This window comes from Neobacillus sp. DHD-1R (genome assembly GCF_057747995.1).
This window is the reverse complement of sequence record NZ_CM173232.1, coordinates 5,237,325-5,294,995: the sequence shown is the minus strand read 5'-3', so window position 1 is coordinate 5,294,995 and position 57,671 is coordinate 5,237,325. Positions and strand designations below refer to the sequence as shown.

General features: G+C 39.1%; 65 protein-coding genes, 1 pseudogene and 1 other annotated feature (1 of these 67 only partly in view). Of the genes and pseudogenes, 64 read left to right on the top strand and 2 right to left on the bottom strand.

Annotation, left to right across the window (positions count from 1 at the left end):
* The first annotated feature begins 6 nt into the window (after positions 1-6).
* The 47 genes from rplK to rpsI (AC3ANL_RS25870) all read left to right on the top strand — a co-directional run bounded on the left by rplK (position 7) and on the right by rpsI (AC3ANL_RS25870) (position 34,924).
* Positions 7-432, top strand: a complete 426-nt coding sequence (rplK, locus tag AC3ANL_RS26100) for a 50S ribosomal protein L11 (RefSeq protein WP_007085303.1) — start codon at positions 7-9, stop codon at positions 430-432.
* Positions 433-593: 161 nt separating this feature from the next.
* The gene (rplA, locus tag AC3ANL_RS26095) at positions 594-1,292 is read left to right on the top strand and encodes a 50S ribosomal protein L1 (protein WP_488327165.1); all 699 of its coding nucleotides are present in this window, start codon (positions 594-596) and stop codon (positions 1,290-1,292) included.
* A gap of 54 nt (positions 1,293-1,346) precedes the next feature.
* Positions 1,347-1,490: a sequence feature (ribosomal protein L10 leader region), on the top strand.
* Between the two features lie 113 nt (positions 1,491-1,603).
* Positions 1,604-2,104 carry a 50S ribosomal protein L10 gene (rplJ, locus tag AC3ANL_RS26090; RefSeq protein WP_488327164.1) on the top strand — a complete coding sequence of 167 codons (501 nt, stop codon included), beginning with the start codon at positions 1,604-1,606 and terminating at the stop codon, positions 2,102-2,104.
* A gap of 59 nt (positions 2,105-2,163) precedes the next feature.
* Positions 2,164-2,526, top strand: coding sequence for a 50S ribosomal protein L7/L12 (rplL, locus tag AC3ANL_RS26085; protein WP_488327163.1), 363 nt, complete (start codon positions 2,164-2,166; stop codon positions 2,524-2,526).
* A 113-nt stretch (positions 2,527-2,639) separates the two neighbouring features.
* Positions 2,640-3,239: a class I SAM-dependent methyltransferase gene (locus AC3ANL_RS26080; protein WP_488327162.1), complete on the top strand. Its 600-nt coding sequence runs from the start codon at positions 2,640-2,642 to the stop codon at positions 3,237-3,239.
* 255 nt (positions 3,240-3,494) lie between these two features.
* Positions 3,495-7,055, top strand: coding sequence for a DNA-directed RNA polymerase subunit beta (gene rpoB, locus AC3ANL_RS26075; protein ID WP_488327161.1), 3,561 nt, complete (start codon positions 3,495-3,497; stop codon positions 7,053-7,055).
* A 91-nt stretch (positions 7,056-7,146) separates the two neighbouring features.
* On the top strand, positions 7,147-10,746 hold the full coding sequence (gene rpoC / locus AC3ANL_RS26070) for a DNA-directed RNA polymerase subunit beta' (protein ID WP_488327160.1): 3,600 nt from the start codon (positions 7,147-7,149) through the stop codon (positions 10,744-10,746).
* Between the two features lie 167 nt (positions 10,747-10,913).
* Positions 10,914-11,162 carry a 50S ribosomal protein L7ae-like protein gene (locus tag AC3ANL_RS26065; RefSeq protein WP_488327159.1) on the top strand — a complete coding sequence of 83 codons (249 nt, stop codon included), beginning with the start codon at positions 10,914-10,916 and terminating at the stop codon, positions 11,160-11,162.
* 104 nt (positions 11,163-11,266) lie between these two features.
* Entirely contained in the window at positions 11,267-11,689 is a 423-nt protein-coding gene (rpsL, locus tag AC3ANL_RS26060; RefSeq protein ID WP_488327158.1) for a 30S ribosomal protein S12, read from the top strand.
* Between the two features lie 39 nt (positions 11,690-11,728).
* Positions 11,729-12,199: a 30S ribosomal protein S7 gene (gene rpsG, locus AC3ANL_RS26055; RefSeq protein WP_040203232.1), complete on the top strand. Its 471-nt coding sequence runs from the start codon at positions 11,729-11,731 to the stop codon at positions 12,197-12,199.
* Positions 12,200-12,247: 48 nt separating this feature from the next.
* Positions 12,248-14,329, top strand: a complete 2,082-nt coding sequence (gene fusA / locus AC3ANL_RS26050) for an elongation factor G (protein ID WP_488327157.1) — start codon at positions 12,248-12,250, stop codon at positions 14,327-14,329.
* A 126-nt stretch (positions 14,330-14,455) separates the two neighbouring features.
* Positions 14,456-15,643 (top strand): elongation factor Tu, encoded by a 1,188-nt coding sequence (gene tuf, locus AC3ANL_RS26045; protein ID WP_488327156.1) that lies wholly within the window; start codon positions 14,456-14,458, stop codon positions 15,641-15,643.
* A gap of 406 nt (positions 15,644-16,049) precedes the next feature.
* Complete coding sequence (gene rpsJ / locus AC3ANL_RS26040) at positions 16,050-16,358, top strand: 30S ribosomal protein S10 (protein ID WP_007085291.1); 309 nt, start codon at positions 16,050-16,052, stop codon at positions 16,356-16,358.
* A 39-nt stretch (positions 16,359-16,397) separates the two neighbouring features.
* Complete coding sequence (rplC, locus tag AC3ANL_RS26035) at positions 16,398-17,024, top strand: 50S ribosomal protein L3 (RefSeq protein ID WP_488327155.1); 627 nt, start codon at positions 16,398-16,400, stop codon at positions 17,022-17,024.
* Positions 17,025-17,053: 29 nt separating this feature from the next.
* Complete coding sequence (gene rplD, locus AC3ANL_RS26030; protein ID WP_488327154.1) at positions 17,054-17,677, top strand: 50S ribosomal protein L4; 624 nt, start codon at positions 17,054-17,056, stop codon at positions 17,675-17,677.
* On the top strand, positions 17,677-17,961 hold the full coding sequence (gene rplW / locus AC3ANL_RS26025; protein WP_488327153.1) for a 50S ribosomal protein L23: 285 nt from the start codon (positions 17,677-17,679) through the stop codon (positions 17,959-17,961). The genes rplD and rplW overlap by 1 nt, the downstream gene beginning before the upstream one ends.
* A gap of 29 nt (positions 17,962-17,990) precedes the next feature.
* Positions 17,991-18,821, top strand: coding sequence for a 50S ribosomal protein L2 (gene rplB, locus AC3ANL_RS26020; protein ID WP_488327152.1), 831 nt, complete (start codon positions 17,991-17,993; stop codon positions 18,819-18,821).
* A 60-nt stretch (positions 18,822-18,881) separates the two neighbouring features.
* Positions 18,882-19,160: a 30S ribosomal protein S19 gene (gene rpsS, locus AC3ANL_RS26015; RefSeq protein ID WP_026565526.1), complete on the top strand. Its 279-nt coding sequence runs from the start codon at positions 18,882-18,884 to the stop codon at positions 19,158-19,160.
* Between the two features lie 17 nt (positions 19,161-19,177).
* Complete coding sequence (gene rplV, locus AC3ANL_RS26010) at positions 19,178-19,519, top strand: 50S ribosomal protein L22 (RefSeq protein WP_488327151.1); 342 nt, start codon at positions 19,178-19,180, stop codon at positions 19,517-19,519.
* A gap of 3 nt (positions 19,520-19,522) precedes the next feature.
* Positions 19,523-20,179: a 30S ribosomal protein S3 gene (rpsC, locus tag AC3ANL_RS26005; RefSeq protein WP_488327150.1), complete on the top strand. Its 657-nt coding sequence runs from the start codon at positions 19,523-19,525 to the stop codon at positions 20,177-20,179.
* Between the two features lie 2 nt (positions 20,180-20,181).
* A complete protein-coding gene (gene rplP / locus AC3ANL_RS26000; RefSeq protein ID WP_488327149.1) occupies positions 20,182-20,616 on the top strand; it encodes a 50S ribosomal protein L16 in 435 nt (144 codons plus the stop codon).
* The gene (gene rpmC / locus AC3ANL_RS25995; RefSeq protein WP_007085282.1) at positions 20,606-20,806 is read left to right on the top strand and encodes a 50S ribosomal protein L29; all 201 of its coding nucleotides are present in this window, start codon (positions 20,606-20,608) and stop codon (positions 20,804-20,806) included. Before rplP ends, rpmC begins: the two co-directional genes overlap by 11 nt.
* 23 nt (positions 20,807-20,829) lie before the next feature.
* A complete protein-coding gene (gene rpsQ, locus AC3ANL_RS25990; protein WP_023626421.1) occupies positions 20,830-21,093 on the top strand; it encodes a 30S ribosomal protein S17 in 264 nt (87 codons plus the stop codon).
* Positions 21,094-21,132: 39 nt separating this feature from the next.
* Entirely contained in the window at positions 21,133-21,501 is a 369-nt protein-coding gene (gene rplN, locus AC3ANL_RS25985; protein WP_488327148.1) for a 50S ribosomal protein L14, read from the top strand.
* Positions 21,502-21,537: 36 nt separating this feature from the next.
* Positions 21,538-21,846 (top strand): 50S ribosomal protein L24, encoded by a 309-nt coding sequence (gene rplX, locus AC3ANL_RS25980; RefSeq protein WP_488327147.1) that lies wholly within the window; start codon positions 21,538-21,540, stop codon positions 21,844-21,846.
* A 28-nt stretch (positions 21,847-21,874) separates the two neighbouring features.
* Positions 21,875-22,414 (top strand): 50S ribosomal protein L5, encoded by a 540-nt coding sequence (gene rplE / locus AC3ANL_RS25975; protein WP_488327146.1) that lies wholly within the window; start codon positions 21,875-21,877, stop codon positions 22,412-22,414.
* Between the two features lie 24 nt (positions 22,415-22,438).
* Positions 22,439-22,624: a 30S ribosomal protein S14 gene (gene rpsN / locus AC3ANL_RS25970; protein WP_488327145.1), complete on the top strand. Its 186-nt coding sequence runs from the start codon at positions 22,439-22,441 to the stop codon at positions 22,622-22,624.
* 29 nt (positions 22,625-22,653) lie between these two features.
* Complete coding sequence (gene rpsH, locus AC3ANL_RS25965; protein ID WP_205181787.1) at positions 22,654-23,052, top strand: 30S ribosomal protein S8; 399 nt, start codon at positions 22,654-22,656, stop codon at positions 23,050-23,052.
* A 31-nt stretch (positions 23,053-23,083) separates the two neighbouring features.
* Positions 23,084-23,620, top strand: coding sequence for a 50S ribosomal protein L6 (gene rplF, locus AC3ANL_RS25960; protein WP_488327144.1), 537 nt, complete (start codon positions 23,084-23,086; stop codon positions 23,618-23,620).
* A 32-nt stretch (positions 23,621-23,652) separates the two neighbouring features.
* The gene (gene rplR / locus AC3ANL_RS25955) at positions 23,653-24,015 is read left to right on the top strand and encodes a 50S ribosomal protein L18 (RefSeq protein ID WP_488327143.1); all 363 of its coding nucleotides are present in this window, start codon (positions 23,653-23,655) and stop codon (positions 24,013-24,015) included.
* 24 nt (positions 24,016-24,039) lie between these two features.
* Positions 24,040-24,552 (top strand): 30S ribosomal protein S5, encoded by a 513-nt coding sequence (rpsE, locus tag AC3ANL_RS25950; RefSeq protein WP_488327142.1) that lies wholly within the window; start codon positions 24,040-24,042, stop codon positions 24,550-24,552.
* A 1-nt stretch (position 24,553) separates the two neighbouring features.
* On the top strand, positions 24,554-24,736 hold the full coding sequence (rpmD, locus tag AC3ANL_RS25945; RefSeq protein ID WP_488327141.1) for a 50S ribosomal protein L30: 183 nt from the start codon (positions 24,554-24,556) through the stop codon (positions 24,734-24,736).
* Between the two features lie 32 nt (positions 24,737-24,768).
* Positions 24,769-25,209, top strand: coding sequence for a 50S ribosomal protein L15 (gene rplO / locus AC3ANL_RS25940; RefSeq protein WP_488327140.1), 441 nt, complete (start codon positions 24,769-24,771; stop codon positions 25,207-25,209).
* A complete protein-coding gene (gene secY, locus AC3ANL_RS25935; protein ID WP_488327139.1) occupies positions 25,209-26,504 on the top strand; it encodes a preprotein translocase subunit SecY in 1,296 nt (431 codons plus the stop codon). Before rplO ends, secY begins: the two co-directional genes overlap by 1 nt.
* 58 nt (positions 26,505-26,562) lie before the next feature.
* Positions 26,563-27,213 (top strand): adenylate kinase, encoded by a 651-nt coding sequence (locus AC3ANL_RS25930; protein ID WP_488327138.1) that lies wholly within the window; start codon positions 26,563-26,565, stop codon positions 27,211-27,213.
* Positions 27,214-27,490: 277 nt separating this feature from the next.
* Entirely contained in the window at positions 27,491-27,709 is a 219-nt protein-coding gene (gene infA / locus AC3ANL_RS25925; protein ID WP_007085268.1) for a translation initiation factor IF-1, read from the top strand.
* 41 nt (positions 27,710-27,750) lie between these two features.
* The gene (rpmJ, locus tag AC3ANL_RS25920) at positions 27,751-27,864 is read left to right on the top strand and encodes a 50S ribosomal protein L36 (protein ID WP_000868344.1); all 114 of its coding nucleotides are present in this window, start codon (positions 27,751-27,753) and stop codon (positions 27,862-27,864) included.
* A 21-nt stretch (positions 27,865-27,885) separates the two neighbouring features.
* On the top strand, positions 27,886-28,251 hold the full coding sequence (rpsM, locus tag AC3ANL_RS25915) for a 30S ribosomal protein S13 (protein ID WP_026565543.1): 366 nt from the start codon (positions 27,886-27,888) through the stop codon (positions 28,249-28,251).
* A 21-nt stretch (positions 28,252-28,272) separates the two neighbouring features.
* On the top strand, positions 28,273-28,662 hold the full coding sequence (gene rpsK, locus AC3ANL_RS25910; RefSeq protein WP_024027886.1) for a 30S ribosomal protein S11: 390 nt from the start codon (positions 28,273-28,275) through the stop codon (positions 28,660-28,662).
* Positions 28,663-28,835: 173 nt separating this feature from the next.
* Positions 28,836-29,780, top strand: coding sequence for a DNA-directed RNA polymerase subunit alpha (locus AC3ANL_RS25905; protein ID WP_488327137.1), 945 nt, complete (start codon positions 28,836-28,838; stop codon positions 29,778-29,780).
* Between the two features lie 55 nt (positions 29,781-29,835).
* Positions 29,836-30,198, top strand: coding sequence for a 50S ribosomal protein L17 (gene rplQ, locus AC3ANL_RS25900; RefSeq protein WP_307413391.1), 363 nt, complete (start codon positions 29,836-29,838; stop codon positions 30,196-30,198).
* A gap of 394 nt (positions 30,199-30,592) precedes the next feature.
* The gene (locus tag AC3ANL_RS25895; RefSeq protein WP_488327136.1) at positions 30,593-31,432 is read left to right on the top strand and encodes an energy-coupling factor ABC transporter ATP-binding protein; all 840 of its coding nucleotides are present in this window, start codon (positions 30,593-30,595) and stop codon (positions 31,430-31,432) included.
* On the top strand, positions 31,408-32,274 hold the full coding sequence (locus AC3ANL_RS25890) for an energy-coupling factor ABC transporter ATP-binding protein (protein WP_488327135.1): 867 nt from the start codon (positions 31,408-31,410) through the stop codon (positions 32,272-32,274). Before AC3ANL_RS25895 ends, AC3ANL_RS25890 begins: the two co-directional genes overlap by 25 nt.
* The gene (locus AC3ANL_RS25885) at positions 32,271-33,068 is read left to right on the top strand and encodes an energy-coupling factor transporter transmembrane component T family protein (RefSeq protein ID WP_488327134.1); all 798 of its coding nucleotides are present in this window, start codon (positions 32,271-32,273) and stop codon (positions 33,066-33,068) included. The genes AC3ANL_RS25890 and AC3ANL_RS25885 overlap by 4 nt, the downstream gene beginning before the upstream one ends.
* 12 nt (positions 33,069-33,080) lie before the next feature.
* The gene (gene truA, locus AC3ANL_RS25880; RefSeq protein ID WP_488327133.1) at positions 33,081-33,830 is read left to right on the top strand and encodes a tRNA pseudouridine(38-40) synthase TruA; all 750 of its coding nucleotides are present in this window, start codon (positions 33,081-33,083) and stop codon (positions 33,828-33,830) included.
* Positions 33,831-34,073: 243 nt separating this feature from the next.
* Positions 34,074-34,511, top strand: coding sequence for a 50S ribosomal protein L13 (rplM, locus tag AC3ANL_RS25875; RefSeq protein ID WP_488327132.1), 438 nt, complete (start codon positions 34,074-34,076; stop codon positions 34,509-34,511).
* 20 nt (positions 34,512-34,531) lie between these two features.
* A complete protein-coding gene (gene rpsI / locus AC3ANL_RS25870) occupies positions 34,532-34,924 on the top strand; it encodes a 30S ribosomal protein S9 (RefSeq protein WP_488327131.1) in 393 nt (130 codons plus the stop codon).
* A gap of 117 nt (positions 34,925-35,041) precedes the next feature.
* Here rpsI (AC3ANL_RS25870) and AC3ANL_RS25865 read toward each other — a convergent pair whose 3' ends face one another.
* Positions 35,042-36,193, bottom strand: a complete 1,152-nt coding sequence (locus AC3ANL_RS25865; protein ID WP_488329841.1) for a tyrosine-type recombinase/integrase — start codon at positions 36,191-36,193, stop codon at positions 35,042-35,044.
* A gap of 5 nt (positions 36,194-36,198) precedes the next feature.
* Positions 36,199-37,179 (bottom strand): hypothetical protein, encoded by a 981-nt coding sequence (locus AC3ANL_RS25860; protein ID WP_488327130.1) that lies wholly within the window; start codon positions 37,177-37,179, stop codon positions 36,199-36,201.
* A gap of 129 nt (positions 37,180-37,308) precedes the next feature.
* Between AC3ANL_RS25860 and AC3ANL_RS25855 the strand changes: the two genes are divergently transcribed.
* The 17 genes and pseudogenes from AC3ANL_RS25855 to AC3ANL_RS25775 all read left to right on the top strand — a co-directional run.
* Complete coding sequence (locus tag AC3ANL_RS25855; RefSeq protein WP_403088810.1) at positions 37,309-37,521, top strand: helix-turn-helix domain-containing protein; 213 nt, start codon at positions 37,309-37,311, stop codon at positions 37,519-37,521.
* Positions 37,522-37,601: 80 nt separating this feature from the next.
* The gene (locus tag AC3ANL_RS25850; protein ID WP_488327129.1) at positions 37,602-37,886 is read left to right on the top strand and encodes a helix-turn-helix domain-containing protein; all 285 of its coding nucleotides are present in this window, start codon (positions 37,602-37,604) and stop codon (positions 37,884-37,886) included.
* A 6-nt stretch (positions 37,887-37,892) separates the two neighbouring features.
* Positions 37,893-38,750 carry a Replication protein O gene (locus tag AC3ANL_RS25845; RefSeq protein WP_488327128.1) on the top strand — a complete coding sequence of 286 codons (858 nt, stop codon included), beginning with the start codon at positions 37,893-37,895 and terminating at the stop codon, positions 38,748-38,750.
* Positions 38,751-38,762: 12 nt separating this feature from the next.
* Entirely contained in the window at positions 38,763-39,638 is an 876-nt protein-coding gene (locus tag AC3ANL_RS25840; RefSeq protein ID WP_488327127.1) for an ATP-binding protein, read from the top strand.
* Positions 39,639-39,659: 21 nt separating this feature from the next.
* The gene (locus AC3ANL_RS25835) at positions 39,660-40,070 is read left to right on the top strand and encodes a hypothetical protein (protein WP_488327126.1); all 411 of its coding nucleotides are present in this window, start codon (positions 39,660-39,662) and stop codon (positions 40,068-40,070) included.
* Between the two features lie 467 nt (positions 40,071-40,537).
* The gene (locus tag AC3ANL_RS25830; protein WP_488327125.1) at positions 40,538-41,479 is read left to right on the top strand and encodes a hypothetical protein; all 942 of its coding nucleotides are present in this window, start codon (positions 40,538-40,540) and stop codon (positions 41,477-41,479) included.
* Entirely contained in the window at positions 41,479-42,252 is a 774-nt protein-coding gene (locus AC3ANL_RS25825; protein ID WP_488327124.1) for a hypothetical protein, read from the top strand. Before AC3ANL_RS25830 ends, AC3ANL_RS25825 begins: the two co-directional genes overlap by 1 nt.
* Positions 42,253-42,436: 184 nt before the next feature.
* Positions 42,437-45,184, top strand: coding sequence for a type I restriction-modification system subunit M (locus AC3ANL_RS25820; protein WP_488327123.1), 2,748 nt, complete (start codon positions 42,437-42,439; stop codon positions 45,182-45,184).
* Between the two features lies 1 nt (position 45,185).
* Positions 45,186-46,430 carry a restriction endonuclease subunit S gene (locus AC3ANL_RS25815; protein WP_488327122.1) on the top strand — a complete coding sequence of 415 codons (1,245 nt, stop codon included), beginning with the start codon at positions 45,186-45,188 and terminating at the stop codon, positions 46,428-46,430.
* Between the two features lie 16 nt (positions 46,431-46,446).
* A complete protein-coding gene (locus tag AC3ANL_RS25810; protein WP_488327121.1) occupies positions 46,447-49,593 on the top strand; it encodes a type I restriction endonuclease subunit R, EcoR124 family in 3,147 nt (1,048 codons plus the stop codon).
* Positions 49,594-49,899: 306 nt separating this feature from the next.
* The gene (locus AC3ANL_RS25805) at positions 49,900-51,336 is read left to right on the top strand and encodes a ribonuclease H1 domain-containing protein (protein ID WP_488327120.1); all 1,437 of its coding nucleotides are present in this window, start codon (positions 49,900-49,902) and stop codon (positions 51,334-51,336) included.
* A 34-nt stretch (positions 51,337-51,370) separates the two neighbouring features.
* The gene (locus AC3ANL_RS25800) at positions 51,371-51,727 is read left to right on the top strand and encodes a type II toxin-antitoxin system RnlB family antitoxin (protein ID WP_488327119.1); all 357 of its coding nucleotides are present in this window, start codon (positions 51,371-51,373) and stop codon (positions 51,725-51,727) included.
* 285 nt (positions 51,728-52,012) lie between these two features.
* Positions 52,013-52,078 (top strand): annotated as a pseudogene (rpsI, locus tag AC3ANL_RS25795) (30S ribosomal protein S9); the annotation flags it as partial.
* Between the two features lie 298 nt (positions 52,079-52,376).
* Positions 52,377-53,093 (top strand): GntR family transcriptional regulator, encoded by a 717-nt coding sequence (locus AC3ANL_RS25790; protein WP_488327118.1) that lies wholly within the window; start codon positions 52,377-52,379, stop codon positions 53,091-53,093.
* Positions 53,094-53,517: 424 nt separating this feature from the next.
* On the top strand, positions 53,518-54,873 hold the full coding sequence (locus AC3ANL_RS25785) for an MFS transporter (protein WP_488327117.1): 1,356 nt from the start codon (positions 53,518-53,520) through the stop codon (positions 54,871-54,873).
* Positions 54,874-55,302: 429 nt separating this feature from the next.
* Positions 55,303-56,673, top strand: a complete 1,371-nt coding sequence (locus AC3ANL_RS25780) for an MFS transporter (RefSeq protein WP_488327116.1) — start codon at positions 55,303-55,305, stop codon at positions 56,671-56,673.
* 357 nt (positions 56,674-57,030) lie between these two features.
* Positions 57,031-57,671, top strand: the 5' portion of a protein-coding gene (locus AC3ANL_RS25775; protein WP_488329840.1) for a bifunctional 2-keto-4-hydroxyglutarate aldolase/2-keto-3-deoxy-6-phosphogluconate aldolase. The gene runs 1 nt beyond the window's last position; 641 of the gene's 642 nt are visible here — the first part of the coding sequence; the start codon lies at positions 57,031-57,033; only part of the stop codon is in view: it crosses the right edge, with 2 bases visible at positions 57,670-57,671.

The following is a 57,671-nucleotide window of genomic DNA, read 5'->3' as shown; positions in this document are numbered from 1 at the left end:
TGTCTCGTGGCTAAAAAAGTAATTAAAGTCGTTAAATTACAAATTCCTGCTGGTAAAGCAAACCCAGCGCCGCCAGTTGGTCCTGCACTAGGTCAAGCCGGTGTTAACATCATGGGATTCTGTAAAGAATTTAACGCTCGTACAGCAGATCAAGCTGGATTAATCATTCCTGTTGAAATTACGGTATTTGAAGACCGTTCATTTACATTTATTACGAAAACTCCTCCTGCTGCAGTTCTATTGAAAGTAGCAGCTGGAATTCAGTCTGGTTCTGGTGAACCTAACCGTAATAAAGTGGCAACAGTAAAGCGTGATACAGTACGCGAGATTGCGGAACAAAAAATGCCTGACCTTAACGCAGCTAGCGTTGAAGCAGCAATGCGCATGGTTGAAGGTACTGCACGCAGCATGGGTATCGTTATCGAAGATTAATCCATGTAACTATTGCTTTGTGCAATGAAAGGGTTGCGACGTTTAAATGTACTCGCAACCTTTGTTCTGTCTAGCAGCGGCGCTTAGCTTATTGGGGAGCGCCTTCGCTTTTCGGAGTGGGAGAATAATTCGCTAAAACCACAATCTAGGAGGAAATGAAAATGGCTAAAAAAGGTAAAAAGTATTTAGAAGCTGTTAAGCTTGTAGATCGCCTAAAAGCATACCCAATTGCAGAAGCAATTGACCTTGCAAAGAAAACGAACTACACAAAATTTGATGCAACACTTGAAGTAGCTTTCCGTTTAGGCGTTGACCCTAAAAAAGCTGACCAACAAATCCGTGGCGCAGTAGTGCTTCCTAACGGAACTGGTAAAACTCAACGCGTGTTAGTATTCGCGAAGGGTGAAAAAGTGAAAGAGGCAGAAGCAGCTGGTGCTGATTATGTCGGTGATTCTGAGTACATCAACAAAATCCAACAAGGCTGGTTTGAATTTGATGTAATCGTAGCAACTCCTGATATGATGGGTGAAGTTGGTAAACTTGGTCGTACATTAGGACCTAAAGGCTTAATGCCAAACCCTAAAACAGGTACTGTTACATTTGATGTAACAAGAGCAATCAATGAAATCAAAGCTGGTAAAGTTGAATACCGTGTTGACAAGGCTGGAAATATCCATGTGCCAATCGGTAAAGCATCTTTTGAAAACGAAAAGCTTATTGAGAACTTTACAACAGTATTTGAAACAATGGTAAAAGCGAAACCATCTGCAGCAAAGGGTACTTATATGAAGAACGTAACAGTTGCTTCAACAATGGGACCTGGTGTGAAGGTAGATCCTTCCTCTGTAGCAGTTAAGTAATTATTACCAATTGACAATCTAGACAACATTATATATAATCAATTTTGTTGTTTAAAATAATAAACATTTGTACTGTAGACAGCAGGGGCGTAATTGCTTAATTTCCTGCCGAGGTAATGCGATAGAATTGGCTGTTAAAGCAGCTGTTGTATGCAACCTCCATGTCTTTGATTGATATGGAGGTTTTTACTTGGCAAATAAATTCTTATTTGCATAAGTGCAACTATGCCACTGACTTCGCCTTTCGGTTTGTCAGTCGGCAAGTTTGCTTTACCTGGTATAAATGTAGAAATTCTACAGGAGGTGTAAAGATGAGCAGTGCAATCGAAGCAAAAAAACACATCGTTGACGAAATTACTGATAAATTAAAGGCTAGTGTATCAACAGTTGTTGTTGATTACCGTGGTCTTAAAGTTGCTGAAGTAACTGAACTTCGTAAACAACTTCGTGAAGCTGGCGTTGAATTCAAAGTTTATAAAAACTCAATGACTCGCCGTGCTGCTGAAGCTGCTGAGCTTTCAGGTTTAAACGAAGCGTTAACAGGTCCGAACGCAATTGCATTCAGTACTGAAGATGTAGTAGCACCAGCTAAAATCTTGAATGACTTTGCGAAAAAACACGAGGCGCTTGAACTAAAAGCAGGTGTAATCGAGGGAAATGTAGCAACAGCTGAGGAAATTAAAGCTCTTGCAGATCTACCATCTCGCGAAGGTTTGCTTTCTATGTTACTCAGCGTACTACAAGCACCAATTCGCAATCTTGCTCTTGCTGCAAAAGCTGTGGCAGATCAAAAAGAAGAACAAGGCGCGTAAGCTAACACTTACAGTCTAACAAAATAAAACGTAACGAAAACTAAGGAGGAAACTTAATCATGACTAAAGAACAAATCATTGAAGCAGTTAAATCTATGACTGTTTTAGAACTTAACGATCTTGTAAAAGCAATCGAAGAAGAATTCGGCGTAACTGCTGCAGCTCCTGTAGCAATGGCAGGCGGAGCAGGTGCTGCTGCTGTTGAAGAACAAACTGAATTTGATGTTGTCCTTGCAAGCCCTGGCGACCAAAAAATCAAGGTTATCAAAGTGGTTCGTGAAATCACTGGCCTTGGTCTTAAAGAAGCAAAAGACCTTGTTGACAACACTCCAAAAGCTGTTAAAGAAGGCGTTTCTAAAGAAGAAGCTGAAGAAATTAAAGCTAAACTTTCTGAAGTTGGAGCTAACGTTGAAGTTAAGTAATTTTGCTATAAAAAAGCTCGCTGCATAGCGGGCTTTTTTTGGCTTAAATCATATACGATGCATCTTTTAGGTCCTCTATTATCTTCAATATCTACGCTCCGGAGGTGAGTCTAATGTCCGAACACTACTATTCTCGAACACAAAAGGTGGAGAGCGATCCGAAATTTTGGGATTTCACCTTACGAAAGCATTCTTTTCGCTTTAAAACCGATAATGGTGTTTTTTCAAAAAGAGAAGTAGATTTTGGCTCACGTTTACTCATAGAGTCTTTTAGTATGCCAGAGGTGGAAGGGAATGCTCTTGACGTAGGCTGTGGCTATGGACCAATTGGTTTATCCATTGCGAAAGATCATCAAGGTCGTATGGTTCACATGGTTGATGTTAATGAACGAGCCATCCAGTTAGCGAAAGAAAATGCTTCCTTAAACCGTATCGAAAATGTTGATATTTATGAAAGCGACCGCTTGTTAAATGTAAGGCAAAAAAACTTTGCTGCTATTTTAACAAACCCGCCGATTAGAGCTGGGAAAAAGACTGTTCATGACATATTTGAGCAAAGCTATGAGCATCTTGTTCAACATGGTGAGCTTTGGGTTGTTATTCAAAAGAAGCAAGGGGCTCCCTCTGCAATTGAAAAATTAGCTACACTATTTTCCGATGTTGAGACTATTGACAAATCAAAAGGTTATTTTGTCATTAAAGCAATAAAATAGTTGACTCGTGAATGTCGTTGTGGTAGCATTATAAAATGCCATCATAATAATTTCCGAATTATTCCTTAAAATACTTATTTTTTAGTATAAAAAAGGTATAAGAAGGAAATGATGACAAAATAATAATCCAAATGTGAAAATGTGGTTTTTGAGTAAAAAACCCTTTTTCTTTTTGTCTACTAGGTTGAGCTTTTAGTTCTCCTATTAGTCCTTAATAGATTTATTAAAAAACGCTTGATTTGAGGGGTGAATCAGTTGACAGGTCAACTAGTTCAGTATGGACGACACCGCCAACGAAGAAGTTACGCACGAATCAGTGAAGTTTTAGAATTACCAAATCTTATTGAAATCCAAACCTCTTCATATCAATGGTTTCTGGATGAGGGATTGCGTGAAATGTTTCAGGATATTTCACCAATTGAAGACTTTACTGGTAACCTATCACTGGAATTTATTGATTACAGCCTTGGCGATCCAAAGTATTCGGTTGAAGAATCAAAAGAACGGGACGTTACATATTCTGCTCCATTACGTGTAAAAGTACGTCTTGTAAACAAAGAAACAGGTGAAGTAAAAGACCAAGATGTCTTTATGGGTGATTTCCCACTTATGACAGAAACGGGTACGTTTGTTATAAATGGGGCAGAGCGCGTTATTGTTTCACAATTAGTGCGTTCACCGAGTGTTTACTTCAGTGGAAAACTTGATAAAAATGGAAAGAAAGGATTTACAGCGACTGTAATTCCGAACCGCGGCGCTTGGCTGGAGTATGAAACAGACGCCAAAGATGTCGTATATGTGAGAATAGATCGTACTCGGAAACTGCCCGTTACGGTTCTTTTGCGTGCACTTGGCTTCGGCTCTGATCAAGAAATCCTTGAATTGATTGGAGATAACGAGTACATCCGTAACACACTGGAAAAAGACAACACGGAAGGTGTCGATAAGGCCCTTTTAGAAATTTATGAGCGTCTTCGTCCAGGTGAACCACCTACGGTTGATAATGCAAAAAGCCTATTAGTGTCTCGTTTCTTTGACCCTAAACGCTATGACCTAGCGAATGTAGGCCGTTATAAGATTAATAAAAAGCTTCATATTAAAAACCGCTTATTCAATCAGCGTTTAGCCGAATCGCTTGCCGATCCAGAAACTGGTGAAATTATTGCAGAAAAGGGAACTGTTCTAGATAGGAGAAACCTTGATAGAATTATTCCTGCTCTTGAAAAGAATATTAATTTCAAAGGCTTTAACCCTTATGGCGGGGTAGTAGATGAGGAAATCACTCTTCAAGGCATTAAAATTTATGCTCCTGGGGATGAAAACGAAAAGGTTATTAATGTATTGGGTAATGCCTATGTGGCAGAACCAATTAAAAATATCACTCCGGCTGATATCATTGCATCGATCAGTTACTTCTTCAATTTATTACATGGAGTAGGCGATACAGATGATATTGACCATTTAGGTAACAGACGTCTTCGTTCTGTTGGTGAGCTGCTTCAAAACCAATTCCGTATTGGGTTATCCCGTATGGAGCGTGTGGTTCGTGAAAGAATGTCTATTCAAGATACAGCAACGATTACACCACAGCAATTGATTAATATTCGTCCGGTTATTGCGTCTATTAAAGAGTTCTTTGGAAGCTCTCAATTATCTCAGTTCATGGACCAAACCAACCCGCTTGCTGAATTAACTCACAAGCGTCGTCTATCAGCATTAGGACCTGGTGGTTTAACTCGGGAACGTGCAGGGATGGAAGTCCGTGACGTTCACTATTCTCACTATGGCCGGATGTGTCCAATTGAAACGCCAGAGGGTCCAAACATTGGTCTGATTAACTCGCTTTCATCATATGCAAAAGTAAACCGTTTCGGCTTTATTGAAACACCGTATCGTCGGGTTGACCCAGATACAGGAAAAGTTACTAGCCGAATCGACTACTTAACAGCAGATGAAGAAGATAACTATGTAGTTGCTCAAGCGAATTCTCGTCTAGGTGACGATGGTACCTTCCTCGATGATGAAGTTGTTGCTCGTTTCCGTGGTGAAAACACAGTTGTTAAGCGCGAACGCATTGATTATATGGATGTATCGCCTAAACAGGTAGTGTCTGCAGCAACAGCATGTATTCCGTTCCTTGAAAACGATGACTCCAACCGTGCTTTGATGGGTGCAAACATGCAGCGTCAAGCAGTGCCGCTCATGCAGCCAGAAGCTCCTCGGGTAGGTACAGGTATGGAATATGTATCAGGAAAAGACTCTGGTGCAGCCGTTATTTGTAAGCAGGATGGAATTGTTGAACATGTTGAAGCTCGTGAGGTTTGGGTTCGTCATACTAAAGAAGTAGATGGTCAAGAAGTAAAAGGCGACCTAAAAAAATATAAACTATTAAAGTTTATTCGTTCTAACCAAGGTACTTGTTATAACCAACGACCTATCGTTGCGGTAGGTGATCGTGTGAAGAAAGGCGAAATTCTTGCTGATGGTCCTTCTATGGAATTAGGTGAGTTAGCACTTGGACGCAACGTTCTTGTAGCCTTTATGACATGGGATGGTTATAACTATGAGGATGCCATCATTATGAGTGAGCGTCTTGTAAAAGATGATGTTTACACATCCATTCATATTGAGGAATACGAATCAGAATCTCGTGATACAAAACTAGGGCCTGAAGAAATTACCCGTGACATTCCAAACGTTGGGGAAGATGCTCTTCGTAATTTGGATGAGCGCGGTATTATTCGCACTGGTGCTGAAGTAAAAGATGGTGATCTCCTTGTTGGTAAAGTAACGCCAAAAGGTGTTACGGAATTAACAGCTGAAGAACGACTGTTACATGCTATCTTTGGTGAAAAAGCGCGTGAAGTTCGTGATACTTCGTTAAGAGTTCCACATGGCGGCGGCGGTATTGTTCATGATGTTAAAGTCTTCAATCGTGAAGATGGCGACGAACTACCACCAGGAGTAAATCAACTTGTTCGTGTCTATATCGTTCAGAAACGTAAGATTCACCAAGGGGATAAGATGGCTGGACGTCACGGTAACAAAGGGGTTATCTCACGGATTTTACCGGAAGAAGATATGCCTTATTTACCAGACGGTACACCAGTAGACATCATGTTAAACCCATTAGGGGTGCCATCACGTATGAATATCGGGCAGGTGCTTGAGCTTCACTTAGGTATGGCTGCAAGATACCTTGGTATTCATGTTGCTACTCCTGTATTTGATGGAGCGCGTGAAGAAGATGTTTGGGGAACGATTCTGGAAGCAGGTATGGATCGTGACGCTAAAACAGTTCTATATGATGGCCGTTCTGGAGAACCATTTGATAACCGTGTATCTGTTGGTATCATGTATATGATTAAACTTGCACACATGGTTGATGATAAACTCCATGCTCGTTCGACAGGACCTTATTCACTTGTTACGCAGCAGCCACTCGGCGGTAAAGCTCAGTTTGGCGGTCAGCGTTTTGGTGAGATGGAGGTTTGGGCACTTGAAGCATACGGTGCAGCATACACACTTCAAGAAATTCTTACTGTTAAATCAGATGACGTTGTTGGTCGTGTGAAAACATATGAAGCGATTGTTAAGGGTGAAAATGTTCCGGAACCAGGTGTTCCTGAGTCATTCAAAGTATTAATTAAAGAACTTCAAAGTCTTGGATTGGATGTAAAAATTCTTTCAGGTGATGAAGAAGAAATTGAAATGCGCGATATGGAAGATGAGGACGACTTACAACAAGTCGATACATTAAATATTGTTCCTGATGCACAAAGCTTTGAATCAGAAAAGGTTGGTTCAAAAGAGTAATTTCTTAAGCTGCAGCGCACGCTGGGCCGTGCGCTGTTGCTATTTTGGGCAATAAGGGTAAAACCTGGAGATCGAAAGGGAGGTAGGCCCCTTGCTAGACGTTAATAATTTTGAGTATATGAAAATTGGTCTTGCTTCACCGGATAAAATCCGTTCATGGTCATTCGGAGAAGTGAAAAAGCCAGAAACCATTAACTATCGTACCTTAAAGCCTGAAAAAGACGGCTTATTCTGCGAACGTATTTTTGGTCCTACTAAGGATTGGGAATGTCATTGTGGAAAGTACAAACGTGTCCGTTATAAAGGCGTAGTTTGTGACCGTTGTGGCGTTGAAGTCACCCGTGCAAAAGTTCGCCGTGAACGTATGGGGCATATCGAATTAGCTGCACCTGTTTCACATATTTGGTACTTTAAAGGAATACCAAGCCGAATGGGTCTTGTCTTAGATATGTCTCCTCGTGCTTTGGAAGAAATTATTTACTTTGCATCCTATGTTGTAACAGAATCAGGCGATACAGCTCTTGATAAGAAGCAGCTTTTATCTGAAAAGGAATACCGTGCTTATCGTGAGAAGTACGGCAATAAATTTCAGGCTGCTATGGGAGCTGAAGCAATTAAAAAGCTTCTATCGGATATCGATTTAAACAAAGAAGTTGACATCCTAAAAGAAGAATTGAAAACGGCACAAGGACAACGACGTACTCGTGCAATTAAGCGTCTTGAAGTGTTAGAAGCATTCCGTAATTCTGGTAATGAGCCTGATTGGATGATTCTAGATGTGCTTCCAGTTATTCCTCCGGAACTTCGTCCAATGGTTCAATTGGATGGAGGAAGATTTGCAACTTCAGATTTAAATGATCTTTACCGTCGTGTTATTAACCGTAACAATCGCTTAAAGCGTTTATTAGATCTTGGTGCACCTAGTATTATCGTTCAAAACGAAAAACGGATGCTTCAAGAAGCAGTAGATGCATTAATTGATAACGGACGTCGTGGACGCCCTGTTACTGGTCCTGGTAACCGCCCGTTAAAATCACTTTCTCATATGTTAAAAGGAAAACAAGGTCGTTTCCGTCAAAACTTACTTGGTAAACGTGTTGACTATTCTGGCCGTTCCGTTATCGTTGTAGGTCCAAACTTAAAAATGTATCAGTGTGGTCTTCCAAAAGAAATGGCCTTGGAGTTATTCAAGCCATTTGTTATGAAGGAACTTGTAGAAAAAGGGTTAGCACACAACATTAAATCGGCTAAACGAAAAATCGAAAGAATTTCTCCTGATGTTTGGGATGTGTTAGAAGATGTAATCAGAGAGCATCCTGTTCTTCTTAACCGTGCCCCTACATTGCATAGATTAGGAATTCAGGCATTTGAACCAACACTTGTTGAAGGACGGGCAATTCGTCTTCACCCACTTGTATGTACTGCATACAATGCTGACTTTGATGGTGACCAAATGGCTGTTCACGTACCGCTTTCAGCTGAAGCACAAGCAGAAGCTCGTCTATTGATGCTTGCGGCACAAAATATTTTGAACCCTAAAGATGGTAAACCGGTTGTTACTCCTTCTCAGGACATGGTATTAGGAAACTATTACTTGACCCTGGAACGTGAAGGTGCAATTGGTGAAGGGATGGTCTTTAAAGATACTAGCGAAGCTATCCTTGCTTATCAGAACGGTTTTGTTCATTATCATACACGTGTTGCGGTTCATGCTGGATCATTGGGTAACGAAACATTTACGGACGAACAAAATAATAAGTTATTAATCACAACAGTTGGTAAACTTATTTTTAACGAGATTCTTCCTAAATCATTCCCATATATCAATGAACCAACAAGACAAAATTTAGAAGTCGAAACACCTGCGAATTATTTTATTGAAAAAGGTGAAGACGTAAAAGCGAAAATTAAAGATATGTCATTGATTGATCCGTTTAAAAAGAAAATCCTTGGGAATATCATTGCAGAAGTATTCAAACGTTTCAAAATTACGGAAACGTCAAAAATGCTGGACCGCATGAAGGATTTAGGTTTTAAACATTCAACAAAGGCAGGTATAACGGTTGGAGTTGCTGATATCGTCGTACTTCCTGAGAAACAGCAAATTCTCCATGAGGCTCAAGAAAAAGTAGATAACGTTATGAAGCAATTCAGACGTGGTCTTATTACTGAAGATGAGCGTTACGACCGTGTTATTGCTATTTGGAGTGCTGCGAAAGATACCATTCAAGGAAAACTAATGAAGTCCTTGAATAAAACGAATCCAATCTTTATGATGAGTGATTCCGGTGCCCGTGGTAACGCCTCTAACTTTACACAGCTTGCTGGTATGCGTGGTCTGATGGCCAACCCGGCAGGACGTATCATTGAATTACCGATTAAATCAAGTTTCCGTGAAGGATTAACTGTATTAGAGTACTTTATCTCAACTCATGGTGCACGTAAAGGTCTTGCCGATACGGCTCTTAAAACGGCTGACTCTGGTTACTTAACACGTCGTTTAGTTGACGTTGCCCAAGATGTCATTGTTCGTGAGGACGATTGCGGTACTGACCGCGGCTTCTTAATCAGTGCCTTAAAAGACGGTACAGAAATCATCGAAGGATTAGACGAACGTTTAGTCGGCCGTTATGCTCGAAATGCGATTAAGCACCCTGTAACAAAAGAAGTCCTTGTACCTGAAAACGGCTTAATAACAGAAGATTTAGCAGAAGTTATTGTTGGAGCAGGTATTGAAGAGGTAAAAATCCGTTCTGCGTTTACATGTAATACTCGTCATGGTGTATGTAAGAAATGTTATGGCCGTAACTTGGCAACTGGGCAAGAAGTCGAAGTGGGCGAAGCAGTTGGTATTATTGCTGCTCAATCCATCGGTGAACCAGGAACACAGTTAACCATGCGTACCTTCCATACAGGCGGTGTTGCGGGAGACGATATTACCCAAGGTTTACCGCGTATTCAAGAAATTTTTGAGGCACGTAATCCTAAAGGTCAAGCACATATTACCGAAATTGAGGGTGTCGTGGTTGGAATTAATGAAGGCCGCGATCGCCAGCATGAAATCGTCGTTCAAGGCGAAGTTGAAACTCGTACTTATAATGCGCCGTATACTGCACGCCTAAAAGTAGCGGTTAATGACCATGTTGAACGTGGTCAAGAATTAACCGAGGGTTCAATTGATCCAAAAGAATTAATTAAAGTAAAAGACGTTACATCTGTCCAAGAATACCTATTGCGAGAAGTACAAAAAGTTTACCGTATGCAAGGGGTTGAAATTGGCGATAAGCACGTTGAAGTAATGGTTCGACAAATGCTTCGCAAGATTCGTGTCAGCGATGCAGGTGAAACGGATGTGCTTCCAGGTACACTCCTTGATATTCATCAATTTACTGATGCGAACGAAAAGGCATTGCTTGCAGGTAAATTACCAGCAACAGGTCGTCCGGTATTACTTGGTATTACAAAAGCATCTCTTGAAACAGATTCATTCTTGTCTGCCGCATCATTCCAAGAAACCACAAGAGTTCTTACAGATGCAGCAATCAAGGGCAAACGTGATGAGCTGCTTGGCTTAAAAGAAAATGTTATTATCGGTAAACTTGTCCCTGCTGGTACAGGAATGCAGCGTTACCGTAAAGCAGAACCAATTCTTCGCGATACCACATCCGAAGAAACAGTTGCAATTGACTAAAACTTATTGTACGGTACTTGCCTTGAAGGTAGGTGCCGTATTTTAAGGAATTAATTTCCAATAGCTTTGTTGAATAAAAAAACAAAACATTTGTTGACATCTAATTGGTAAGATGATAATATATCAAAGGTGCTCCTATTCAACTAATACTTTGGAGGATATGATTTATGTCTTATGAAAAAGTATTGAAAGCACAAAAAATTGTTATAGGCACAAAACAAACAGTGAAAGCACTCAATGAAGGGCAAGTTCAAGAGTTAGTAGTTGCAAACGATGCTGATCCAAGGATCACAGCAAAGGTCGTTAGCGAAGCTCACTTGATGAATGTACCGGTTCTATATGTAGACTCGATGAAAAAACTCGGTAAAGCATGTGGGATTGAAGTTGGTGCAGCAGCTGTAGCTATTTTACGTTAAAAACTGTTTTTGTAGATAGAGTAGTCTGCAAAAACTTTGTTTTTGCAAAAAAATGAACCACCTGGATGTGTGGACTTACAAAGAATGAAGGGAGGAAACAAATCATGCCAACTATTAATCAATTAGTGCGCAAACCACGTCAATCAGCGGAAGAGAAGTCAAAATCTCCAGCACTTAATAAAGGTTACAACAGCTTTAAGAAATCACAAACAAATGTATCTTCACCACAAAAACGCGGTGTATGTACACGTGTTGGTACTATGACACCAAAGAAACCAAACTCAGCGTTACGTAAATATGCTCGTGTACGTTTGACAAATGGTATTGAGGTGACTGCATACATTCCTGGTATCGGACACAACCTTCAAGAGCACAGTGTTGTTCTTATTCGCGGAGGACGTGTAAAAGACTTACCGGGGGTACGTTATCACATCGTACGTGGAGCTCTTGATACTGCTGGTGTAAACAACCGTATGCAAGGTCGCTCAAAATATGGTACTAAGAGACCAAAAGCAGCTAAGAAATAAGCACAATAAATAGAAGCTTCTTTGAAAGGAGGAAAATTCATGCCACGTAAAGGTCCTGTTGCAAAGCGTGACGTTTTACCAGATCCGCTTTACAATTCTAAATTAGTTACTCGTCTAATCAACAAAATGATGGTAGACGGTAAAAGAGGTAAATCTCAAGAAATCCTTTATTCAGCGTTTGACACCATTCGTGAACGTTCTGGTAAAGAACCGATGGAGATTTTTGACGCAGCAATGAAAAACATCATGCCAGTTCTTGAAGTAAGAGCTCGTCGTGTCGGTGGTGCAAACTACCAAGTTCCAGTTGAGGTGCGCCCTGATCGTAGATCAACTTTAGGTCTTCGTTGGTTAGTAAACTATGCTCGTCTTCGCGGTGAAAAAACCATGGAAGAGCGTTTAGCTAACGAAATCATGGATGCAGCTAACAATACTGGTGCATCTGTTAAGAAACGTGAAGATACACACAAAATGGCAGAAGCAAACAAAGCGTTTGCTCACTATCGTTGGTAATTTAACCTTCAATATAAAAACTTTCATACTAGGAAGGAGAAAGACCCAATGGCAAGAGAGTTCTCCTTAGAAAATACTCGTAATATCGGCATCATGGCTCACATCGATGCCGGTAAAACGACTACCACTGAGCGTGTCCTTTATTACACTGGTCGTATTCATAAGATCGGTGAAACACATGAAGGTGCTTCTCAGATGGACTGGATGGAGCAGGAACAAGAACGCGGAATCACCATCACATCAGCAGCAACAACTGCTTCGTGGAAAGGTCATCGCGTAAACATCATTGACACCCCAGGACACGTAGACTTCACAGTTGAAGTTGAACGTTCCCTTCGTGTACTTGATGGTGCAGTAGCAGTACTTGATGCACAGTCTGGTGTTGAGCCTCAAACTGAAACAGTTTGGCGCCAAGCAACAACTTACGGTGTACCACGTGTAGTATTCGTAAACAAGATGGATAAAATTGGAGCAGATTTCCTATATTCTGTAGGAACTATTCATGACCGCTTGCAAGCGAATGCACACCCAATTCAGTTACCAATCGGTGCTGAAGATCAATTCGAAGCGATCATTGACCTTGTGGAAATGAACGCAGTATTCTACGGCAATGACTTAGGTACTGATATCGAAGTCCGCGAAATTCCTGAAGAATTCCGTGCCCAAGCTGAAGAATATCGTGAAAAATTAGTTGAAGCAGTTGCAGAACTTGATGAAGAATTAATGGAAAAATACCTTAGTGGTGAAGAAATCACTAAAGAAGAGCTAAAAGCTGCTATTCGTAAAGGTACTGTTAATGTTGAATTCTATCCTGTAATCTGTGGATCAGCATTCAAAAACAAAGGTGTTCAGTTAATGCTGGATGCGGTTATCGATTATCTTCCATCACCATTAGATGTACCTTCTATTAAAGGACATGCAATTGATGATGAAGAAGAGGTTATCGAACGTCATTCAAATGATGATGAACCATTCTCAGCACTTGCTTTTAAAGTTATGACTGACCCTTATGTTGGTAAATTAACGTTCTTCCGCGTTTACTCAGGTACTTTAGAGTCTGGATCATATGTTCAAAACTCTACAAAAGGCAAGCGTGAGCGTATCGGACGTATTCTACAAATGCATGCAAACAGCCGTAAAGAAATCTCTAAGGTTTTTGCCGGTGATATTGCAGCTGCTGTAGGTTTGAAAGATACAACTACTGGGGATACACTTTGCGATGAGAAGGATCTAGTTATCCTTGAATCAATGCAATTCCCTGAACCAGTTATTGAACTTTCAGTTGAACCAAAATCAAAAGCTGACCAAGATAAAATGACGACTGCATTACAAAAACTTCAAGAAGAAGATCCAACATTCCGTGCGCATACTGATCAAGAAACAGGTCAAGTAATTATCGCTGGTATGGGTGAACTTCACCTTGATATTATTGTTGATCGTATGCGTCGTGAATTCAAGGTTGAAGCCAACGTAGGTGCTCCACAAGTTGCCTATCGTGAAACTTTCAAAGGCTCTGCACAAGTTGAAGGTAAGTTTGCTCGTCAATCTGGTGGACGCGGTCAATACGGACATGTTTGGATTGAATTCTCACCAAATGAAGCTGGTAAAGGCTTTGAATTTGAAAATGGTATTGTCGGCGGTGTTGTTCCTCGTGAATACATTCCAGCAGTACAAGCAGGTCTTGAAGATGCCCTAAAACGCGGTGTTCTTGCTGGCTATCCATTAGTGGATATTAAAGCAAGATTGTTCGATGGATCATACCATGATGTTGACTCCTCTGAAATGGCGTTTAAAATTGCCGCATCAATGGCACTTAAAAATGCTGCATCAAAATGTCAACCATGTATCCTTGAACCTGTCATGAGGGTTGAAGTTGTTATCCCTGAAGAATATCTTGGTGATATCATGGGACAAATTACTGCTCGTCGTGGCCGTGTTGAAGGTATGGAAGCACGCGGTAACGCTCAAGTTGTTCGCTCAATGGTTCCACTTTCTGAAATGTTTGGTTATGCAACAGCACTTCGTTCAAGTACACAAGGCCGTGGAGTATTCTCTATGCACTTTGATCACTATGAAGAAGTACCAAAATCAATTTCTGAAGAAATTATCAAAAAAAATAAAGGTGAATAATTGATTTTCACCTTTCTTTAAAGTATAACTACTTATGTAAGTTTAGAAACTGTGAATATGCTTGCCATAGTTACAGTTTCTAAAAAATATACTTAAACTTTTATAATCCAAAGGAGGATTTTCCAAATGGCAAAAGCTAAATTCGACCGTTCAAAGCCACACGTTAACATTGGTACTATCGGACACGTTGACCATGGTAAAACTACATTAACAGCAGCAATCACTTCTGTTCTTGCTAAAACTGGTAAAGCTGAAGCACGTGCATACGATCAAATCGATGGTGCACCAGAAGAAAAAGAACGTGGTATTACAATCTCTACTGCACACGTTGAGTATGAAACTGATGCACGTCACTATGCACACGTTGACTGCCCAGGACACGCTGACTATGTTAAAAACATGATCACTGGTGCTGCACAAATGGACGGCGGTATCCTAGTTGTTTCTGCAACTGATGGTCCAATGCCACAAACTCGCGAACACATCCTATTATCTCGTCAAGTAGGTGTTCCTTACCTTGTTGTATTCATGAACAAATGTGACATGGTTGATGACGAAGAACTTCTTGAATTAGTAGAAATGGAAATTCGTGATCTATTAACAGAATACGACTTCCCTGGTGATGACACTCCAGTTATCAAAGGTTCTGCTCTTAAAGCATTAGAAGGCGAAGCTGTTTGGGAAGAAAAAATCAACGAACTTATGGCTGCTGTTGACGAATGGATTCCAACACCAACTCGTGACACTGACAAACCTTTCATGATGCCAGTTGAGGATGTATTCTCAATCACTGGTCGTGGAACTGTTGCTACAGGACGTGTTGAGCGTGGTGTAGTTAAAGTTGGTGACGTAGTTGAAATCGTTGGTTTCACTGAAGAACCAAAATCTACTACTGTAACAGGTGTAGAAATGTTCCGTAAGCTTCTTGATTTTGCTGAAGCTGGTGACAACATCGGTGCCCTTCTTCGTGGTGTAGCACGTGAAGAAATCGAACGTGGTCAAGTATTGGCTAAACCAAAGTCCATTACTCCACACACAAAGTTCAAAGCACAAGTTTACGTTTTATCTAAAGAAGAAGGTGGACGTCATACTCCATTCTTCTCAAACTATCGTCCACAATTCTATTTCCGTACTTCTGATATCACTGGTGTTGTTCACCTTCCAGAAGGTACTGAGATGGTTATGCCTGGCGACCATATCGAAATGGTTGTTGAACTTATCGCTCCAATCGCTATCGAAGAAGGAACTAAGTTCTCTATTCGTGAAGGCGGACGTACAGTTGGTTCAGGTTCAATCACAACTATCACTGAGTAATTTAAACAGTTACTAAATATAAAGAAGGCAGATGGGTGACGATCCATCTGCTTTTTTTAATTGCATTAAAAACATAAGTAAAAATGTTTCTTCTATATAATATATATTCGAAATATTCACTTCTCCTGCTTAAATTATTAGGATATTATTGGAGATTCATAATAATAGTTGAAATTGAAATGAACTGCCGCTATAATAGTAAAAGTGTTCGAAACAGAAACATAAAAAAAATCGTGATAACTGTTGCGTTTGCATTATGTTTTATGTATAATAGACAATGTTGGTCTTTGACTGCGATGAAGTGAAAGGTTGCTGACACACCCGGCCGCTTTGCCATGGCGAGTGTGTGGGAAATTTTCACTGAGTATGTCTATTTATAAAATAGGCGAATAAAGGAGGGAAAATAATGGCAAAACAAAAAATTCGTATCCGTTTAAAAGCATATGATCACAGGATTCTTGATCAATCTGCTGAAAAGATTGTTGAAACAGCAAAACGTTCAGGTGCGGCCGTTTCTGGTCCGATTCCATTACCAACTGAAAAGTCTGTTTACACGATTCTTCGTGCGGTTCATAAGTACAAAGATTCTCGTGAGCAATTTGAAATGCGGACACATAAGCGTCTAATCGACATCGTTAACCCAACTCCACAAACAGTTGATGCGTTAATGCGTTTAGATTTACCATCAGGCGTTGATATTGAAATTAAACTTTAATCAAAATAAACATTCATAAATTTAGGAGGTGTGACTTACATGACCAAAGGAATCTTAGGAAGAAAGATTGGTATGACTCAAGTATTTGCAGAAAACGGCAACTTAATTCCCGTAACTGTTGTTGAGATAGCTCCAAACGTTGTTCTTCAAAAGAAATCAGTTGATAGTGACGGATATGTTTCTGTTCAAGTTGGATTTGAAGACAAACGTGAAAAGCTAGCTAACAAACCTGAAAAGGGACATGTGGCAAAAGCAAATACTGCTCCTAAGCGCTTCATTCGCGAATTCCGCGGAGACGACTTAGCAGCATATGAAGTTGGTCAAGAAGTCAAAGTTGATATTTTCGCTGCCGGCGATATCGTAGATGTAACAGGAATCTCAAAGGGTAAAGGTTTCCAAGGTGTTATCAAACGCCACGGACAATCACGCGGCCCAATGGCTCACGGTTCACGTTATCATCGTCGTCCTGGTTCAATGGGACCTGTTGCTCCAAACCGCGTATTTAAAGGTAAAGCATTACCTGGACGCATGGGTGGAAATCAAGTTACAGTTCAAAACCTTGAAATCGTAAAAGTTGATACAGAACGTAACATTCTTTTAATCAAAGGTAACGTACCAGGAGCTAAAAAAGCATTACTAAAAATCAAAGGTGCGGTTAAAGCATAATTACTTTGTAAGAAAGGAGGAACACAGGAATGCCTAAAGTAGCATTATTAAACCAAAACGGTTCACAAGTTGGTGACATCGAACTTAATGAAGCAGTTTTTGGGATTGAGCCTAACCAACACGTATTATTTGAAGCAATTATTATGCAAAGAGCTTCACTACGTCAAGGAACTCATAAAACAAAAATTCGTTCTGAAGTAGCAGGCGGTGGTCGTAAGCCATGGCGTCAAAAAGGAACTGGCCGTGCACGTCAAGGGTCAATCCGTTCACCACAATGGCGCGGAGGTGGTACTGTATTCGGTCCAACACCACGCAGCTATAGCTACAAATTACCGAAAAAAGTACGTCGCTTAGCGATTAAATCTGCACTTTCATCTAAAGTGTTAGAAGAGAATATCTTAGTACTTGAAAGCTTAGCTTTCGAAGCACCAAAAACAAAGGATTTCAAAACAGTATTAGGTGGTCTTTCTGTAGAGAAAAAAGCACTTATTGTTACTGCTGATCTAGATGAAAACGTGGCATTATCTGCACGTAACATCCCTGGTGTAACAGTTGTAACTGCTGATGGAATCAACGTTTTGGACGTTGTAAATCATGAGAAATTAATCATGACTAAAGCAGCGGTTGAAAAAGTAGAGGAGGTGCTTGCATAATGGAAGCACGCGATATCATTAAGCGCCCCGTTATTACTGAGCGTTCTACTGACTTAATGGCTGAAAAGAAATATACTTTTGAAGTTAATGTGAGAGCTAATAAAACTCAAGTTAAAGATGCTGTTGAAGAAATCTTTGGCGTAGATGTTGAAAAAGTAAACATCATGAACTATAAAGGTAAATTCAAGCGTATGGGTAAATTTGGCGGTTATACTAACAAACGCCGTAAAGCAATTGTCAAATTAACTGCTGACAGCAAAGAGATTGAAATCTTTGAAGCATAAGAATCTAACAAGAAGAGGAGGGAAATAAAATGGCGATTAAAAAGTACAAACCTACCTCCAATGGTCGTCGCGGAATGACAGTTTCTGATTTTGCTGAAATCACAACTAGCACTCCAGAAAAATCTCTATTAGCTCCATTAAAGAGCAAAGGCGGCCGTAATAACCAAGGTAAGTTAACTGTTCGTCATCAAGGTGGCGGCCATAAGCGTCAATATCGTATTATTGATTTCAAACGCAATAAAGATGGCATTCCAGGACGCGTTGCCACTATCGAATACGATCCAAACCGTTCGGCAAATATTGCATTAATTAATTATGTTGATGGAGAAAAGCGTTATATCTTAGCTCCTAAAAACCTAGAAGTTGGTATGGAAGTAATGTCTGGCCCAGAGGCTGACATCAAGGTAGGTAATGCCCTTCCACTAGCTAACATTCCGGTTGGTACTGTAGTACACAACATCGAATTAAAACCAGGTAAAGGCGGCCAGTTAGTTCGTTCTGCTGGAACAAGCGCACAAGTACTTGGTAAAGAAGGTAAATACGTACTTGTACGTTTAAATTCTGGTGAAACTCGTATGATCCTTGCTGAGTGCCGTGCAACTATCGGTCAAGTAGGTAACGAACAACACGAACTTATTAACATTGGTAAAGCAGGTCGTTCACGTTGGTTAGGCAAACGCCCAACAGTTCGTGGATCTGTAATGAACCCTAATGATCACCCACACGGTGGTGGTGAAGGACGTTCACCAATCGGACGTAAATCTCCAATGTCTCCATGGGGTAAACCAACTCTTGGTTACAAAACTCGTAAAAAGAAAAACAAGTCTGATAAGTTTATCGTACGTCGTCGTAAAAAATAACGGGACTAAGCTACGGTTCAGAGAAAGAACCGTAGAACAGTCACGAAGGGAGGTTCCTTCATGGGTCGCAGCTTGAAAAAAGGACCATTTGTTGATGATCATTTAATGGTTAAGGTCGAAAAGTTAAATGAAACGGAAAGTAAACAAGTTATTAAAACTTGGTCTCGCCGTTCTACGATTTTCCCACAATTTATCGGCCACACTATCGCAGTTTATGATGGTCGCAAACATGTGCCTGTTTATGTTACTGAAGACATGGTAGGACACAAGCTTGGAGAATTCGCTCCAACTCGTGCTTACAAAGGCCATGGTAATGATGACAAGAAAACAAGACGTTAAGAGAGGAGGGCATCCAAATGCAAGCTAAAGCTGTTGCAAGAACAGTTCGTATTGCTCCTCGTAAAGCACGTTTAGTCGTTGATTTAATCCGAGGTAAGCAAGTTGGTGAAGCGGTGGCGATTTTAAATCTCACTCCTAAGGCTGCTTCTCCAATCGTGGAAAAAGTATTAAAATCTGCTGTAGCAAACGCTGAGCACAACTATGAAATGGACGTTAACAATCTAGTTGTTGCACAAGCATTTGTTGACGAGGGACCAACTTTAAAACGTTTCCGTCCTCGTGCTATGGGCCGTGCAAGCCAAATCAACAAACGCACTAGCCACATTACAATCGTTTTAACAGAAAAGAAGGAGGGATAAGCTGTGGGTCAAAAAGTAAATCCAGTCGGTTTGCGTATCGGAATCATCCGTGATTGGGAATCTAAATGGTACGCAGGCAAAGACTTTGCTACTCTTTTACACGAAGACCTTAAAGTTCGTGAGTATATCACGAAGCGTTTAAAAGATGCTTCTGTTTCTAAAGTAGAAATCGAACGTGCTGCTAACCGTGTGAATGTTACTATTCATACAGCTAAACCTGGTATGGTTATCGGTAAGGGCGGTACTGAAGTTGAAGCACTTCGTAAAGCATTAAATCAACTTACTGGCAAACGCGTTCATATCAACATTCTTGAAATCAAGAGAGCTGATCTTGATGCGAAACTAGTTGCTGAAAATATTGCTCGTCAATTAGAAAACCGTGTATCTTTCCGTCGTGCACAAAAGCAAGCTATTCAACGTGCAATGCGCGCTGGTGCGAAAGGTATCAAAACACAAGTATCTGGTCGTCTTGGCGGTGCAGATATCGCTCGTGCTGAACATTATAGCGAAGGAACTGTACCTCTTCATACACTTCGTGCAGATATCGACTATGCTACTGCTGAAGCAGATACTACTTATGGTAAGCTAGGCGTTAAAGTATGGATCTATAAGGGAGAAGTCCTTCCTACTAAGAAGAAAAATGCGGAAGGAGGCAAATAATCATGTTATTGCCAAAACGCGTAAAATATCGCCGTCAACATCGTGGTAATATGCGTGGAAACGCAAAAGGCGGTACTGAAGTAACTTTCGGTGAATTCGGCCTACAAGCAACTGAAGCTTCTTGGATCACTAACCGCCAAATTGAAGCTGCTCGTATTGCGATGACACGTTACATGAAACGTGGCGGTAAAGTATGGATTAAAATATTCCCACATAAGCCTTACACTGCTAAACCATTAGAAGTACGGATGGGTTCCGGTAAAGGGGCACCTGAAGGCTGGGTAGCTGTTGTTAAGCCTGGAAGAATCATGTTTGAAATCGCTGGTGTTTCTGAAGAAGTTGCACGTGAAGCACTTCGACTTGCAATGCACAAACTTCCTATTAAATGTAAGTTTGTAAAACGAGAAGAAATTGGTGGTGAATCAAGTGAAAGCTAATGAACTACGTGACCTTACCACTGCTGAAATTGAACAAAAAGTTAAATCTTTAAAAGAAGAGCTTTTCAACCTTCGCTTTCAATTGGCGACAGGACAACTTGAAAACACAGCTCGTATTCGTGAAGTACGCAAAGCAATTGCTCGCATGAAGACAGTTGTTCGTGAAAGAGAAATCAGCGTTAACAAGTAATTACCCGAGAGGAGGTTCACACAATGAGTGAACGTAACCAGCGCAAAGTTTACACTGGACGCGTTGTTTCGGATAAAATGGATAAAACTGTTACAGTTTTAGTCGAAACTTACAAAAAGCATCCACTTTACGGTAAACGCGTGAAATACTCTAAAAAGTTTAAAGCTCATGATGAGCAAAACGAAGCTAAAATCGGCGATGTAGTACGCATCATGGAAACTCGCCCACTTTCAGCTACTAAACGCTTCCGTTTAGTCGAAGTTGTAGAAAAAGCAGTTATTATTTAATTGTTCGGATAAGCTTCATTCCGAAGGGAGGTTACACACATGATTCAACAAGAATCACGTTTAAAAGTTGCTGACAACTCTGGTGCTCGTGAAGTACTTACGATTAAAGTTCTTGGTGGTTCTGGTCGCAAAACTGCTGGTATTGGTGATGTGATCGTTTGTACAGTAAAACAAGCAACACCTGGTGGCGTTGTTAAAAAAGGTGACGTCGTTAAGGCTGTTATTGTTCGTACAAAGAGCGGTGCTCGTCGTCAAGATGGATCATACATTCGTTTTGATGAAAACGCATGTGTCATTATTAAAGATGATAAGAGCCCGCGTGGAACTCGTATCTTCGGACCAGTTGCCCGCGAACTACGCGACAACAACTTTATGAAAATCGTATCATTAGCTCCAGAAGTATTATAATTTTAAAATCAATTGCCTTTAAGGAGGTGCTTACTGATGCATGTGAAAAAAGGTGACAAGGTCAGAGTCATTTCTGGCAAGGATAAAGGCAAAACAGGAGTAATCCTAGCAGCATATCCGAAAGAGAGCCGAGTACTAGTTGAAGGTGTAAACATTGCTAAAAAACACTCAAAACCTTCACAAGTGAACCCACAAGGTGGGATTATCAGCTTTGAGGCTCCAATTCATGTATCAAATGTAATGCCTATCGATCCTAAATCAGGTAACCCAACTCGTGTAGGTTCCACAACGGTTGATGGCAAAAAAGTACGTGTAGCAAAATCCGGTGAAGTTCTAGATAAATAGTTCAAATTAAGAAGGGAGGTACTATTACATGAACCGCCTAAAAGAAAAATATGTTAAAGAAGTTACACCTGCTCTAATGAGCAAGTTCAACTATAAATCAGTAATGCAAGTTCCTCAACTTGATAAAATCGTTATTAACATGGGTGTTGGTGATGCTGTTGCAAATGCAAAAGCACTTGACAATGCTGTTGAAGAGCTTGCAACGATTACAGGTCAAAAGCCTGTTGTCACTCGTGCGAAAAAGTCTATCGCTGGCTTCCGTCTTCGTGAAGGTATGCCAATCGGTGCAAAAGTTACTCTTCGCGGTGAACGCATGTACGAATTCTTGGATAAATTAGTTTCCGTTTCTTTACCTCGTGTACGTGACTTCCGTGGTGTTTCTAAAAAAGCATTCGATGGTCGCGGTAACTATACTTTGGGTATTAAAGAACAATTAATCTTCCCTGAAATTGATTACGATAAAGTAAGCAAAGTTCGTGGTATGGATATCGTTATCGTAACGACTGCAAACACTGATGAAGAATCTCGTGAACTTTTAACTCAATTTGGAATGCCATTCCAAAAGTAATCGTTAAATAAGGGAGGCGAAAACGTGGCTAAAAAGTCAATGATTGCGAAACAACAACGCACGCCTAAATTCAAAGTACAAGAGTACACACGTTGCGAACGTTGCGGACGTCCACACTCTGTATACCGTAAATTTAAGCTTTGCCGTATTTGTTTCCGTGAATTAGCATACAAAGGACAAATTCCTGGTATTAAAAAAGCTAGCTGGTAAAACCCAAGTCTGGGAAGGAGGTAAAAATAATGGTCATGACAGATCCAATTGCTGATATGCTTACTCGCATTCGTAATGCGAACATGGTGCGTCACGAAAAGTTAGAAGTGCCTGCTTCTAATTTAAAGAAAGAAATTGCTGAAATTTTAAAGCGCGAAGGTTTCGTACGTGACGTCGAATTTATCGAAGACAACAAACAAGGTATCATCCGTATCTTCTTAAAATACGGTGCAAATAACGAACGTGTTATTACTGGTCTTAAGCGCATAAGCAAGCCTGGACTTCGAGTTTACGCTAAATCAAATGAGGTACCACGCGTTCTTAACGGTCTTGGTATCGCATTAGTTTCAACATCTACTGGTGTTATTACAGATAAAGAAGCTCGTGCAAAACAAATCGGCGGCGAAGTACTAGCTTACGTTTGGTAATCGAGTTTTTGAATGAATGGAGGTGCACTAAATGTCACGCGTAGGAAAAAAACCAATTGAAATTCCAGCAGGAGTTACAGTTACTTTAAACAATAACACTGTTACTGTTAAAGGACCTAAAGGCGAACTTACTCGTTCTTTTAATCCTGAGATCACTATTAAGGTTGAAGAAAACCTTGTAACAGTTACTCGTCCATCCGACGTGAAAGAACACCGCGCATTGCACGGTACAACTCGCGCCGTGATCGCAAACATGGTTGAAGGTGTTTCTACTGGCTTTACTAGAGGCTTAGAGTTAATCGGGGTTGGATACCGTGCCCAAAAGCAAGGTAACAAGCTTGTATTAAACGTTGGTTACTCACACCCAGTTGAAATTGAACCTGAAGCTGGCCTTGAAATCGAAGTACCTGCTAATACTAAGATTATTATTAAAGGTACTGATAAAGAACGTGTTGGTGCATTAGCTGCCAATATTCGCGGAGTACGTCCTCCTGAGCCTTATAAAGGCAAAGGAATCCGTTACGAAGGCGAATTTGTCCGTCGTAAAGAGGGTAAAACTGGTAAGTAATGCCGCATAAGTAAACGAAAGGAGTGACGTAAATGATTACGAAGCAAGATAAAAACGCTACTCGCAAGAAAAGACATGCTCGTGTTCGTGCGAAACTTAGCGGTACTTCTGCTCGTCCACGTCTAAATGTGTTCCGTTCTAACAAACACATTTATGCTCAATTAATCGATGACATGAATGGAGTCACTTTAGCAAGTGCTTCTTCTATAGAAAAAGATTTCGGTCTTGAATCTACAAGTAACGTTGAAGCTGCCCAAAAGGTCGGAGAATTAGTTGCTAAGCGTGCTGTAGAAAAAGGTATCACTTCTATTGTCTTTGACCGTGGAGGATACCTATACCACGGACGTGTGCAAGCATTAGCTGATGCAGCCCGTGAAAACGGCTTACAATTTTAATAGACAAAGGAGGGACACAAAAAGATGCGTCGTATTGATCCAAACAAACTTGAACTAGAAGAACGCGTAGTCACGGTTAACCGTGTTGCGAAAGTTGTTAAAGGTGGACGTCGTTTCCGCTTCACTGCTCTTGTAGTAGTTGGCGATAAAAACGGCCATGTTGGTTTCGGTACTGGTAAAGCTCAAGAAGTACCAGATGCCATCCGCAAAGCCATCGAAGATGCAAAGAAAAACTTAGTCGAAGTAGCAATGGTTGGAACAACAATTCCTCACCAAGTAATTGGACGTTTTGGTGCTGGCGAAATTCTTCTAAAACCTGCTTCTGAAGGTACTGGAGTTATTGCTGGTGGTCCAGTTCGTGCCGTACTTGAGTTAGGCGGGGTAGCTGATATCCTTTCTAAGTCATTAGGAACAAACACTCCAATTAACATGGTCCGCGCTACAATTGATGGTATAACACAATTAAAACGTGCTGAAGACGTAGCTAAATTACGTGGTAAATCAGTAGAAGAACTGTTAGGATACGGGGGGAAATAAAATGGCGAATAAACTATTAGTTACCCTCACTCGTAGCGTTATTGGTCGCCCTGGCGACCAACGCGAAACAGTTAAAGCATTAGGATTACGGAAATTAAACCAAACAGTTGAGCATCAAGATAACGCTGCTATTCGCGGTATGATTAATAAAGTTGCTCACCTTGTAACAGTTAAAGAACAATAATTGATTTTTTTCTTTAATAAGGAGGTGCCAATATGAAACTTCATGAATTAAAGCCTGCCGAAGGTTCTCGTCATGCACGAAAACGTTTAGGTCGTGGTATCGGTTCAGGACAAGGTAAAACAGCAGGTAAAGGACATAAAGGACAAAATGCTCGTTCTGGTGGCGGTGTCCGTCTTGGATTTGAGGGTGGTCAAACACCTTTATTCCGTCGTTTACCAAAACGTGGTTTTACCAACATCAGCCGTAAAGAGTATGCTATTGTGAATCTAGATGCTTTAAATCGCTTTGAAGAAGGTACAGAAGTTACTCCAGAACTTCTTATCGAATCAGGTGTTGTAAGTAACGAGAAAGCAGGAATCAAAATTCTTGCTAAAGGGAACGTTGAGAAAAAGTTGACTGTTAAAGCTCACAAATTCTCCTCTGCTGCTAAGGAAGCGATCGAAGCTGCTGGTGGAACTACTGAGGTGATCTAATGTTCCAGACAATCTCCAATTTTATGCGCGTGGGTGAGATAAGAAAAAAGATCATTTTCACCCTTCTGATGTTAGTTGTATTTCGACTAGGTACATTTATTCCTGTACCGAATGTCAATGCTGAAGTGCTTGCTAGCCAAGATAAGCTAAGTGTTTTCGGTATCTTAAATACCTTTGGAGGTGGAGCATTAAAACAATTCTCCATCTTTGCAATGGGTATCATGCCGTATATCACTGCTTCAATCATCATTCAGCTTTTACAAATGGATGTTGTTCCTAAATTTACGGAATGGTCCAAGCAAGGTGAATCAGGTCGTCGTAAGATTGCTCAAATCACCCGTTATTTTACTGTTGTGCTTGGATTTATCCAAGCATTAGGTATGTCCTATGGTTTTAATAACTTAGCCAGCGGACAATTGATTGAAAATCCCGGAATTGGTACGTATTTATTGATCGCTCTAGTGTTAACGGCTGGTACAGCATTTTTGATGTGGTTAGGTGAGCAAATTACTGAAAAGGGTGTAGGTAATGGTATTTCCATTATCATCTTTGCAGGTATTGCTGCTGGTATTCCTTCAACAGTCAATCAAATCTATGTTCAGCAGTTTGAAAATGCAGGAGAAGCATTATTTTTACGTATCGTAACTGTTGTTTTAATAGTACTTGCGGTGATCGCTATAGTTGTCGGTGTTATTTTTATTCAACAAGCTAATCGTAAAATTCCTATTCAGTATGCAAAACGTATGGTTGCAGGACGAAATCCAGTAGGTGGACAGTCAACTCACATGCCGTTAAAAGTTAACGCAGCTGGGGTTATTCCTGTTATCTTTGCGGTTTCTTTCATTGTAACGCCAAGAACGATTGCATCCTTTTTTCCAACCAATGATGTAACGCTTTGGATTACCAAGAATCTAGATTATACTCATCCAATTGGGATGACGTTATATGCGGCATTAATTATCGCGTTCACTTATTTCTATGCTTTTATCCAAGTTAACCCTGAACAAGCAGCGGAAAACTTACAAAAGCAAAGCGGCTATATCCCTGGTATTCGTCCAGGAAAGAGTACGCAGGAATACTTAACTCGAGTGTTATACCGTTTAACTTTTGTGGGTGCACTTTTCTTAACCGTAATTGCCGTACTTCCTACTATTTTTATTAAAATAGCAAACTTACCGCAATCGGCTCAAATTGGCGGAACAAGTCTTTTGATCGTTGTCGGCGTTGCGCTTGATACGTACAAACAGCTTGAAGCTCAATTGGTTAAACGTCATTATAAAGGCTTTATAAAATAAAGGTTTTAGGGACCTATTGGCCCCTGAAACCCATTTATAGCACGAGGGGGGAACACGTGTGAATTTAGTATTAATGGGGCTTCCAGGTGCTGGTAAAGGCACTCAAGCCGAAAGAATCGTGGAACAATACGGCATCCCTCATATCTCTACAGGAGATATGTTCCGTGCAGCGATGAAAGAAGGAACGGAACTAGGATTACAAGCGAAATCTTTCATGGATAAAGGCGAACTTGTACCTGATGAAGTAACAATTGGTATTGTTCGTGAACGATTAAGCAAGGATGACTGTCAAAAAGGCTTCTTATTAGATGGTTTCCCTAGAACTGTCCCTCAAGCAGATGCTTTGGAAAATCTATTAGGTGATTTAAATAAGAAAATTGACTATGTCATCAATATCAATGTTGATAAAAGTATCTTAATGGAGCGTTTGACAGGACGTCGAATCTGTAAGGAATGTGGATCAACTTATCATTTAGTTTTTAATCCTCCTGCAAAAGAGGGCATCTGCGACAAGTGTGGCGGAGAGCTTTACCAAAGAGCTGATGATAATGCTGAAACTGTTCAAAACCGGTTAGATGTTAATATCAAACAACAAGAACCATTGCTTACTTTTTATGAAACAAAAGGCTATCTCCGTACGATCGATGGTCAGCAGGATATTAAAAAAGTATTTGCTGAGATCGAGCAATTGCTTGAGGGCTTACATTAATGGTCATTAGTACAATCGTGCGAGCGACTTTCGAACAACTCTTCAACAAGATTCAAAAGTATGTGGAAGAAAATAGCTTTTCTATTGTACTGAGTATGTAGGACCGAGAGTTGGGCAAGACTTACATGATGAAATGGTTATTCCTAATTATGTAGAAATTACTTGCGGACAGATGACAAACAATATGTTACTATTATAAGGTTGCTATTGTTGTACGAATGAGAAGATGAATTTATATTTTCTAACATATTTTTGAAATGAGAAGGGAGTCGAGACGATGGCCAAAGACGATGTAATTGAAATTGAAGGTAAAGTAATTGAAACTTTGCCAAATGCCATGTTTAAGGTAGAATTAGAAAATGGTCATACTGTGCTAGCTCATGTTTCTGGTAAAATTCGTATGCATTTCATCCGTATTCTGCCTGGTGACAAGGTAACTGTTGAGCTTTCTCCATATGACTTAACACGCGGAAGAATTACCTACCGCTTCAAATAAACTGCTTGCTTGCACTCCGTACTATTAAGGAGGTTAGGATAATGAAAGTAAGACCATCTGTTAAACCGATCTGCGAAAAGTGCAAAGTTATCCGTAGACGCGGAAAAGTTATGGTTATCTGTGAAAACCCTAAACATAAACAAAAACAAGGTTAATTTTAAGGAGGTGCGCTCATTATGGCACGTATTGCTGGTGTAGATATTCCACGTGAAAAACGTGTAGTTATCTCTTTGACTTACATTTATGGTATTGGTAAAAATACGGCACAAAAAGTGTTAGCAGAAGCTGGTGTTTCTGAAGATACTCGTGTTCGTGATTTAACAGAAGACGAATTAAACAAAATCCGTGACATCATCGACAAGTTAAAAGTTGAAGGTGATCTTCGCCGTGAAATTTCTCTTAACATTAAGCGTTTAATGGAAATCGGCTGCTACCGCGGATTACGTCATCGTCGTGGTTTACCGGTTCGTGGACAAAATACGAAAAACAACGCTCGTACACGCAAAGGTCCTCGTAAGACTGTTGCGAACAAGAAGAAGTAATCGGCAAAGGAGGTTATTTAAATGGCACGTAAAACTAATACACGTAAACGTCGTGTTAAAAAGAATATTGAATCAGGTATCGCGCATATTCGTTCAACATTTAACAATACGATCGTAACAATCACTGATGTTCATGGTAATGCAATTTCATGGTCAAGTGCTGGTGCGCTTGGATTTAGAGGTTCTCGTAAATCTACTCCATTCGCAGCTCAAATGGCAGCTGAAACTGCTGCTAAAACTTCCATTGAACATGGTATGAAAACTTTAGAAGTTACTGTTAAAGGACCTGGTGCAGGCCGTGAAGCTGCTATCCGTGCTCTTCAAGCTGCTGGTCTTGAAGTAACTGCTATTAAAGACGTAACACCTGTTCCTCATAATGGATGCCGTCCACCAAAACGTCGTCGTGTTTAATTTTTCTGTATAGATTTTGTATCATGTGTCTATAATGGGATATGATATCAATTTTTTGCACTATTACAGAAGATTTATTCCAGTTGTTGTGCACAAAACGGGAACGTATACATGGGGGAATTTCGATTAGGAATACCTAATTGAGGTTTCGACGTTTTGAAGGAGGGTTATTGATGATCGAAATAGAAAAACCAAAAATTGAAACGATTGAGATCAACGATGATGCCAAGTACGGTAAGTTCGTCGTAGAGCCACTTGAGCGTGGATATGGTACCACTTTGGGTAACTCCTTACGTCGTATCCTACTATCTTCACTCCCAGGTGCCGCTGTTACATCGATTCAAATCGATGGGGTGCTTCATGAATTCTCAACAATTGAAGGCGTCGTAGAGGATGTAACATCCATCATTTTAAACATTAAGAAATTAGCTTTAAAAATCTACTCTGACGAAGAAAAAACACTTGAGATTGATTTGCAGGGTGAAGGACCTGTCAAGGCTGGTAATATTACACATGACAGCGATGTTGAGATTTTAAATCCAGATCTTCATATTGCAACATTAGCATCAAATGGACATCTTCGCATGCGATTAACCGCTAGACGTGGTCGTGGATATACACCTGCAGAACAGAATAAGAGAGAAGATCAACCGATTGGTGTGATTGCTATTGACTCTATTTTTACACCTGTTTCTCGTGTGTCATATCAAGTAGAAAATACTCGTGTAGGTCAATTATCAAATTTTGATAAGCTAACACTAGATGTTTGGACCGATGGAAGCACGGGGCCAAAAGAAGCGATTGCTCTTGGTTCGAAAATTTTGACTGAGCATTTGAATATCTTCGTTGGGTTAACGGATGAAGCGCAAAATGCTGAAATTATGATTGAAAAAGAAGAAGATCAAAAAGAAAAAGTTCTTGAAATGACAATTGAAGAATTAGATCTTTCTGTTCGTTCTTATAACTGTTTGAAACGTGCTGGAATCAACACTGTTCAGGAATTAGCTAATAAGACTGAAGAAGATATGATGAAAGTTCGTAATTTAGGCCGCAAATCACTCGAAGAAGTGAAGGCAAAACTAGAAGAGCTTGGATTAGGCTTGCGTAAAGACGACTAGTCTTTAGCATGACAAAAAATCCGTTTTATGACTTCAACAAAGGAGGGAACCCTTCATGGCATACAGAAAGTTAGGACGCACAAGTGCACAGCGTAAAGCTATGCTACGTGATTTAACTACAGATTTAATTATCAATGAGCGCATCGAAACAACAGAAACTCGCGCGAAAGAACTTCGTGTGACTGTTGAAAAAATGATCACTTTAGGTAAACGCGGGGATTTACATGCTCGTCGTCAAGCTTCATCTTACGTTCGTAATGAAGTTGCTGATGCTGAAAATGGTCAAGATGCTGTACAAAAACTATTCGCTGATATTGCTCCACGTTACCAAGAGCGTCAAGGTGGATATACTCGTATAATGAAACTTGGACCACGCCGCGGCGATGGTGCACCAATGGTAATTATCGAGTTAGTTTAATACACTCACAGACAACAAGGGCGCTGGACAGTTTACAAACAAACTTGTTCTTTGCCCTTTTTCTGTAAGGACTAATTTTATATATGGTACGACTCAAGCCAAAACGAGTGTTATGATGAGCGTAACTCCAAGTATTTGGAGATTTAAAGCGCTATTTGATATCATATCGGCTTTATCTTAGTAATTTGATTTCGAGTAGGTTTAAACAATTTCGCATCCATGTGATTCGTTGATTGATTACGTCTCGTCTAGCTCATGCACCTCCTCCCATTTCTTTTTTAAGAAATCCCATTTTTGCAGTTGAATACGTGCTGCCTGGGGACGAGGTGCGGGCTTTTTTTATATTTTAAAGGAATTTTAGCTGAGTACAGATGAGCTGAGAGGAGGAATATCAGTGAAAGAGTCAATTGTATCTCTTAAGGGAGTTTCCTTTCAATATGATTTACAAGAACGTTATGCATTAAACAACGTAAGTTTCGACATATATGAAAGAGAATGGCTTGCAATCGTAGGTCACAATGGTTCTGGTAAGTCCACGATGGCGAAGCTCTTAAATGGATTACAGTTTCCGCAGCAGGGTGAGATTACGGTTTGTGGGATCAAGCTGAATGAAGAGTCGATTTGGGAGATTCGGAAAAGAATCGGAATGGTTTTTCAGAATCCTGACAACCAGTTTGTTGGAACAACTGTACAGGATGATGTGGCTTTTGGTTTAGAAAATAATGGAGTACCTAGAGAAGAAATGGTTCAGCGTGTAGAGGATTCATTAAGAAAAGTGAAAATGGATCAATTTCTATATCAAGAGCCCCACCATCTATCAGGTGGACAAAAGCAGCGTGTTGCCATTGCGGGTGTATTGGCTTTGAGGCCTTCAATCATTATACTTGATGAAGCCACCTCCATGCTTGACCCAAGAGGGCGTGAGGAAGTATTAGAGACGGTTAGACTTTTAAAAGAGGAGAAATCCTTAACCGTTATTTCGATTACTCATGATTTAGATGAGGCTGCAAAGGCGGATCGAATCATTGTCATGAATAAAGGTGAAGTTTTTCAAGAGGGAACCCCAGAGGAAATCTTCTCAATGGACGAGCAATTGATTCAATTAGGATTGGATATTCCGTTCTCAGTCAAAATGAGCAAAGCATTCCGTCAAAAGGGAATTCATTTATCAAAGCATTATCTATCGGAAGAAGAGTTGGTGACAGAGTTATGGACATCTCGCTTCAACATGTAGAATATCGCTATCAAGCAAACTCTCCTTTTGAAAGGCTGGCAATCGAGGACGTATCCATCGATATTCCTGCTGGCACGTACATGGCGATTATTGGCCATACGGGGTCTGGAAAATCGACTGTTCTTCAGCATTTAAATGCCTTGCTTGTACCCTCAAAAGGAATGGTTAAAATTGGCGAACATGAAATTAAGGCAGACCAGAAAAATAAAAACTTAAAATCAGTTCGGCAAAAAGTCGGGATTGTGTTTCAATTTCCCGAACATCAATTATTTGAAGAAACAGTTGAAAAAGATATTATGTTTGGTCCGTTAAATTTTGGTGTACCCGAAACAGAGGCAAAGAAAAGGGCACGCCATGCTCTGAAACAGGTAGGTCTTGCTGAGGATATCTTGGAAAAATCACCATTTGATTTGTCGGGCGGACAAATGCGACGTGTAGCCATCGCCGGTGTACTAGCAATGGAGCCTGATGTGATTGTCTTGGATGAACCTACAGCGGGATTAGACCCTAGAGGTCGAAAAGAAGTCATGGACATGTTTTATACGCTTCATAATGAACGACAGCTATCAACCATCTTGGTCACCCACAGTATGGAAGACGCGGCAAGATACGCTGATCAAATTGTGATTATGCAGCAAGGAAAGGTCGTCAAAAAGGGAACACCAGAAGAAATATTCTCTGCCCCAACGGAGCTGGTCCAAATGGGACTTGATGTTCCCGAGGTGGTTCGGTTCCAGCTTAAACTAGAGGAGAAAACAGGAATAAAACTAGGGAAAATCTATCTTTCTATCGATGAGTTAACAACTGCGGTAACAGAGTTCAGCAGAGGTGTGCGCTCATGATGGAAAAAATGATTTTTGGCCGCTATGTACCTGCTGATTCAACTGTTCATAAGATGGATCCTCGTTCAAAATTACTGATTATCTTTTTATTTGTTTGTATTATTTTTCTAGCCAATAACGCGATTACGTATGGACTCATTGGAATTTATACCTTTTATATGCTTGGCATGTCCCGGATTCCTATTCGCTTTTTGTATGGCGGGCTTAAACCTGTCTTATGGCTTGTTTTATTTACCCTAGTATTGCAGTTGTTTTTTACCAAGCAAGGAGATCTTTTGTTTCAATTAGGTCCGATTAAAATATATGAAGAAGGGGTTAGGCAGGGGATTTTTATTTCCTTACGTTTCTTCTTTTTAATTTTAATGACGTCATTATTGACGTTAACGACCAGTCCAATTGAAATTACAGATGGAATGGAAACACTTTTGAATCCATTAAAAAAGGTTCGTTTTCCGGTCCATGAGATGGCGTTAATGATGTCTATTTCATTGCGGTTTATACCAACCCTAATGCAAGAAACAGACAAGATTATGAAGGCACAGATGGCCCGTGGAGTGGAATTTGCCAGCGGACCATTTAAGGAGCGCATTAAGGCTGTCATCCCCCTTCTTATTCCCTTGTTTGTCAGTTCCTTTAAAAGGGCTGAGGAGCTAGCGATTGCAATGGAAGCTCGTGGCTATCGCGGTGGTGAGGGAAGAACGAAATATCGGCAATTAAGCTGGAAAATGGTTGATTCCATACAGATTCTTGTCTTAGTTATTTTAACGATTCTATTATTCTTATTACGTTCATAATGGAGCGAAACCATGCAAAGGTATAAATGCATTATTTCCTATGATGGCTCGAGGTTTTCCGGCTATCAGGTTCAGCCGAAAAAGAGAACAGTCCAATCAGTACTAGAAGCGGCTCTAGCAAAAATCCATAAGGGTGAACCGATTAAAGTGGCGGCTTCTGGTCGTACGGATGCCGGCGTTCATGCAAAAGGACAGGTGATTCACTTTGATTCGCCGCTTCTGATTGTCGAGAATAAATGGGAATTGGCGCTAAATTCGCTATTACCTGATGATATTTCTGTTCTGTCAGTCCAGAAGGCAAGTGCGGGCTTCCATGCCCGTTTTGATGCGGTGGGAAAGGAATATCACTATCTTCTCCAGCTATCTTCCAAAAGGGATCCCTTTCGGCGGAATTTTGTTTATCATTATCCCTATAAATTAAATATTGTCGCAATGCGAGAGGCTAGTAAATCTTTCCTTGGGACCCACGACTTTACTAGTTTTTGCTCAGCAAAGACGGAAGTAGAAGATAAAGTCAGGACGATCGAGACAATTGATTTTAGCCGGGATGGTAACTTACTTACGATCCGGTTTGTTGGGAATGGTTTTTTGTATAATATGGTACGCATTCTCGTTGGAACGCTTTTAGAGGTTGGCTCCGGAGATCGTAACCCTGAAGAAATCTCAGCTATATTAGAAAAAAAAGATCGCCGCTTCGCCGGAAAAACAGCACCAGCCCAGGGATTATATCTTTGGCAGGTGTTTTATGAAAAAAATATTTAAAACAACCTCACCTGGTGTAACATTTCCTTGACAATTTGGCTGGGAGAATTTATTATATTATATGTGTGTGTTTTTAATACCACGATAAAGCCCCGGAAAGTCTTAATCGTGATTGAAAATATATGAATTGAAATTAAGCGCACAATGGCAGAAGACGCTCATTCCCGGAACAGAATGATCACTGACTGCTTAATAATAGTGCGAAATCATAATCTTTAGTGGATTTAATTAGGAGGGAAATAAATGCGTACAACGTTTATGGCAAATGCCAACAATATCGAGCGTAAATGGTACGTGATTGATGCTGAAGGCCAAACTCTTGGTCGTCTTGCTTCTGAAGTAGCAGCAATCTTACGTGGTAAAAACAAACCAACTTTTACACCACATGTTGACACTGGTGATCATGTAATTATTCTTAACGCATCTAAAGTAGAATTAACTGGTAAGAAATTGACTGACAAGATTTACTACCGTCACACAATGCACCCAGGTGGTTTAAAAACAAGAACTGCTCTTGAAATGCGTACGAACTATGCTGAAAGAATGATTGAACTTGCTGTTAAAGGCATGCTTCCAAAGAATTCTCTTGGCCGTCAAACGTTTAAAAAATTACATGTCTATGCTGGTAGTGAGCATCCACACCAAGCACAAAAACCTGAAGTTTACGAACTTCGCGGTTAATTAAAAGGGAGGGAAATAACTTGGCACAAGTTCAATATATTGGTACTGGCCGTCGTAAGAGCTCTGTCGCACGTGTGCGCTTAGTTCCAGGCACAGGTAAAATTGTCATTAATGGTCGTGAAATCGAAGATTATATCCCATTTGAAGCATTACGTGTTGTTGTAAGACAACCATTAGTAGCTACTGAAACTGTTGGCAGCTATGATGTTCTTGTAAACGTAAGCGGTGGTGGATACACTGGTCAAGCTGGAGCAATCCGTCACGGTGTAGCTCGTGCATTACTTCTAGCAGATCCAGAATACCGTCCAACATTAAAAAGCGCGGGATTATTAACTCGTGATCCACGTATGAAAGAACGTAAGAAATACGGTCTTAAAGGCGCTCGTCGTGCACCTCAGTTCTCAAAACGTTAATTTACCAACGTTTCAAGGCTCTTTTCACTTTTGTGGAAAGGGTCTTTTTTATTTTAAAAAAGTTCTTTTGACCACATTTTGACCACCAAAAACTTTTTGACCACATCTGACCACTAATCATAGCTCGATATACTTTTCGAATTTTGAGGCGGTTTGCTCTTTAAGGGTGTTAGTTACATGGGTATATATATTCATAGTCATTTTAATATCGGCGTGTCCAAGCCGCTCTTGTACTTCTTTAATACTTGCACCAGCTTCAAATAATAAGGATGCATGTGTATGGCGTAAACCGTGTATAGTTATGGGATGGAGATTGTGTTTCTTTATTAGTATATTTAGCTTTTCATTAAGATAGGCTAAGCGTAAAGGTGTTCCATCACCTCTTGTAAATACAAGATTATTGCCACCATTTAATTTCCTATTAGCAAAATCCTCTTCCATTTGGCTTATACGCCATTTTTTAAGAAAGGAAAGGGTTTTACTATCCAAACTAATTAAACGCCTAGAATCCCTTGTTTTTGGCGTCTGAAAGATATGTTTTCCATCAGTCTGGAATAGGGTTCTCCATAAGCGGATAGAACCCGCCTCAAAATCAATATCTTCCCATGTTAACGCTAATAACTCCCCTTTCCGAGCCCCTGTGTAAATTAAGAGATGAAGGAGTACATGATCCCGAAGTGATATTTCCTTTTTAGTAATGGAAAGGAATTTTTTTACCTCTTCCTTTGTCCAATAATTACGCTTCTCGAATTCATTTTCCTCATTAAGTAACTCTTGTGGGTGCTTGGGTATTGTTACGTGTTCCATTGGATTTTTTGAGATTATGTCCATTTTTACGGCATATTTGAAAACTTGGTTTGCCTGAATTTTAATATCATTAACGGAAGCGATAGAATCCGCAATTTCGTTAATCATTTTTTGGCAATATGCTTTTGAAATGTCCTTCACTTTTAATTTTCCAAAACGGGGTAGAATATGCCTTTTGAATTTTGATTCAATGGTTTTTTTAGTGCTAGCTTTTATAGTTTTAGCATGATTAGCAAACCATTGTTCAAAAACGTCTACATAGGTAATGTTATTATTATTGATTAACGATCCATTTGCTATTTCTTGTTCCAGCTTAGCTGCCGCCGCCTGAGCCTCTTTCTTTGTGTTAAATCCCCTACGTGTTGTTGTTTGCCTTTTTCCTGTCTCAGGATTAAAACCAGTATCCATTTTAAACAACCACATTTGACCTTGTTTTGTCATGTATTTTTGAAATGATGCCATTTTTTTCACCTCTTATTTAATTTAACAGCTTCATCAATCCACTTTTTTACTTCTTGAATAGGTCGTCCTATTTTTTTAGCGACTTCCTCAATTGTTTTTCCTCCTAAAAACACAGCATCTTTTGCCCTTCTTTTCATTTGCTGATAACTATTTTCGCAGGTACTCCGTTTGCCTATTTTAGTTGGGGGACAAAACAAACCATTATGCACCCTAGGAACAAATAAAGACTTACAGTTTAAACAAACTCGAAATTGCTTTTTTTTAGTTATTGCTTCAGAAAGTTGATGGTAAGCTGCTCCTAATAGAGTTACAGAGCTATAGGAAGGTAAATATTCACCATCTTCTTCCCTAAAGTCTATTTGTGGTGATACAAGCCTTAAAGCTCTGTTAACAAACGTTATAGCTCCTCTCCTTAATTCATTTAATTCTTCAAGCTTTTTATCATCCTTTGTTTTTTCGTACTCATCTTCAAGTAAAGGGATTTCTTCATAAAAAATTTTAAGAATATATTTCAACCACGATGCAGTTTCAAAAAAATAATCGAAGGTTTCATAACAATTAACTAATACTTTTTCTTTTATCTCCATTTTTGAGGGATTAACAAATAAGGACGAGGAAGCAGTATTAAGCACTGCTTGTCCAAATAATCCATAGTGATTACAAAACGATAGGATAGATTTTTCGTCTGTTAAATTAATGTTTGCTAAATCTTCAAGTAAATTTTCTTGGGAAAAGGGATTAATCTCTTTACTGTTCACAAAATAATTTTCAAATTCTCCAACTGTAAGATTCATTATTTCCTCGTCTTTTATGGTTTTGAATTCAGAGGCAACTATTAGGAGGATTCCATCAAAGTCTAAAAATTGGTAAGGTGCTCGGACTGGTAGATTTGTATTAAACAATGAGGCTTCCTTTTCAGGAAGTTGAATTATTTTTTTTCTTAAATCCGCATCTTCAATAGTTATTGCAGGCTTAACTTTTTTCAAATTTATTACCACCTTTATAAAAAAAGAATGTAAGCACCTGAATAAGCAGCCAATTGGTTTGCGCCGCTTATTTTTGACTATACAATAAGGCTATAGCTTTAGCAATACCCAAAAAGGAGGAATTACAAGATGAATAATTTAGAACTTTACCGAAGGAAAAAGGGAATGTCGCAAACGCAATTAGGGCTGAAATTAGGCATACATCCAACTAATATCACAATGGTAGAGCGTGAACATCGGAAAGCTTGGCCAAGGTTACGGAAGCAAATTGCGGATGGTCTTGGGGTAGCTGAAGAATTGTTATTCGATGAGGAAGGGAACCTGAAAAAAGTAGAGGTCTGAGACGGGAAAATTTAAGATTGGATAAAGTCGCTTTTATAAGGCTGTGGTTTTAAATTAAAAATATTAGGTGGTGGACTCATATGAATTTCAAATTAGAGTTTCCCGAGGGCGTAGTTCTAATTGAACGGTCTGAATTAAAAGCATTGCTAGAGGAAATGTTGCTGGAGATACAGGGGAACCAAGAAGAGGAAGAGGTAATGACTATAAGAGAAGCAGCTGAGTATCTAAAGGTAAGCGTTCCAACAATACGGAATATGATTGCTAAAAAGGAAATTCCCTTTTTCCAAAGGGGGCAGGTTATCCGTTTAAATCGCCGGGATGTAAAGGAATGGCTGCGTAATAACTCAAACCAGTATAGCAGGTGAGGTTATATGCAGGGATGGATAAAATTACATCGTAAGGTTCAAAGTCATTGGCTTTATCAGGAGAAAAGAAAGTTTTCTAAGTATGAGGCATGGTTGGATTTATTGATGATGGTTAATCATGAAGACAATAAAGTCGTTCTTGGAAATGAAATATTTGAAGTAAAAAGAGGTCAACGGATTACTTCAATAAGAAGGTTGTGTGAAAAATGGAGCTGGTCAAATACAAAAGTTACACAGTTTTTAAACTTATTACAAAGTGATGGGATGATCGAATTAAAAAGCGACAGCAAAAAGACGCTTATAACCATTGCCAATTATGATGACTATCAAAGTAGGGAAGATGAAAAAGCGATACAAAACAGACAGGACAACGACGTTAATCAGATGGAATTGCACACAAACAAGAATGATAAAGAATTAAAGAACGATAAAGAAGTAAAAGATCCTTCTAGTCGAAAGTCAAAACCTTACGACGAGAAAAGCATACCGTATCAATTAGCATTAAGACTTCTAAATAACATTAGGAAAAATAATGAAGGATTTAAAAAACCCAATCTTCAAAAATGGTCAGATGACTTTCGTTTAATGATTGAAAGGGACAATCGATTACCAGAAGAAATAACCACCTTGATTGATTGGTGTCAGCAAGATTCCTTTTGGAAGGCAATTATACTTTCTCCATCAAAATTAAGAAAACAGTATGATCAATTGGTTCTGAAAATTCAATCCACTAGATATGTAAAAAGGAATGAACACCGGCAGCATATTTCATTAAATCGCCCTAGTCATTGGGAAGAGCCAAAACCAATTACAGAAGACGAATTTCAGAAAATGAAACAATGGGAGGATGAACTCCCATTTTAGGAGGGATAAACAATGCAAATTGCGAGTAGTTTTCTGCCTCAGGGTGAGAATAACATTTACAAAAAGACTGTTTTTAGACTTCTACCAGAATTAGTAGGGCAAGAGATAGAAGCGGATTTTCTTAATGAACTTGTATGCCCGCAGTGTGGACAAGAAGGTGGGTCCGCTTTGGTTTACCGCCCAAATGATAATGACAGCTGGAATACGGTGGAAACATTCAAATGTTCTAGATGTAGGGATAGGGAGTTGTTCAATTTTTATATAAAAAAAAGTTTTAAAGAGCAAAGTCAGCTCATATCTGAAAGGCTTACGAACGATTATTTTCTTCTCCCAGAAAAATTAAAGGGTTCAGGCTTTAAGGATTACCATGAAACTAATTCCGTTACTACTGTTGCAAAGCAAAAGGCAATTTCCTATGTGAAAACATTTTTAGCATCGGAACAAGATAGCTACAACATTTTAATCCAAGGCAATCCGGGAACAGGGAAAACGCACTTGTGTGTAGCAATTGCCAGAACGCTAAAAGAAAAAGGTTTTATAGTTGGATTTTTAACCATAGGACAATTACTTTCAAAAATTAAATCTACGTATAACAAGGCTTCAATGATAACAGAAGAAAAAATCTTTAAGGATTTAAAAAAGCTAGATTTTTTAATCTTGGATGACTTAGGGGCGGAAGCAACAGGAGGAAATGATGATTGGAGAAAGAGTTTGATTTTTGAAATAGTAGAGAGTCGGAGTGGTAAACCGACAATCTACACAAGTAATTTGACAGATCAAGACTTACCTATGGCCGTAGGAGAAAGAGTCTTTAGCCGCCTATATGATAATACAAAATTTATTGATTTATTTACAGATGATTATCGAAAAAGACTTCAGATTAAATAATCATTTTGGAGGACAGTTGAAATGAAGGACAATGAAACAAGGCAAAAGTTTATTGAATTAAGGGCAAAAGGAGTAAGTTTTAGTAAAATTGCCAAGGAACTTAAAGTCGCAAAATCAACACTTATTGCGTGGTCAAAGGAACATCTCATGGAAATAGAAAATCTGAAGGCAGTTGAGGTTGAATCGTTACAGGAACAATTTTATATGACCAAAAAGGCCCGAATCGAATTATTAGGGCGGCAAGTTGAGCGAATGAAGAAGGAACTTGAAAACAGGGATTTTTCGGATGTTCCATCGGACAAATTATTAGATGCATTAAATAAAACGCTGAACCAGTTAAAGAATGATGAAAGTGAAGTCACTTTCAGAGGGGAAGGGGATACATTAGAGGACTTGGTAAGTAATATGAATACAGTTACATGGAAACCATAACAAGTCCAAAATTAAACCAAAACAAAGGTAATTTCCTTCAGGAATAGAGGGTCGATAGTTTAAAAGGACAATTTAGCCTGCAATAAAAGGCAGTCTATTTACTTATTCAGGACGAAATCTGATGGCAGATTGGAAAGGAATAGTGAAATCTAAAATAAGTCACCTGGGGCAAGAATTTGCTACATCAGTCTTTAATTAGAACAGTAAAATCGTGTCCCAGGCATAAAATCCTTTTGTTCTTATGGTTGAGGATTCGGAAGGGTTGGAAAATAGTAAGGGGAGGTTATAGGAGCCAGTACAGCTCAAAGGCTTTGTTAGCTTCCTTTAAATCCTTTGAAACCCGCCTATGGCTTCCAGGCGGTTTTTATTTTGAATACAGCAAATTGTTTCCAATCTTAACATAAAAATTTACACCTTAACATAATTTATGTTATGATTTAAAAAAACATGTTAAGGAGGGAAGTTCCGTGAAAAAATACGTGGAGAGCACATTGCATGTTGAGATTCAACAAAAGGAATTCCAGTCTCCATTGCCTCTTTACTTAAAAGGGAAATACGGCCTAGAGAAATGGCAAATCAGAGGTCAGAGTGTGCTTGTTGCCTATCCGAAAGTTGATGTTGGTGTTGTAGCCCTTGAAAAACATCAAAGCAAGCTTGAGCATATGTTTGAAATGCCCGTTGTATTTGCTTTTGAAACAACAACACGATATAAAATCAAAAAAATGACAGAAAAGGGTATAGCCTTTATACTCAATGGGCGCCAAGTCTTTATGCCATTCTTTGGTATAGTTATGAACGAATCCAATGTGCGAGACTTACCTGAGATAGAAAAAGTGTCTATCCAAACGCAAAAATTCATCTTGCTCGCCATTTATCATCGCTGGACCATAGTGGATATGGTAGAGGCTTCCCAACAACTTGATGTGTCTAGAATGACCGCTTCACGCGTTTTTGATGAATTAGAAGGAATAGATCCGGATTTAATATCAAAAGAAGGAAAGTATCGACAATTTTATCGGGATATGGAACTCAAGAATTTTTGGAAGAGGGTACAGCCATTCTTATTTAACCCTGTTATACGTGAGTATCGCCTTGAGCAAGAATTAAATGACCCCGGCTTAAGGCTAAGTGGGATCTCCGCTCTTAGTCGATACACTATGATAAACGACAACAATTATCCAACATTCTCCCTTACGAGAGAAGGGGAGAAGTGGTTCCGTTTAAGAGAGTCCTTTCAAGTTCCGAAATGGGAGTCACCAGGGTGCATTGTCCAAATTGTAAAGTATCAATTAGATGAAAAGGACGTAATGGATCCGTTATCCGTCGTCCTTTCCTTATCAAAAAAAGAAAAAGCCGATCCTCGTATCGAAGAGGAAATCGAAAAACTAATACAAAGGGTGCTAGAATAATGAGAGGACTAGAAACATTTAAAGAATTTTTTAAGGAATTTAAGAATCATTACGTTTTAATTGGTGGTGCTGCTTGTGATGTTATTTTTTCTGAGGAAGAGGAATCTTCTTTTCGAGCGACTAAGGATCTTGACTTAGTGCTTATTGTTGAAGCCCTCACTCCAGAATTCGGAAAGCACTTTTGGTCGTTTATTGAAGCAGGGCAGTATGAACATAAAGCAATGAGTACAACAGGGGAACCTCAATTCTATCGCTTTGATAAACCCAAGGATGAAAAATTTCCTTATATGATTGAGCTTTTCGGCCGTAATAATTTTGAGTTGGCCAATGCTGACAGCCATCTTACACCTTTGCGGATTGATGATGAGGTTTCTAGTTTATCCGCCATTTTATTGGACGAAGACTATTATAATATGCTAATTGAAGGACGTAAGTCGGTGGGGGGGCTCATGATACTTTCTGAGCTTTATTTAATACCCTTCAAAGCCAAAGCGTGGCTCGATCTCACAGAAAGGAAGGGAAATGGCTTGTCTGTATCTAATAGGGATATTAAAAAGCATAAAAACGATGTAACGAGGCTAGCCTCTCTACTAGATGCTTCTAAACAATGTCGCCTACCTGCTGGAGTTCAAGAAGATATGAAACGTTTTATGGATGCCTATCGGGAAGAACCGGTTGACCCTGAAGTATTGGACATGCATATCACTTCAGATGAGATCATTGACGTTCTTGATAAGGTATACGGAACAGGACAGCCAGAATATATCAAGTAAGTAATAATTCTTATGATATAGCTTACATAAAAGGTTCCGTTTAATGAAATTCGGTGGTCATTATATCATTCTTACCTAGTTTCATGTTTTCCATTAAAGAGTTAATAAATCCACCCTTTTACCGTGTTACAACTTTTATGTGCTGGTGCTAATATTTAAAAATGCAGAGAGGATACATAGAATTATGAATAAGCAAAAACTTGCCACGAAGATATGGGAATCCGCTAATAAAATGCGTTCAAAAATTGAAGCCAACGAATATAAAGATTATATTTTAGGTTTCATTTTTTACAAGTACCTTTCAACATATGAAGTACAGAAACTGAAAGAACAAGGTTTTACCCAGGAAGACATTGAGGCTCTTGATGAAGAAGATGTAGAGATCGTAAAGTATGTTCGTGAGGAAGTTGGGTACTTCATTGCCTACAAGGACTTATTCTCGACTTGGCTCAAAATGGGCAAAGATTTTGATGTGTCTAATGTTACGGATGCCTTGTCAGCGTTTAACCGTTTGATTAATCCCTCTCATAAAAAGGTGTACGAGGGTATCTTTAATACATTGCAAACCGGTTTAAGTAAACTTGGTGAAAGTTCCGCATCCCGAACAAAAGCTATCAGCGATCTGATTCATCTTATTAAAGATGTTCCTATGGATGGCAGACAAGACTACGATATTATTGGCTTCATATATGAATATCTCATAAGCATGTTCGCTGCTAATGCTGGAAAGAAGGCAGGCGAGTTTTACACTCCGTATGAAGTATCTCTTCTTATGTCCGAAATTGTTGCAGACCATTTGAAGGACAGAACGGAAATCGAAATTTATGACCCGACGAGTGGTTCAGGCTCCCTTCTGATAAACATCGGTCGATCAGTTGCAAAGCATATTGATGACGAAAGAAACATCAAATACTATGCGCAGGAACTGAAGCAGAATACATACAACCTTACTCGGATGAATTTAGTTATGCGTGGGATCCTTCCGGCTAATATCATAACCCGCAACGGTGACACTCTGGAAGATGATTGGCCGTACTTTGATGAAACCAGCCCGGCTGAAACGTACAATCCACTTTATGTGGATGCTGTTGTTTCCAATCCACCGTACTCCCAGCATTGGGACCCTAGTAATAAGCAAACGGACCCGCGCTATGCACGTTTCGGCGTTGCCCCGAAAGCAAAAGCAGATTATGCTTTCTTGCTTCATGACTTATACCATATTAAGCCAAACGGCATCATGACGATAGTTCTTCCGCATGGTGTTTTATTCCGTGGTGGTGAAGAGGGCGAGATTCGCAAAAATTTAATAGAAGAAAATCACATTGATGCTATAATCGGACTCCCTGGGAATATTTTCTTTGGTACAAGCATTCCGACAATCATTATGGTTTTGAAGCAAAAGCGTGAGAACACGGATGTTTTGATTGTTGATGCATCAAAAGGTTTTATTAAAGTTGGCAAGAACAATAAGCTCAGAGCATCTGATATTAAAAAGATTGTTGACACCCTAGCAGTCAGAGACGATATTGATAAATTTTCAAGAAAAATCAGTCGCGAGGAAATCCGCCGAAATGAATACAACTTGAATATTCCGAGATATGTAGATTCCTCTGAAGGTGAAGAAAAGTGGGACCTTTATGCTTCTATGTTCGGCGGTATTCCTATGAGCGAGATTGTTAAACTTTGTGAGTATTGGAGTGCTTTTCCGGAATTAAAAGAGGCACTTTTTACAAAAGGTGTAGGTCCATATACTGAGTTGGCGGTCAGCAATGTTGAACAGACTATCGATGAGCATCCTGCCATAAAAGCTTTTATTTCTAATTTTAAGAGAGCTTTCGGAGACTTTGGCAGTTTCTTGCAAAGCGAGTTGATAACGAATATGGCGACCCTCAATATTTCCAAAGAAGAGGATATTTTGAGTGCTGACATTTTTGCCCGTCTTGATTCCATTCCTCTAATTAACAGATATGAAGCGTATCAATTGCTTCATGACGAGTGGGAAAAAACATCTGTTGACTTAGAAATAATACAAACAGAGGGCTTCAACGCTGTTAAAAAAGTTAATCCCAACATGGTTATCAAAAAGAAGGACGGAAAAGAGGAAGAGATACAAGAAGGTTGGATCGGTCATATTATTTCGTTTGAACTTGTACAACGGACGCTTCTTGTCGATGAATATGAAGCACTTAAGCAAATAGAAGGTCGCCTTGCTGAAATCTCCTCTGAATATGCTGAAATACTTGACTCACTTTCCGAAGAAGAAAAGGATTCAAGTGTGACAAACGAAACCAGCGATGCGTTTGTCGCAAAAGAAGTCGGTGAAAGACTTAAAGAGATCTATGCTGATGTGGACACCCAGGAAATAAAGGCTCTGAAAGCTTATTCTACACTTTCAAAGAAAGCCGACAAGCTTGCCTTTATCAGTGAACATGACGATGTAGTATGGTCCAATATGGAACCAAACAAAGACGGTACTTATGCTAAAAAAGCAGTAAACGCTTATTTAGCAGAGCTTCAATCTGCATTTGTCTTCCCGGAAGATTCGTTTGAAGCAAAAATTATAAGAGTAAGTAAGCTGATGGCCGAAGAAAAGGAAGCAAAAGCAAAGGCAAAAGCGGATGCCGCAGCATTGCATATTAAAACAAAAGAAACCATTGAGTCACTTTCCGACGAACAGGCGCTTGAACTGCTTGAGCAAAAATGGATTGTTCCGCTAACGGAGAGCATTGAGTTGCTTCCCAAATCGGTAATTCAAGTTCTGGTAGAAAAAATCAAGATCCTTTCTGAAAAATACTCTTTCACATACTCTGCGGTCGAATCGAAGATACAGGAAGCGGAGTCTACTCTCTCGGCGTTTATCGATGAACTGACTGGCAACGAGTATGATATAAAAGGTCTCAGCGAGTTACAGGCGCTGTTAAAGGGTGAATGATATGGCAGAAATAGATAAAAAACCAGAAATTCGCTTCACCGGATTTACGGATGCTTGGGAACAGCGTAAGTTGGGAGAGATTGCTGACCGTGTGCAAGGAAATGATGGCAGAATGGATCTGCCTACGCTCACAATTTCTGCTGCAAAAGGTTGGCTTGACCAACGTGTTAGGTTTTATGGAAACATTGCAGGTAATGAGCAGAAGAATTATACATTGCTTTCAAAAGGCGAACTCTCCTACAATCACGGTAATTCAAAACTTGCAAAATACGGAGCAGTATTTGAGTTAAAAAATTACGAAGAAGCCCTGGTTCCAAGGGTTTATCACAGTTTTAGAGTTAACGAAGATACTGTTGCAAGTTTTGTGGAATACTTATTTGCTACAAAATTGCCAGACAAGGAACTCGGTAAGCTTATATCATCTGGTGCTCGTATGGATGGTCTACTTAATATCAGCTATGATGAATTTATGGGTATTGCTGTTAATACTCCTGAAAAAGCTGAACAATTTAAGATTGGAGATTTCTTCCGCAAACTCGACCACCTTATCGCTCTTCATCAACTGAAGTATAACAAATTGGTAATCGTCAAAAAATCAATGCTCGAAAAAATGTTCCCGAAAGATGAAGCCAATGTTCCGGAAGTTCGTTTTGCCGGATTTACCGATGATTGGGAACAGCGTAAGTTGGGAGATGTTGCAGACCGTATTGTTAGAAAGAACACAAATCTCGAGTCAACATTACCACTAACCATTTCTGCACAATATGGATTGGTTGACCAAATAACCTATTTTAATAATCGTATTGCAAGTCGTGATGTAAGCAATTACTATCTCGTAAAAAATGGTGAATTTGCATACAACAAAAGTTATTCGGAGGGCTACCCTTTTGGTGCAGTAAAACGCTTAGATCTTTATGAGATGGGCGTTTTATCAACTCTTTACATTGTATTCGCACCTAAAATAGATGTCATAAATTCTGATTATCTAGTTTCATACTATGAAACAAATAATTGGCATAAGCAAGTGGCGGAAAGAGCTGCTGAGGGTGCAAGAAATCATGGATTACTTAATATTTCGGCAGATGCTTTTTTTGATACAGAATTAAAATTCCCAAAAAGTAAAACTGAGCAAGCCAAAATCGGTGTTTTTTTCAAGCAGCAGGATGACCTTATCACCCTACAGCAGCGAAAGTTAGAAAAGTTAAAGAATATTAAGAAATCCATGTTCGAAAAAATGTTTGTGTAGGAGGTTTGAAAGCGTAATGGTCTTTGACAAAGAATCTGATTTTGAAGAAGCCTTGGTTGAGGCACTTTCACATAAAGGCTGGGAATCTAAGATCCTGAAAAATACCTCTGAAGAAGATTTGCTAAAAAACTGGGCGGATATTCTCTTTGAAAATAACAGAGGTATCGACCGTTTGAATGATTATCCTCTGACAAGCGGTGAGATGCAACAGATAATGGAGCAGATTACCACGCTGCGGACACCTTTGAAACTAAACGGCTTCATTAACGGGAGAACTGTATCCATTATTCGTGATAATCCCAATGATACTCTGCACTTTGGGAAAGAGGTCAGTCTCAAGATATATGACCGCCGTGAGATCGCCGCTGGACAAAGCCGTTATCAAATCGTAAAACAGCCAAAATTTAAGAGCAAGTCCAAAATATTAAATGACCGTCGTGGTGATTTGATGCTCTTGATCAACGGTATGCCGGTTATTCACATCGAGTTGAAGCGCAGCGGCGTTTCGGTCAGCCAGGCATATAACCAGATAGAAAAATACTCCGATGAAGGGATCTTCACCGGAATATTTTCGCTTATTCAGATTTTTGTTGCTATGGAACCGGCAGAAACAGTTTATTTCGCCAATCCCGGAATGGACGGAAAGTTCAATAAAGATTTCTACTTTCACTGGGCAGATTTTAATAACGAGCCTATCAATGACTGGAAAGATATTGCGTCCTCACTGCTTTCCATTCCGATGGCACACCAGCTTATTGGCTTTTATACCGTCGCCGATGATTCCGATGGTGTACTAAAAGTCATGCGTAGCTATCAATACTATGCTGCAAACGCCATTTCTGACCGTGTTTCCAAAACCAACTGGGATGGTCGCGGCAGACTTGGCGGGTATGTTTGGCATACCACAGGCTCCGGCAAGACAATGACAAGCTTCAAGTCGGCGCAGCTTATTGCAAACTCAAAAGATGCCGATAAGGTTATCTTCCTAATGGACAGAATTGAACTCGGAACGCAATCCTTGAAAGAGTATCGCGGTTTTGCAGATGAAAATGAGTCTGTGCAGGCAACGGAAGATACCTTTACTTTAATTTCAAAACTTAAAAGCGACGACCCGGCAAATACGCTTATAGTGACCTCTATCCAGAAAATGAGCAATATCAAAGATGAAGAGGGCGGCTTAAATGCTCATGATATTGAGCTGATGAGTTCCAAGAGAATCGTCTTTATTGTCGATGAAGCGCATCGCTCTACATTCGGAGAAATGCTAACGGATATAAAGTACTCTTTCCCGTCTGCCGTTTTCTTTGGATTTACAGGAACGCCCATTCAAGATGAAAACCAAAAGAAAATGAACACCACTGCAACCATTTTCGGTGATGAGCTACACAGATACAGCATTGCCGATGGTATTCGTGATAAGAATGTCCTTGGATTTGACCCTTACAAAGTGTTGACCTACAGAGATAGGGATGTTCGTGAGGCTGTTGCTTTGTTGCAGGCAAAAGCGGTTTCCGTTGAAGAAGCTCTCGCTGATCCTATAAAGAAGGAAGTCTTTTATAAATACATGGATTCTTCTCAAGTAAAAATGGCGGGCTTTATCGGTGATGATGGAAAGAATGTCAAAGGAATAGAGGACTATTTGCCGACATCCCAATATCAAACTGAAGAACATGAAAACATGGTTGTTAAGGACATTACTGACAACTGGCTGACATTAAGTCATAATAGCAAGTTCCACGCAATTTTTGCTACAAGCAGCATACCAGAGGCAATCATTTATTATCGGATGATAAAAAAAGTCATGCCAACATTAAAGGTTACTTGCCTGTTTGACCCAAGCATCGACAATAACGGCGGAGTAGCTTTTAAAGAGGACGGTCTAGTTGAAATAATCGAGGATTACAACGCTAGATATGAGCAGAAATTTAGTCTAAAGAACTTCGATAAGCTAAAAAAAGACATCGCTGCACGTCTTGCTCATAAAGATCCATATAAGTCGATAGAAAGAACGCCGGAAAAGCAACTCGATCTTCTGATTGTAGTCGACCAGATGCTTACAGGATTCGATTCAAAGTGGATTAACACGCTTTATATGGATAAGAGGCTTCGGTATGAAAATATCATCCAAGCATTCTCCCGTACAAATCGTCTGTTCGGCCCGGAAAAGCCTTTTGGAACCATACGATACTACAGGTATCCGCATACAATGGAGCAAAACATCGAAAAAGCTGTTAAGCTCTATTCTGGTGATAAGCCTATTGGATTATTTGTAGAAAAGCTTGAGTACAATCTAAACAAGCTGAATGCAATTTTTTATGACATCAGCGAGCTGTTCACCCGTTCCGGGATTCCGAACTTTGAAAAGCTTCCGGATGACAGTTCGGAGCGTGGGAAATTTGCATCACTCTTCAAATCATTCAACGACTATCTGGAAGCTGCAAAAATCCAAGGCTTTTCATGGAATCAGTCAATGTATGAATTCAACCATGGCCGTGGAAAGCCAAAGACTAAAGTTGAAATGAAACTAGATGAAAACACCTATTTGGTTTTGGCACTCCGTTATAAAGAGCTGTTCGGCGGCAACGGCGGAGGTGGCGGCGACGATGTTCCTTTCGAGATTGATGGTTACCTTACGGAGATTGATACCGGAAAAATTGACTCGGACTATATGAACTCGCGCTTTGAAAAATTTCTGAAAATCCTTACACATGGTGATGTAGATCTAGCTGAAATGCGGAAGACGCTTGATGATTTGCATAAGTCATTCGCTATATTGACGCAGGAAGAACAAAAGTATGCAAACATCTTCCTTCACGACGTAGAAAGTGGAAATGCCAGGTTGGAAAGTGGTAAAACCTTCAGGGATTATATCACTGAATATCAATTTAGGGCAAAGAATGACCAGATCCAAAGTATTTCTCGATTCTTGGGGGTGGATGAAAAGCAACTCCGCAATCTTATGGCTGCAAATGTAACTGAAGCGAACATCAATCAGTTCGGTCGCTTCGATTATTTGAAGGCTAGCGTAGACAAAGCCAAGGCAAAGGAGTATTTCGAAAAACTGGAAAATGCAAAAATACCACTATTTAAGATCAACATAAGAGTACATAATTTGCTTAAGGAGTTCATTCTTAAAGATGGATTCGATATTGAAGAGCTGTAAGAATACTAGGGCGGCATAATGTAATAAAGCAATATAAATAAACCAAATGGAGAGGGTCTTTCATCCGTTTGATGAACTGTTGTTCGGTCCCTATCCGTCGCTGGCGCAGGAATTCTGAACCCAGCTCGCATGAATATTAAGGTTAAACTCTTTAGTGAGATAATAGAGAAGCAAATATTTGTTTATTAAAAAGGTGCGATTTCCTCTTATGGAGTCGCATTTTTAATTAATTTTCACCATCCGCAAAACATATTTCCCTATTTTTGGTTTTATTAGTATATAATTCTTGTTGAAAGGGTGGGGGTTATGGCTAAGAAAAAAATTTATGCAGTCCGTAACGGCAGAAAAGTTGGTATTTTTGAAACCTGGGATGAATGTAAAAGTGCAGTAGATGGTTATAAAGGTGCAATATATAAAGGCTTTCAATCTCGTGAAGAGGCTGAAGCATATTTAAAACTAGAAGAGAATATTCCTTTAAATAGCAATAATAAAGATGAAAGTGTTGTTATTACGCCTACAGAAAAAGGCGCAAATACACTTACCGCATATGTTGATGGCAGCTATAGCGATGAGATGAAACGGTATTCATACGGTCTTTTATTGATATTACCTGATGGTCAAACCATTGAGGACTATGGATATGGTGATGATAAAAACGCTTTACCTTCAAGGAATGTTGCTGGGGAATTGATGGGAACCATGAAGGCGGTAAAAAAAGCCGCAGAAATGGGATACAACAAAATATTAATTTTTCATGATTATGAAGGAATTGCAAAATGGTATCAAGGTGAATGGAAAGTTAAGTCATACGTCGCAACTACATATATGGATTTTATGTCGAAATATAGTGATATTAAAATCAATTTCCAATGGGTTAAAGGTCATTCTGGAAATAAAAATAACGAAATAGTAGACAAGCTTGCAAAGCAAGCTTTGGCCATTGGAGAAAAACCTAAGGTGGGCTCCGATTATATTGTAGTTGAACGGTTAAAAATAAGCGATATAGAAGTGATTATTGATTTGTTAAGTGATGATTTTGACGGTTTGTTGGTAAAAAGGTCAGAAGATGATGTAAAAATTACCTGGCAATTTCTATTTGAAAAAGAGAGAATTGTAGTAGTATACTACAAGGATAAAAGAAAGTTAATGATCCAGGGTAGAAAAGAAAGGCTATTCACTGTTTTTTCTGCCTATATATTTGAATTAGTGGATAGCAATCAAATATTTGAAGTTTTTAATCCATTTTATAATGTTAAGGTTGATAAGGAATTTGTTGAAAACGAGTTTGTTACTTATTTGCCTAACAAAAATATTGAATTCTCGCCAAAACTCAATAATTCAATCAAGCAAGCAATTTTTAACCTTCAACTCGAGGGTGATATGTACGATTACACATTCTTATCATTTCCTGCCTTGAGGACTCTTGAGGGGTTTTTAAAATTAATTTTGCAAAAACACAATATCATTGTCGATAAGTCTTTTGATTGCTTTATCCCAAAAGATAAAGATAAAGGAACATATAAGCTGGATGAAAAATATCATGGGAATATAGGGTCACCGAAGAAGATAAGGTACTTAAATTCTGTTTATGATTATCATAGCAGGCATAGACATACTCTGTTCCATTGGGATTATTATGAAAAGGGACAGAAAGACACGACAAGGGTTTTGGATCGAAATCATTGGCGAGCTATGATAACAGACACTTTACAATTAATGGATGAATACTTTACTGTTAAGTAGGGAATAATATGTCTAGAAGGAAGGAGGGATTGTGATGAGTAAATTTAATGTAATACAGCTTGATAAGAATGAATACGATGCTTGCATTATAATTCAAACTTACGAATCCCTCCATGAACTAAAACCGGAATTAACCCATCTTGGTAATGTTCATGGTAAAGTTCTCCTGGATACTTTGTTTCACTCAGGTAACGTAAATGATCGTTTCATTGAATTAGATAGCCAAAATGGAAATTTGGATTGGTCTTCGGCACGAACAGCATTTATAGATAAACAAGATGAAATTAGAACTATTATTGCAAAGACTCTGGAAAAAACTCCAGAAATATTAAATAATTCGATTTTAACCAGCATCCAAAAGAAATTACTTAGTAGAGGTATTGGTATTTAAAAAAATGCCCTCCCACAGCGGGAGGGTTATTTATTTTATTCTACCCATGTTATAAAAATTTGAGACTTTCCAACATTTTTTTTTGTGAAACAACGGTGATCGTTTCGAGGAGCAAAAAACGAGCAATTGAAATAATGAACTTTAGCGAATATCTTTTGACCACCATCTGACCACGAATCATATAGAATGTAATTTTTCCGTTTTTGGAGTTTACAAGGAAAAGTCCGTAAAAGCACGCTTTTCTTTTACTCCTTATAAACAGCTTTCTTCATATTTAATATATGCATTAAAGAACGTAAAAAATACGGTCTTAAAGGTGCTCGTCGTGCGCCTCAGTTCTCAAAACGTTAATTTTGGCGTTTCAAAGGCTCTTTTCACTTTTGTGGAAAGGGTCTTTTTTTATACAAGAAAAATGCTGCTAGCCGTAAAGTCCCTAGGTAAAAACGACTAAAATGTTAACGTTTTCACCTTTTTGTTGTATTTTTAAATTTAGGATGCTAGTATACAAATAAACGCTTAAAGTTTAGCTTATAAAAAAGCATACAAAGGTTAACTATCTTCTTTTTCCAGTATTGAATGAGTGAAGGTACAATGCTATGATGGGGATAGAATTTTGTTCAAGTGAATGGGAAATAGGGAGTGTACCATAATGGTAACAGTATCGCCAAGGCTGCCTCGTGAAAATAATAAAGATTACTCTTATAGAGTCATAAAAGATTCGATTATGTCTTTAGAACTAGAACCAGGTAAAGCTATTAGTGAAATTGAATTAGCAGAAGCATTGCAGCTTTCTCGAACGCCAATTAGAGAGGTACTGGCAAAATTACGGGAAGAGCATTTAGTAGAAGTAATACCACAAGTAGGAACTTATATATCCAAAATTAAGCCACAATTAATTAAAGAAGCTTCATTTATGCGTTACACACTTGAAAAAGAGGTATTAAAGCTATCGTGTGAAACGTTTCCGAAGGCTAATTTATATGAGTTAAAGAGGAACATGGCTCTTCAGGAAGAATTAATTGGGAAAAAAGGAATGGAACGGCAATTCCATAAACTGGATAAAGAGTTTCATCATATCATCTTTCAAGGGAATAGGAAGGAAAATGTTTGGGAGGCAATAAATAGAATAAGCACCCATTATAACCGGATCAGACTGCTTTCAGAGATGCAGCATAGTTTTGATGAAGCCATTGGTCAACATAAGAGAATTATCCAAATTCTTGAAGAAAAAGATTGTGACCTAGTTGAAGATATCGTAAGAGCTCATATTATGGAACCAATTAAACTCTGGGAGGATTTATTTAAAGAAGACAGTCCTTATTTAACCTTTTTTGAACTCCCTGAAAAGATACCAGTATTCCTGTAGTTATAGGAATACTTTTTTTTGCCTAAAAATAGGAAGCTGAAAGAGAAAAATGCAAGGGATTTCTTGAAATTTGCCTCTTCTTTTTTGGGAATTTGAACAAATTGTTACCGTTTACATATTTTCTATTGCACAAAATAATTTCGCATGCTAGTATACTAGTATAAATAAAAAAGGAGGGACGAGTGCTTAAAGCCAAACAATTAAAACAGCTAAGGTCCTTGGAGTAAAGCAATTGCTATTTTTAAATTTTAAGTTAACCATCATTATTTGTAAGGTAGAAATGAACCATGGACAAGAGCTTAAATTAATTGGTAATAAGTTGATCAACCATCTTAGATTTCTCGTCTTAGTTTTTGCAATAATGGATAAATTGTAATCGCTTTATTATTTTGAGCAACTAAAAACACTATAGGAGGAACAGCACATGCGTCCTTTCGGTTTTAAAGACAAACTTGGTTATTTATTCGGTGATTTTGGAAACGATTTCTTCTTTATTCTAGTAGCCTCTTTTTTAATGGTATTTTATACAGATGTCTTCCATCTTAATCCGGCTACGGTCGGCGGGCTCTTTTTAGCAGCAAGGTTATGGGATGCGGTTGCAGATATTACTTGGGGCCGTTTTATTGATACTAGAAAAGCAGGTAAAAGTGGTAAGTTCAGACCTTGGATTTTTAGAATGTCAATCCCGCTTGTTATTTCCGGTGTGTTAATGTTTGTTCACATTCCTGGTATGTCAAATGGATTCTATTTAGCTTATGCCTATGTAACATATATTTTATGGGGAACATTATATAGCACAGTTAATATCCCTTATGGTTCTATGGCTTCTGTTATCTCAAGTGATCCTGTTGATCGTACTTCGCTATCAAGCTGGAGAACCTTGGGTGCGAATTTAGCAGGTTTAATTATCAATGTTGTTGGACCAATGATTTTGTTTGTAAATAATAAAGCGGATGCAAATCACTTTTTACTAGGTGCCATCATTTTCGGTGCACTAGCAATTGCTTGTTATATGGCTTGTTATAAATTATCAGTTGAACGTATTACAATGGATGAAACTGCGAAGCCAAAAGTTAATTTTGCAAAAACTGTAAAAGGGTTAGGACAAAATAAACCACTAATTGTGTTTCTTATCGCTTCTTTAACTTTCATGGTTGTCTTCATGTTAATTGGCACAGTAAACGTTTATCTTTTTAAAGATTATTTCGGTAATGCCAAAGCATTAAGTATGGTTGGTCTTCTTCAATCGGTTGCTGTTTTTATTGGAATGCCAATGGTTAAACCATTAGTAGCTAAATTTGGCAAAAAGGAATTAGCTTCAGCCGGTCTCGTGATTGCGGCGGTTGTCTATGGAGTCTTATATCTAATGCCAAATTTAAACTCAACGCAATTCATTTCCATTCTTTTTGTTGCAATGTTCGGTTATGGACTGTTTAACCTAGTTATTTGGGCATTCGTTACAGATGTAATTGATTACCATGAATATTTAACAGGTTTACGTGAAGACGGCACTGTGTATTCAATCTATTCGTTTGCTCGTAAAGTAGGACAAGCTGTTGCTGGTGGTATTGGCGGTATAGCGATCGGCGCTGTCGGTTATAATCCAAATCTTCAAGCACAAACACAAGGCACGCTTCAGGGAATTCATACTCTCGGTACTTTAGTCCCTGCCATCACTCTAGCAGTCGTATTCTTACTAATTGTATTCCTTTATCCGTTGAATAAAAAACGCACGACTCAACTTGCCAGTGATTTAGCAACAAAAAGAAAAGCTGCATAAATAAGAAAATAGTAATGAAGGCCAGTATCCTATGAAAATAGAATGCTGGCTTTTTTTGATTTCCATTTTTAAGGCTGCGGCTTTACACGCACTTCCTCTAAAATTAAAACAAATTATGAACAAAATCATTTATACTTGAAAACGCTTTAAAGGTATGCTAGTATACAAGTATACTAAAAAGAGGTGATAGAGTTAAGTGGTACTGAATATCAACCAAGTCTGTATAATAATGACTTAACTAGTACCATAGTAAAAAATTTACCCTACTTGCTATTAAAATATTTAAGTTTATCTTTTCATTAATTAAGCCAATATATAAAATGTCTATGTCTAATTAATTACATCATTTATTTCTATTTACAAAATGAAACCGCTTTATGTGTCTTGGTTTAAGGCACGATCACATCATGAATTTCGGAGGTTTTAACAATGCGTCCTTTTGGTATGAAAGATAAAATCGGCTATTTATTTGGTGATTTTGGAAACGATTTCTTCTTTTTTCTTGTAAGTTCTTTCTTAATGGTTTACTATACTGACGTTTTTGGGATTAGTCCTGTGTTTGTCGGTTCACTCTTTTTAATTGCACGGTTATGGGATGCCTTTGCAGATGTAACCTGGGGTCGGTTTATTGACACAAGAAAAACGGGTAAAAACGGTAAGTTCAAACCGTGGATTTTTCGGATGTCATTTCCACTTGTTATTTCCGGAGCGTTAATGTTCCTGCACATTCCAGGAATGTCAACGGGATTCTATGAAGCATATGCCTTTGTTACCTATATTCTTTGGGGAACTTTATATAGTACAGTTAATATTCCTTATGGCTCAATGGCTTCTGTTATTACAGAAGACCCTGTTCAACGGACAAGCTTATCTACCTTTAGAACAATGGGCTCCATGGCAGCACAATTAATCGTTGGTGCTGTTGGACCACTTATTGTATTTGTCGACAATAAGGCCGATGCCAATCGCTTTTTAATGGCCGGAGTTCTTTTCGCAATTCTGTCAATTGCCTGCTATATGGCGTGTGTGAAGTTATCAACTGAACGAATTGTAGTAGCTGAAACGCAAGGGAAAAAGGCTAATTTCGGTACTACGATTAAAGGTCTTATGAAAAATAAACCATTAATTTGGATCTTAATTGCTTCATTGCTCTTCATGATCAACATGATGTTAGTTGGAACTGTCAATGTATATTTATTTAAAGATTATTTCGGCAATGCAAAAATATTAAGCTTTGTTGGTATTGTTCAATCGGTTTCAGCCTTCATTGCAATTCCATTTGCTAACCCATTAGTGCGTAAGTACGGGAAAAAGGAAATTGCCTCTGTAGGGATGGCCCTTGCTGCCATCGTTTATCTCTTACTGTTTTTCCTACCAAACATTAGTGCAACCGTATTTGTAGCGATCACAGCGCTCGGCATGTTTGGATTTGCTTTCTTTAATATCGTTGTGTGGGCATTTGTAACAGATGTTATTGATTATCATGAATTTTTAACCGGTTTACGGGAAGATGGAACAGTATACTCGATCTATTCCTTTGCCCGGAAGGTTGGCCAAGCGATTGCAGGTGGACTTGGCGGTGCGGTAATCGGTGCCGTTGGTTACAGCGCAGCTCGTCCTGTTCAGCCACAACATGTATTGGATGGAATTCATACTTTGGCAACTTTAGTTCCGGCCGCTGTGTATGCTGTCATCTTCTTAATCTTGGTATTCTTATATCCATTAACGAAAAAGCGCACAAATCAACTAGCGGTTGATTTAACAGAGAAACGTAAAGCAGCAGGAGCTTCGCATAAGTAAGCTTCATTAAACGGTCTATTAAACAATCAGCAAGCGGTATTTCATCCTAAAGATAAAAATGCCGCTTGTTTTTTGTCAAATTCTGTGTCAAATATATTAAATTTTAAAAAACTAATCATCTTTAATAGAAAAAATCAGATAAGTATGCTAGTATACAAGTGTGAAAAGTAGAAAGTGAATTTTACAATTTTATTTTACTGTTAAAATCAATGTTACATCTGTTTTTAGTATATTTTTTCTACATTGATTAACCCTAATCAGTAATTGGAATTGTTAAAAGTGATCCATTATTTATGGATATAGTTTTACCGTAAGTGTATTATAGTTGTTACTACTAAAATGACGGGTGATAATATGTTGCAAAAATTTGAAACACTTAACGAAATGCATAAAGGATATTTAGTTGCAGTTATTCGCGGAAAGAACAAAGAAGATGCAGTTGAGATCTCTAAACAAGCCTTTAAAGGTGGAATTCGTTCCCTTGAGGTCACTTTCTCAACACCTGGTGCAGAGGATGCGATTGCTGAACTTTCTCAATTAGGGGAAAGTGGTATGATTGTTGGCGCAGGAACTGTTTTAGATGCTGAGACAGCAAGAATTGCCATTATGAAAGGTGCGCGTTATGTAGTTAGTCCGCATTTTGATGGTGCGATTGCGACCATGTGTAACCGCTATGCTACTCCATATCTGCCTGGCTGTGGTTCTGTGACAGAAATTATGGAGGCTCTTTCTTTCGGAGTCGATGTAGTTAAATTGTTCCCAGGAAGTTTGATGGGACCAGGATTTATTAAAGATGTTAAAGGGCCAATTCCACATGTTGAATTAATGCCTTCTGGTGGAGTAAGTTTGGATAATATTGATAAGTGGATGAAAAATGGTGCTTTTGCAGTTGGAATTGGCAGTGCATTAACAAAAGGTGTCACAAACGGTGATTATAGTTCAGTCGAAAAAGTTGCCCGCGAGTTCATGGATAAGTTGGCTTCTATTAAGGCGGAATA

Coding starts and splice junctions, on each gene's coding strand:
- rpsG (WP_040203232.1), top strand. CDS start 11,729: ATGCCACGTAAAGGTCCTGTTGCAAAGCGTGACGTTTTACCAGATCCG.
- secY (WP_488327139.1), top strand. CDS start 25,209: ATGTTCCAGACAATCTCCAATTTTATGCGCGTGGGTGAGATAAGAAAA.
- AC3ANL_RS25865 (WP_488329841.1), bottom strand. CDS start 36,193: ATGGCATCATTTCAAAAATACATGACAAAACAAGGTCAAATGTGGTTG.
- rpsE (WP_488327142.1), top strand. CDS start 24,040: ATGCGTCGTATTGATCCAAACAAACTTGAACTAGAAGAACGCGTAGTC.
- AC3ANL_RS25905 (WP_488327137.1), top strand. CDS start 28,836: ATGATCGAAATAGAAAAACCAAAAATTGAAACGATTGAGATCAACGAT.
- rplO (WP_488327140.1), top strand. CDS start 24,769: ATGAAACTTCATGAATTAAAGCCTGCCGAAGGTTCTCGTCATGCACGA.
- AC3ANL_RS25810 (WP_488327121.1), top strand. CDS start 46,447: ATGGTCTTTGACAAAGAATCTGATTTTGAAGAAGCCTTGGTTGAGGCA.
- rplV (WP_488327151.1), top strand. CDS start 19,178: ATGCAAGCTAAAGCTGTTGCAAGAACAGTTCGTATTGCTCCTCGTAAA.
- rpsH (WP_205181787.1), top strand. CDS start 22,654: ATGGTCATGACAGATCCAATTGCTGATATGCTTACTCGCATTCGTAAT.
- AC3ANL_RS25855 (WP_403088810.1), top strand. CDS start 37,309: ATGAATAATTTAGAACTTTACCGAAGGAAAAAGGGAATGTCGCAAACG.
- rplC (WP_488327155.1), top strand. CDS start 16,398: ATGACCAAAGGAATCTTAGGAAGAAAGATTGGTATGACTCAAGTATTT.
- tuf (WP_488327156.1), top strand. CDS start 14,456: ATGGCAAAAGCTAAATTCGACCGTTCAAAGCCACACGTTAACATTGGT.
- AC3ANL_RS25825 (WP_488327124.1), top strand. CDS start 41,479: ATGAGAGGACTAGAAACATTTAAAGAATTTTTTAAGGAATTTAAGAAT.
- AC3ANL_RS26080 (WP_488327162.1), top strand. CDS start 2,640: ATGTCCGAACACTACTATTCTCGAACACAAAAGGTGGAGAGCGATCCG.
- AC3ANL_RS25805 (WP_488327120.1), top strand. CDS start 49,900: ATGGCTAAGAAAAAAATTTATGCAGTCCGTAACGGCAGAAAAGTTGGT.
- rplW (WP_488327153.1), top strand. CDS start 17,677: ATGGAAGCACGCGATATCATTAAGCGCCCCGTTATTACTGAGCGTTCT.
- rpsK (WP_024027886.1), top strand. CDS start 28,273: ATGGCACGTAAAACTAATACACGTAAACGTCGTGTTAAAAAGAATATT.
- AC3ANL_RS25780 (WP_488327116.1), top strand. CDS start 55,303: ATGCGTCCTTTTGGTATGAAAGATAAAATCGGCTATTTATTTGGTGAT.
- AC3ANL_RS25815 (WP_488327122.1), top strand. CDS start 45,186: ATGGCAGAAATAGATAAAAAACCAGAAATTCGCTTCACCGGATTTACG.
- rplL (WP_488327163.1), top strand. CDS start 2,164: ATGACTAAAGAACAAATCATTGAAGCAGTTAAATCTATGACTGTTTTA.
- AC3ANL_RS25820 (WP_488327123.1), top strand. CDS start 42,437: ATGAATAAGCAAAAACTTGCCACGAAGATATGGGAATCCGCTAATAAA.
- rplP (WP_488327149.1), top strand. CDS start 20,182: ATGTTATTGCCAAAACGCGTAAAATATCGCCGTCAACATCGTGGTAAT.
- AC3ANL_RS25885 (WP_488327134.1), top strand. CDS start 32,271: ATGATGGAAAAAATGATTTTTGGCCGCTATGTACCTGCTGATTCAACT.
- AC3ANL_RS25790 (WP_488327118.1), top strand. CDS start 52,377: ATGGTAACAGTATCGCCAAGGCTGCCTCGTGAAAATAATAAAGATTAC.
- AC3ANL_RS25840 (WP_488327127.1), top strand. CDS start 38,763: ATGCAAATTGCGAGTAGTTTTCTGCCTCAGGGTGAGAATAACATTTAC.
- AC3ANL_RS25845 (WP_488327128.1), top strand. CDS start 37,893: ATGCAGGGATGGATAAAATTACATCGTAAGGTTCAAAGTCATTGGCTT.
- rplF (WP_488327144.1), top strand. CDS start 23,084: ATGTCACGCGTAGGAAAAAAACCAATTGAAATTCCAGCAGGAGTTACA.
- AC3ANL_RS25835 (WP_488327126.1), top strand. CDS start 39,660: ATGAAGGACAATGAAACAAGGCAAAAGTTTATTGAATTAAGGGCAAAA.
- rplA (WP_488327165.1), top strand. CDS start 594: ATGGCTAAAAAAGGTAAAAAGTATTTAGAAGCTGTTAAGCTTGTAGAT.
- rplD (WP_488327154.1), top strand. CDS start 17,054: ATGCCTAAAGTAGCATTATTAAACCAAAACGGTTCACAAGTTGGTGAC.
- rpmD (WP_488327141.1), top strand. CDS start 24,554: ATGGCGAATAAACTATTAGTTACCCTCACTCGTAGCGTTATTGGTCGC.
- rplE (WP_488327146.1), top strand. CDS start 21,875: ATGAACCGCCTAAAAGAAAAATATGTTAAAGAAGTTACACCTGCTCTA.
- truA (WP_488327133.1), top strand. CDS start 33,081: ATGCAAAGGTATAAATGCATTATTTCCTATGATGGCTCGAGGTTTTCC.
- rplX (WP_488327147.1), top strand. CDS start 21,538: ATGCATGTGAAAAAAGGTGACAAGGTCAGAGTCATTTCTGGCAAGGAT.
- AC3ANL_RS25785 (WP_488327117.1), top strand. CDS start 53,518: ATGCGTCCTTTCGGTTTTAAAGACAAACTTGGTTATTTATTCGGTGAT.
- rplM (WP_488327132.1), top strand. CDS start 34,074: ATGCGTACAACGTTTATGGCAAATGCCAACAATATCGAGCGTAAATGG.
- AC3ANL_RS25850 (WP_488327129.1), top strand. CDS start 37,602: ATGAATTTCAAATTAGAGTTTCCCGAGGGCGTAGTTCTAATTGAACGG.
- rplB (WP_488327152.1), top strand. CDS start 17,991: ATGGCGATTAAAAAGTACAAACCTACCTCCAATGGTCGTCGCGGAATG.
- rplQ (WP_307413391.1), top strand. CDS start 29,836: ATGGCATACAGAAAGTTAGGACGCACAAGTGCACAGCGTAAAGCTATG.
- fusA (WP_488327157.1), top strand. CDS start 12,248: ATGGCAAGAGAGTTCTCCTTAGAAAATACTCGTAATATCGGCATCATG.
- AC3ANL_RS26065 (WP_488327159.1), top strand. CDS start 10,914: ATGTCTTATGAAAAAGTATTGAAAGCACAAAAAATTGTTATAGGCACA.
- rpmJ (WP_000868344.1), top strand. CDS start 27,751: ATGAAAGTAAGACCATCTGTTAAACCGATCTGCGAAAAGTGCAAAGTT.
- rplR (WP_488327143.1), top strand. CDS start 23,653: ATGATTACGAAGCAAGATAAAAACGCTACTCGCAAGAAAAGACATGCT.
- rpsQ (WP_023626421.1), top strand. CDS start 20,830: ATGAGTGAACGTAACCAGCGCAAAGTTTACACTGGACGCGTTGTTTCG.
- rpsL (WP_488327158.1), top strand. CDS start 11,267: ATGCCAACTATTAATCAATTAGTGCGCAAACCACGTCAATCAGCGGAA.
- rpsJ (WP_007085291.1), top strand. CDS start 16,050: ATGGCAAAACAAAAAATTCGTATCCGTTTAAAAGCATATGATCACAGG.
- rpsM (WP_026565543.1), top strand. CDS start 27,886: ATGGCACGTATTGCTGGTGTAGATATTCCACGTGAAAAACGTGTAGTT.
- AC3ANL_RS25890 (WP_488327135.1), top strand. CDS start 31,408: ATGGACATCTCGCTTCAACATGTAGAATATCGCTATCAAGCAAACTCT.
- rplN (WP_488327148.1), top strand. CDS start 21,133: ATGATTCAACAAGAATCACGTTTAAAAGTTGCTGACAACTCTGGTGCT.
- rplJ (WP_488327164.1), top strand. CDS start 1,604: ATGAGCAGTGCAATCGAAGCAAAAAAACACATCGTTGACGAAATTACT.
- rpsS (WP_026565526.1), top strand. CDS start 18,882: ATGGGTCGCAGCTTGAAAAAAGGACCATTTGTTGATGATCATTTAATG.
- AC3ANL_RS25800 (WP_488327119.1), top strand. CDS start 51,371: ATGAGTAAATTTAATGTAATACAGCTTGATAAGAATGAATACGATGCT.
- infA (WP_007085268.1), top strand. CDS start 27,491: ATGGCCAAAGACGATGTAATTGAAATTGAAGGTAAAGTAATTGAAACT.